General features: G+C 72.3%; 56 protein-coding genes and 1 pseudogene (2 of these 57 only partly in view). 43 read left to right on the top strand and 14 right to left on the bottom strand.

Annotated elements, in window-relative coordinates:
* A protein-coding gene (prcB, locus tag AB0I06_RS21020; protein WP_363120327.1) for a proteasome subunit beta crosses the window boundary here: on the top strand, positions 1-196 show its 3' end. 650 nt of this gene lie to the left of the window's left edge; 196 of the gene's 846 nt are visible here — the last part of the coding sequence; the start codon falls outside the window, past its left edge; its stop codon occupies positions 194-196.
* A gap of 67 nt (positions 197-263) precedes the next feature.
* Complete coding sequence (gene prcA / locus AB0I06_RS21015) at positions 264-1007, top strand: proteasome subunit alpha (RefSeq protein ID WP_363120326.1); 744 nt, start codon at positions 264-266, stop codon at positions 1005-1007.
* A 124-nt stretch (positions 1008-1131) separates the two neighbouring features.
* Here the strand turns inward: prcA and AB0I06_RS21010 are convergent, their stop codons facing one another.
* The gene (locus AB0I06_RS21010) at positions 1132-2142 is read right to left on the bottom strand and encodes a LacI family DNA-binding transcriptional regulator (protein WP_363120325.1); all 1011 of its coding nucleotides are present in this window, start codon (positions 2140-2142) and stop codon (positions 1132-1134) included.
* Between the two features lie 97 nt (positions 2143-2239).
* Here AB0I06_RS21010 and AB0I06_RS21005 point away from each other — a divergent pair, with 97 nt between their 5' ends.
* The 17 genes from AB0I06_RS21005 (at position 2240) to AB0I06_RS20925 (ending at position 19717) form a co-directional block, all read left to right on the top strand.
* Complete coding sequence (locus AB0I06_RS21005) at positions 2240-3499, top strand: MFS transporter (protein ID WP_363120324.1); 1260 nt, start codon at positions 2240-2242, stop codon at positions 3497-3499.
* A 9-nt stretch (positions 3500-3508) separates the two neighbouring features.
* On the top strand, positions 3509-4870 hold the full coding sequence (pafA, locus tag AB0I06_RS21000) for a Pup--protein ligase (RefSeq protein WP_031106199.1): 1362 nt from the start codon (positions 3509-3511) through the stop codon (positions 4868-4870).
* 189 nt (positions 4871-5059) lie between these two features.
* Positions 5060-6040, top strand: a complete 981-nt coding sequence (locus AB0I06_RS20995; RefSeq protein ID WP_363120323.1) for an FKBP-type peptidyl-prolyl cis-trans isomerase — start codon at positions 5060-5062, stop codon at positions 6038-6040.
* A gap of 56 nt (positions 6041-6096) precedes the next feature.
* Positions 6097-6468, top strand: coding sequence for an FKBP-type peptidyl-prolyl cis-trans isomerase (locus AB0I06_RS20990; RefSeq protein WP_010045336.1), 372 nt, complete (start codon positions 6097-6099; stop codon positions 6466-6468).
* A gap of 129 nt (positions 6469-6597) precedes the next feature.
* Positions 6598-7575 (top strand): WYL domain-containing protein, encoded by a 978-nt coding sequence (locus AB0I06_RS20985; protein WP_363120322.1) that lies wholly within the window; start codon positions 6598-6600, stop codon positions 7573-7575.
* A 17-nt stretch (positions 7576-7592) separates the two neighbouring features.
* Positions 7593-8654: a WYL domain-containing protein gene (locus AB0I06_RS20980; protein WP_363120321.1), complete on the top strand. Its 1062-nt coding sequence runs from the start codon at positions 7593-7595 to the stop codon at positions 8652-8654.
* A gap of 188 nt (positions 8655-8842) precedes the next feature.
* Entirely contained in the window at positions 8843-9103 is a 261-nt protein-coding gene (locus AB0I06_RS20975) for a hypothetical protein (RefSeq protein ID WP_363120456.1), read from the top strand.
* Positions 9104-9148: 45 nt separating this feature from the next.
* Complete coding sequence (locus AB0I06_RS20970) at positions 9149-9343, top strand: hypothetical protein (protein WP_363120320.1); 195 nt, start codon at positions 9149-9151, stop codon at positions 9341-9343.
* A gap of 258 nt (positions 9344-9601) precedes the next feature.
* Positions 9602-9883, top strand: a complete 282-nt coding sequence (tatA, locus tag AB0I06_RS20965; protein WP_363120319.1) for a Sec-independent protein translocase subunit TatA — start codon at positions 9602-9604, stop codon at positions 9881-9883.
* A gap of 47 nt (positions 9884-9930) precedes the next feature.
* On the top strand, positions 9931-10893 hold the full coding sequence (gene tatC, locus AB0I06_RS20960; protein WP_363120318.1) for a twin-arginine translocase subunit TatC: 963 nt from the start codon (positions 9931-9933) through the stop codon (positions 10891-10893).
* A gap of 31 nt (positions 10894-10924) precedes the next feature.
* A complete protein-coding gene (locus tag AB0I06_RS20955; RefSeq protein WP_363120317.1) occupies positions 10925-11815 on the top strand; it encodes a diacylglycerol kinase in 891 nt (296 codons plus the stop codon).
* Between the two features lie 40 nt (positions 11816-11855).
* Entirely contained in the window at positions 11856-14705 is a 2850-nt protein-coding gene (locus AB0I06_RS20950) for a DEAD/DEAH box helicase (RefSeq protein WP_363120316.1), read from the top strand.
* A gap of 373 nt (positions 14706-15078) precedes the next feature.
* Positions 15079-16719 carry an ATP-binding protein gene (locus AB0I06_RS20945; RefSeq protein WP_363120315.1) on the top strand — a complete coding sequence of 547 codons (1641 nt, stop codon included), beginning with the start codon at positions 15079-15081 and terminating at the stop codon, positions 16717-16719.
* Positions 16716-17123 carry a roadblock/LC7 domain-containing protein gene (locus AB0I06_RS20940; RefSeq protein ID WP_030848665.1) on the top strand — a complete coding sequence of 136 codons (408 nt, stop codon included), beginning with the start codon at positions 16716-16718 and terminating at the stop codon, positions 17121-17123. Before AB0I06_RS20945 ends, AB0I06_RS20940 begins: the two co-directional genes overlap by 4 nt.
* A complete protein-coding gene (locus tag AB0I06_RS20935) occupies positions 17120-17518 on the top strand; it encodes a DUF742 domain-containing protein (protein WP_363120314.1) in 399 nt (132 codons plus the stop codon). Before AB0I06_RS20940 ends, AB0I06_RS20935 begins: the two co-directional genes overlap by 4 nt.
* Complete coding sequence (locus AB0I06_RS20930) at positions 17499-18119, top strand: ATP/GTP-binding protein (protein WP_363120313.1); 621 nt, start codon at positions 17499-17501, stop codon at positions 18117-18119. The genes AB0I06_RS20935 and AB0I06_RS20930 overlap by 20 nt, the downstream gene beginning before the upstream one ends.
* Positions 18120-18178: 59 nt before the next feature.
* On the top strand, positions 18179-19717 hold the full coding sequence (locus AB0I06_RS20925; RefSeq protein WP_363120312.1) for a cytochrome P450: 1539 nt from the start codon (positions 18179-18181) through the stop codon (positions 19715-19717).
* A gap of 9 nt (positions 19718-19726) precedes the next feature.
* Here the strand turns inward: AB0I06_RS20925 and AB0I06_RS20920 are convergent, their stop codons facing one another.
* Positions 19727-20707: an RluA family pseudouridine synthase gene (locus tag AB0I06_RS20920; RefSeq protein ID WP_363120311.1), complete on the bottom strand. Its 981-nt coding sequence runs from the start codon at positions 20705-20707 to the stop codon at positions 19727-19729.
* Positions 20708-20787: 80 nt separating this feature from the next.
* On the opposite strand from AB0I06_RS20920, the gene AB0I06_RS20915 reads away from it, so the two are divergent.
* A complete protein-coding gene (locus AB0I06_RS20915) occupies positions 20788-21369 on the top strand; it encodes a GNAT family N-acetyltransferase (protein ID WP_363120310.1) in 582 nt (193 codons plus the stop codon).
* 56 nt (positions 21370-21425) lie between these two features.
* On the opposite strand, the gene AB0I06_RS20910 is transcribed toward AB0I06_RS20915, so the two are convergent.
* On the bottom strand, positions 21426-22268 hold the full coding sequence (locus AB0I06_RS20910) for a siderophore-interacting protein (RefSeq protein ID WP_363120309.1): 843 nt from the start codon (positions 22266-22268) through the stop codon (positions 21426-21428).
* Between the two features lie 80 nt (positions 22269-22348).
* Positions 22349-23278, bottom strand: a complete 930-nt coding sequence (locus tag AB0I06_RS20905; RefSeq protein ID WP_363120455.1) for a 5'-3' exonuclease — start codon at positions 23276-23278, stop codon at positions 22349-22351.
* A 204-nt stretch (positions 23279-23482) separates the two neighbouring features.
* Between AB0I06_RS20905 and AB0I06_RS20900 the strand changes: the two are divergent.
* The 3 genes and pseudogenes from AB0I06_RS20900 to AB0I06_RS20890 form a co-directional block, all read left to right on the top strand.
* Positions 23483-23791 (top strand): annotated as a pseudogene (locus AB0I06_RS20900) (glycine betaine ABC transporter substrate-binding protein); the annotation flags it as partial.
* Positions 23792-24120: 329 nt separating this feature from the next.
* Positions 24121-24690 carry an XRE family transcriptional regulator gene (locus AB0I06_RS20895; RefSeq protein WP_363120308.1) on the top strand — a complete coding sequence of 190 codons (570 nt, stop codon included), beginning with the start codon at positions 24121-24123 and terminating at the stop codon, positions 24688-24690.
* Positions 24687-25406 (top strand): helical backbone metal receptor, encoded by a 720-nt coding sequence (locus AB0I06_RS20890; RefSeq protein ID WP_363120307.1) that lies wholly within the window; start codon positions 24687-24689, stop codon positions 25404-25406. Before AB0I06_RS20895 ends, AB0I06_RS20890 begins: the two co-directional genes overlap by 4 nt.
* Here the strand turns inward: AB0I06_RS20890 and AB0I06_RS20885 are convergent.
* Positions 25318-26469: a TDT family transporter gene (locus tag AB0I06_RS20885; protein WP_363120306.1), complete on the bottom strand. Its 1152-nt coding sequence runs from the start codon at positions 26467-26469 to the stop codon at positions 25318-25320. The genes AB0I06_RS20890 and AB0I06_RS20885 overlap by 89 nt on opposite strands.
* Before the next feature lie 70 nt (positions 26470-26539).
* Between AB0I06_RS20885 and AB0I06_RS20880 the strand changes: the two genes are divergently transcribed.
* A complete protein-coding gene (locus tag AB0I06_RS20880) occupies positions 26540-27469 on the top strand; it encodes a LysR family transcriptional regulator (RefSeq protein WP_363120305.1) in 930 nt (309 codons plus the stop codon).
* Positions 27470-27524: 55 nt separating this feature from the next.
* Here the strand turns inward: AB0I06_RS20880 and AB0I06_RS20875 are convergent, their stop codons facing one another.
* The 3 genes from AB0I06_RS20875 to AB0I06_RS20865 form a co-directional block, all read right to left on the bottom strand.
* Positions 27525-28199, bottom strand: a complete 675-nt coding sequence (locus AB0I06_RS20875) for a gamma-glutamyl-gamma-aminobutyrate hydrolase family protein (protein WP_363120454.1) — start codon at positions 28197-28199, stop codon at positions 27525-27527.
* A 37-nt stretch (positions 28200-28236) separates the two neighbouring features.
* Positions 28237-29682, bottom strand: coding sequence for an ethanolamine permease (gene eat, locus AB0I06_RS20870; protein ID WP_363120304.1), 1446 nt, complete (start codon positions 29680-29682; stop codon positions 28237-28239).
* A gap of 152 nt (positions 29683-29834) precedes the next feature.
* Positions 29835-30572 (bottom strand): FCD domain-containing protein, encoded by a 738-nt coding sequence (locus AB0I06_RS20865; protein ID WP_363120303.1) that lies wholly within the window; start codon positions 30570-30572, stop codon positions 29835-29837.
* 98 nt (positions 30573-30670) lie between these two features.
* On the opposite strand from AB0I06_RS20865, the gene AB0I06_RS20860 reads away from it, so the two are divergent.
* From AB0I06_RS20860 to AB0I06_RS20845, 4 genes are read left to right on the top strand one after another with little or no spacing between them, the layout of a single operon-like run.
* On the top strand, positions 30671-32035 hold the full coding sequence (locus tag AB0I06_RS20860; protein WP_363120302.1) for a glutamine synthetase family protein: 1365 nt from the start codon (positions 30671-30673) through the stop codon (positions 32033-32035).
* A gap of 8 nt (positions 32036-32043) precedes the next feature.
* Positions 32044-33417: an aldehyde dehydrogenase family protein gene (locus AB0I06_RS20855; RefSeq protein WP_363120301.1), complete on the top strand. Its 1374-nt coding sequence runs from the start codon at positions 32044-32046 to the stop codon at positions 33415-33417.
* Complete coding sequence (locus tag AB0I06_RS20850; protein WP_363120300.1) at positions 33414-34199, top strand: 3-oxoacyl-ACP reductase; 786 nt, start codon at positions 33414-33416, stop codon at positions 34197-34199. The genes AB0I06_RS20855 and AB0I06_RS20850 overlap by 4 nt, the downstream gene beginning before the upstream one ends.
* Before the next feature lie 48 nt (positions 34200-34247).
* Complete coding sequence (locus tag AB0I06_RS20845; protein WP_363120453.1) at positions 34248-35144, top strand: DUF2510 domain-containing protein; 897 nt, start codon at positions 34248-34250, stop codon at positions 35142-35144.
* 12 nt (positions 35145-35156) lie between these two features.
* Here AB0I06_RS20845 and AB0I06_RS20840 read toward each other — a convergent pair whose 3' ends face one another.
* Positions 35157-36359 carry an amino acid deaminase/aldolase gene (locus AB0I06_RS20840; protein WP_363120299.1) on the bottom strand — a complete coding sequence of 401 codons (1203 nt, stop codon included), beginning with the start codon at positions 36357-36359 and terminating at the stop codon, positions 35157-35159.
* Between the two features lie 1260 nt (positions 36360-37619).
* Between AB0I06_RS20840 and AB0I06_RS20835 the strand changes: the two genes are divergently transcribed.
* From AB0I06_RS20835 to AB0I06_RS20825, 3 genes are read left to right on the top strand one after another with little or no spacing between them, the layout of a single operon-like run.
* Positions 37620-38513, top strand: a complete 894-nt coding sequence (locus AB0I06_RS20835) for a hypothetical protein (protein ID WP_363120298.1) — start codon at positions 37620-37622, stop codon at positions 38511-38513.
* The gene (gene mycP / locus AB0I06_RS20830) at positions 38510-39712 is read left to right on the top strand and encodes a type VII secretion-associated serine protease mycosin (RefSeq protein WP_363120297.1); all 1203 of its coding nucleotides are present in this window, start codon (positions 38510-38512) and stop codon (positions 39710-39712) included. Before AB0I06_RS20835 ends, mycP begins: the two co-directional genes overlap by 4 nt.
* 42 nt (positions 39713-39754) lie before the next feature.
* Positions 39755-40483: an SseB family protein gene (locus AB0I06_RS20825; RefSeq protein ID WP_363120296.1), complete on the top strand. Its 729-nt coding sequence runs from the start codon at positions 39755-39757 to the stop codon at positions 40481-40483.
* A 7-nt stretch (positions 40484-40490) separates the two neighbouring features.
* On the opposite strand, the gene AB0I06_RS20820 is transcribed toward AB0I06_RS20825, so the two are convergent.
* Positions 40491-40847 (bottom strand): DUF1844 domain-containing protein, encoded by a 357-nt coding sequence (locus tag AB0I06_RS20820; RefSeq protein WP_363120295.1) that lies wholly within the window; start codon positions 40845-40847, stop codon positions 40491-40493.
* 396 nt (positions 40848-41243) lie between these two features.
* On the opposite strand from AB0I06_RS20820, the gene infC reads away from it, so the two are divergent.
* The 10 genes from infC (at position 41244) to AB0I06_RS20770 (ending at position 52005) form a co-directional block, all read left to right on the top strand.
* Positions 41244-41882: a translation initiation factor IF-3 gene (gene infC, locus AB0I06_RS20815; RefSeq protein ID WP_363120452.1), complete on the top strand. Its 639-nt coding sequence runs from the start codon at positions 41244-41246 to the stop codon at positions 41880-41882.
* Between the two features lie 107 nt (positions 41883-41989).
* Positions 41990-42184, top strand: coding sequence for a 50S ribosomal protein L35 (rpmI, locus tag AB0I06_RS20810; protein WP_003977225.1), 195 nt, complete (start codon positions 41990-41992; stop codon positions 42182-42184).
* Positions 42185-42282: 98 nt separating this feature from the next.
* Positions 42283-42666, top strand: coding sequence for a 50S ribosomal protein L20 (gene rplT / locus AB0I06_RS20805; RefSeq protein WP_363120294.1), 384 nt, complete (start codon positions 42283-42285; stop codon positions 42664-42666).
* Positions 42667-42752: 86 nt separating this feature from the next.
* Complete coding sequence (locus AB0I06_RS20800; RefSeq protein ID WP_363120293.1) at positions 42753-43616, top strand: RNA methyltransferase; 864 nt, start codon at positions 42753-42755, stop codon at positions 43614-43616.
* 51 nt (positions 43617-43667) lie between these two features.
* Positions 43668-44819, top strand: a complete 1152-nt coding sequence (locus tag AB0I06_RS20795) for an ATP-binding protein (protein WP_363120292.1) — start codon at positions 43668-43670, stop codon at positions 44817-44819.
* Positions 44820-44947: 128 nt separating this feature from the next.
* The gene (pheS, locus tag AB0I06_RS20790) at positions 44948-46075 is read left to right on the top strand and encodes a phenylalanine--tRNA ligase subunit alpha (RefSeq protein ID WP_363120291.1); all 1128 of its coding nucleotides are present in this window, start codon (positions 44948-44950) and stop codon (positions 46073-46075) included.
* The gene (gene pheT, locus AB0I06_RS20785; protein ID WP_363120290.1) at positions 46075-48588 is read left to right on the top strand and encodes a phenylalanine--tRNA ligase subunit beta; all 2514 of its coding nucleotides are present in this window, start codon (positions 46075-46077) and stop codon (positions 48586-48588) included. Before pheS ends, pheT begins: the two co-directional genes overlap by 1 nt.
* 130 nt (positions 48589-48718) lie before the next feature.
* Positions 48719-49753, top strand: a complete 1035-nt coding sequence (locus tag AB0I06_RS20780; RefSeq protein ID WP_363120289.1) for a PP2C family protein-serine/threonine phosphatase — start codon at positions 48719-48721, stop codon at positions 49751-49753.
* A gap of 259 nt (positions 49754-50012) precedes the next feature.
* On the top strand, positions 50013-51353 hold the full coding sequence (locus AB0I06_RS20775; RefSeq protein WP_363120288.1) for a transcriptional regulator: 1341 nt from the start codon (positions 50013-50015) through the stop codon (positions 51351-51353).
* Between the two features lie 106 nt (positions 51354-51459).
* A complete protein-coding gene (locus AB0I06_RS20770) occupies positions 51460-52005 on the top strand; it encodes an NUDIX hydrolase (RefSeq protein ID WP_363120287.1) in 546 nt (181 codons plus the stop codon).
* On the opposite strand, the gene AB0I06_RS20765 is transcribed toward AB0I06_RS20770, so the two are convergent.
* A complete protein-coding gene (locus AB0I06_RS20765) occupies positions 52006-52263 on the bottom strand; it encodes a hypothetical protein (RefSeq protein WP_363120286.1) in 258 nt (85 codons plus the stop codon).
* A gap of 249 nt (positions 52264-52512) precedes the next feature.
* Complete coding sequence (locus AB0I06_RS20760; protein WP_185009286.1) at positions 52513-53388, bottom strand: 3-hydroxybutyryl-CoA dehydrogenase; 876 nt, start codon at positions 53386-53388, stop codon at positions 52513-52515.
* 173 nt (positions 53389-53561) lie between these two features.
* Here AB0I06_RS20760 and AB0I06_RS20755 point away from each other — a divergent pair, with 173 nt between their 5' ends.
* Positions 53562-54797 (top strand): family 10 glycosylhydrolase, encoded by a 1236-nt coding sequence (locus AB0I06_RS20755; protein ID WP_363120285.1) that lies wholly within the window; start codon positions 53562-53564, stop codon positions 54795-54797.
* Positions 54798-54799: 2 nt separating this feature from the next.
* Here AB0I06_RS20755 and AB0I06_RS20750 read toward each other — a convergent pair whose 3' ends face one another.
* The gene (locus AB0I06_RS20750; RefSeq protein ID WP_107458238.1) at positions 54800-55000 is read right to left on the bottom strand and encodes a DUF1918 domain-containing protein; all 201 of its coding nucleotides are present in this window, start codon (positions 54998-55000) and stop codon (positions 54800-54802) included.
* A 94-nt stretch (positions 55001-55094) separates the two neighbouring features.
* The gene (locus tag AB0I06_RS20745; protein ID WP_363120284.1) at positions 55095-56015 is read right to left on the bottom strand and encodes a DMT family transporter; all 921 of its coding nucleotides are present in this window, start codon (positions 56013-56015) and stop codon (positions 55095-55097) included.
* On the opposite strand from AB0I06_RS20745, the gene AB0I06_RS20740 reads away from it, so the two are divergent.
* On the top strand, positions 56014-56437 hold the beginning of the coding sequence (locus AB0I06_RS20740) for a PLP-dependent aminotransferase family protein (RefSeq protein WP_363120283.1). Its footprint extends 1013 nt past the window's final position; only the first 424 of its 1437 coding nucleotides appear in the window; the start codon lies at positions 56014-56016; its stop codon lies beyond the right edge, outside the window. The two genes, AB0I06_RS20745 and AB0I06_RS20740, sit on opposite strands and share 2 nt — an antisense overlap.

Genomic DNA, 56437 nt, shown 5'->3' with positions numbered 1-56437 from the left:
GGCGCTCTACGACGCGGCAGACGACGACTCGGCCACCGGTGGTCCCGATGTCGCCCGCCGGATCTATCCCATCGTCACCGTGATCACCGACGACGGCTTCCGCCGGCTCACCGACAGCGAGGCGTCCGAGATCGCGCGCTCGATCCTGGAGCGGCGGCTGGAGCAGCCCGACGGGCCGCGGGCCGCGCTGCTGTGAGCGGCGGTTTTCTTCGGAGGGTGGTCCAGTGAACCGACGGAATCTTCAAGAGAGGGACGGATAACCGGTGTCGACGCCGTTCTATGTCTCACCCCAGCAGGCCATGGCCGACCGGGCGGAGTACGCCCGCAAGGGCATCGCCCGTGGTCGCAGCCTCGTCGTGCTGCAGTTCGCCGACGGCATCGTGTTCGTCGGCGAGAACCCGTCCCGTGCGCTGCACAAGTTCAGCGAGATCTACGACCGGATCGGCTTCGCGGCCGCCGGCAAGTACAACGAGTACGAGAACCTGCGGATCGGCGGCGTGCGCTACGCCGACCTGCGGGGTTACACCTACGACCGTGACGATGTGACGGCCCGGGGCCTGGCGAACGTGTACGCGCAGACGCTGGGCACGATCTTCTCCAGCGCCGCCGAGAAGCCGTACGAGGTGGAGCTGGTCGTCGCCGAGGTCGGCGAGACGCCCGAGGGCGACCAGATCTACCGGCTGCCGCACGACGGCTCCATCGTGGACGAGCACGGCTCGGTCGCGGTGGGCGGCAACGCCGAGCAGATCAGCAGTTATCTGGACCAGCGCCACCGGGAGGGCATGACGCTCGCGGAGGCGCTGAAGCTGGCGGTCCAGGCGCTGTCCCGCGACACCAACGGCAGCGAGCGGGAGATCCCCGCGGAGCGGCTGGAGGTGGCGGTGCTGGACCGTACGCGCCCGCAGAAGCGCAAGTTCAAGCGGATCAGCGGGGGGCAGCTGTCCCGGCTGCTCGAGGCGGGTGCCTCCGGCGGTGCGGCGGAGGAGGCGTCGGAGGACGCCGAGTAGTTCTGCCATGGTGTGACGCGCTCCGGCCGGTGGTTCGTGGCCGGGGCGCGTTGCCGTGTGCGGGTCCGCTCAGCCCGCGCCGGACTGCGGTCTCACCCGGCACCGGCCCCAACGCCCGGCACGGCTAGCGAGGCGGTGCCGTAGAGCCCCGAATGACCAGCTGGACCGGGATGTCCCCGCTTTCGGGCTCGTGGCCCTCCAGCACGGCCAGGAGGGCCCGCATGCCCCGCTCGCCGAACAGCTCCGCGTCCAGGCGGACCGTCGTCAGCTCCGGGTCGATGGCCGTGGCCAACGCGAGATCGTCCAGACCCGTGACCGACAGGTCGTCGGGGATGCGCAGCCCCAAGCGGCGGGCCGCCTTGTAGGCCCCGGCGGCCAGTTTGTCGTCATCACAGATGACGGCGGTGGGGCGGACGCCCGACTCCGAGAGGGCTGCCTGCGTCGCGGCCTGGGCGCCCTCGATGGAGATGGGGGCCCGGGCCGTGCGCATCGACGTGCCCGGCACAGCCGACAGGCGGGCCGTCAGCTCCCGGGCACGTACCTCGAAGGTCCAGGAAGGGACGTCCGCCGCCAGGTGGAGGAAGTGGCGGTGGCCCAGGGACAGCAGGTGCTCCGCGGCCTGCCTCACGCCGTCGGCGATGTCGAGGTTCACCGTGGCCGCACCGAGGCTGCCCGCCGGGTCGCTGTCCAGCATCACCAGCGGCAGCGCCTCGCCGCGGATCGCGCTCAGGGCGTCCGCGGCCATGGAGGAGGCGATGACGCCGTCCAGCGCGGACTGCGCGGAGGCGAAGGGGTCGCGGGCCGGGCCGATGCCCTCGGGGGAGGGGTAGAGGACCACGCCGAAGCCGTGCTCGGCCGCGACGCGGGCCGCGCCCGTGTAGACACCCGCGAAGAACTCGGTGGTGAGCGCCGGGACGACGAGGAGGACCGTGCGCGTGCGGCCCAGGCGCAGGTTGCGGGCGGCGAGGTTCGGGCGGTAGCCCAGGTCCCGGGCGGCCTCGCGGACGCGCTCCGCGGTCGCCTCCGAGACGCGGCCGCGCCATTTGTCGCCGAGGACCAGGGAGACGGCCGCCTGGGAGACGCCGGCGGCCTGGGCGACGTCCCGGCTCGTGGGGCGGGTGCTGCCTCGTGCCACCGTCGGCCTGCTCTTTCGTCTGGACTCGTGAACAGCGGACATGGTACGTATGGAAGCCGACGTTATACGTAAAACCTAGCGCGGGGACGGCGGGAACATGGCCACGGGATACCTGGAGATCCTTCGGGCGCGACACGCCGCCCGGTTGCTCGTCGGCACGCTGGTGGGCCGTCTGCCCAACGCCACGGCCGCCATCGCGATCGTGTTGTTCGTCCGGGCGGAGGGCGGTACGTACAGCCTCGCGGGCGCCCTGGCGGCCGTCTACGGGGTCGCCAACGCCGTCGGGCAGCCCGTGCTGGGCAGGATCGTGGACCTGCGCGGACAGCCGCGTGTGCAGTTGCCGGCGGCCGTCCTCTCCGCCCTCGCCATGGCGGTCTTCGCCTTCTCCGGCATCGGATCGCTGCCGCTCGCCTACGCCGCCGTCGCCGGGGCCGGGCTCTTCACGCCGCCGCTGGAGGGCGGGCTGCGGGCCCTGTGGCCCTCCGTGCTGAAGCGGGAGGACCAGGTGCACACGGCGTACGCCATGGACGCCGTGGCCCAGGAGGTGATGTTCACCGTCGGGCCGCTGCTCGTGACCCTGTGCGTGTCCCTGTGGTCCGCACAGGCCGCGCTGCTCGTGCTGAACGTCGTCGGCGTGCTGGGCGCGCTGTCCGTGGTGGTCTCGCAGCCCTCCCGCGCCTGGCGGTCGGCGCCGCGCGAGGCGCACTGGCTCGGTGCGCTGCGCTCGCCGGGGCTGCTCGCGCTGCTGGCGGCGTTCCTGTTCATCGGCATGGCCCTCGGGTCCATCACCGTCGCCTCGGTGCCCTACGCGGACGACCACGGCGGGGACGCCGTGTACGGCTGGCTGATGGCCGCCCTGGGATTCGGCGCGCTGGTCGGCGGTGCCGTCTACGGGGCCCGGCAGTGGTCCGGTGAGCCCGCCCGGCGACTGCGGGTGCTGGTGGCCCTTCTGGTGGTGTGTTACCTGCCGCTGACGCTCACGCCGGACGCCGTGCCCATGGTGGCGCTCACCGCGCTCGCCGGCGTGTTCCTCGCGCCCGCCATCGCCTGCGCGTTCGTCCTGGTCGACCGGCACGCCCCGCGCGGCACGGTCACCGAGGCGTTCTCCTGGCTGGTGACGACGTTCACCGTCGGCCACTCGGTCGGAACGGGCGTCGCGGGCCCCGTCGTGGAGGTGGGCGGTGCCGTGTGGGGCTTCGCCGTACCGGGTGTCGCCGGTGGCGTGTCTCTGCTGGTTTTGACGGCCACAGGACGGGTAGTCGCAGCTCCCGGCCAGGGAGCGGTTGTCGCGGCCGGTTCGGAAAATGATCCAAACCGTGCTGTCGAACCCCGTTTCAGTTCAGGGGATCGGGCGTAATGTTCCCTCATGGACCGCCGCATTTTCGGGCTGGAGAACGAGTACGGCGTCACGTGCACGTTCAGGGGACAGCGCCGCCTGTCTCCTGACGAGGTGGCGCGGTACCTCTTCCGCCGTGTCGTGTCATGGGGCCGCAGCAGCAATGTCTTTCTGCGAAACGGCGCCCGCCTCTATCTCGACGTGGGATCGCATCCGGAATACGCGACACCGGAATGCGACAACGTGACCGAACTGGTCACCCACGACAAAGCAGGCGAGCGCATTCTCGAAGGACTCCTGGTGGACGCCGAACGACGCCTGCACGAGGAGGGAATCGCGGGCGACGTCTACCTCTTCAAGAACAACACCGACTCGGCGGGCAACTCCTACGGCTGCCACGAGAACTATCTGGTCGCCCGGCACGGGGAGTTCTCCCGGCTCGCGGACATTCTCATTCCGTTCCTGGTCACACGGCAGCTGCTGTGCGGTGCCGGCAAGGTGCTGCAGACGCCGCGCGGTGCCGTGTACTGCGTCAGCCAGCGGGCCGAGCACATCTGGGAGGGCGTCTCCTCGGCGACGACCCGCTCCCGGCCCATCATCAACACCCGCGACGAGCCGCACGCCGACGCGGAGCGCTACCGCCGCCTGCACGTCATCGTGGGCGACTCCAACATGTCCGAGACGACCATGCTGCTCAAGGTCGGCGCCACCGACCTGGTGCTGCGCATGATCGAGGCGGGCACCGTGATGCGGGACCTCACCCTGGAGAACCCGATCCGGGCGATCCGCGAGGTCAGCCACGACATCACCGGCCGCCGCAAGGTCCGCCTGGCCAGCGGCCGCGAGGCCTCCGCCCTGGAGGTGCAGCGCGAGTACTACGAGAAGGCCCTGGACTTCTGCGAGCGCCGGGGCATCCGCACCGGCACCGTCGAGCAGGTCCTGGAGCTGTGGGGCCGCACGCTGGACGCGATCGAGGCCGAGGACCTCGACCGCATCGGCACCGAGATCGACTGGGTCATGAAGTACAAGCTCATCGAGCGGTACCGCGCCAAGCACAACATGACCATGTCGCACCCGAGGGTCGCGCAGATAGACCTCGCCTACCACGACATCCACCGCCGTCGTGGTCTGTACTACCTGCTCGAGAAGAAGGGCCAGGCCGCCCGTATCTGCAACGACTTGAAGATCTTCGAGGGCAAGTCCGTTCCGCCGCAGACCACTCGGGCCCGGCTGCGCGGCGACTTCATCCGGCGGGCCCAGGAACAGCGCCGTGACTTCACGGTCGACTGGGTGCACCTCAAGCTCAACGACCAGGCGCAGCGGACCGTGCTGTGCAAGGACCCGTTCCGTTCGGTGGACGACCGGGTGGAGAAGCTGATCGCCGGAATGTAGCCGGTTCCGGCCGGTACGGGAAGCCGGTGCCCGGAGGTTTTCGGACCTTCTGGCACCGGCTTTTCCGTTACCTGTGCGCAGGTACGGGAGCGGCTCGGGGGCGCCATGTCGCGCGGTGAGGCGGGTGAGGAGCGTGCACGCCGTAGAGTGGCGCCCATTGCCCCCACACCACCGATCCCAGTTGGACTGATGAACTACAACACGAAACGACGCGTGGCCGCGCTGCTGGCCGTTCCCGCCCTGTTGTTCACCGCCGCGTGCGGATCGGACGACGGGAACAACGGCGACGCGGCGGGAGGCGTCGCCGAGGTCAAGGGGAAGGTCGGGGCGAAGCCCGAGATCTCCGTGCCCAAGGACGGCAAGCCGTCCGACAAGACCGTGGTCAAGACGGTCTCGGCGGGCAGCGGCACCCCGATCAAGGGATCGGACTTCGTCCGCCTGGACTGGACCGTCGAGAAGTGGGGCGGCGACCAGGAGCTCGGCGGTACCTGGGCCGCCGGATCGACGGGTGACAAGGCTCCCCGGCGGCAGTCCATCGAGCAGATCGGCAAGCCGAGCCAGCAGCTGCCCGAGAAGGTCCTCGACGCGGTGAAGGGCAAGAAGCCCGGCAGCCGGATCCTGGTGCAGGGCACCGCGGGCGACCTGATCGGCCAGAGCCTGAACACCTCCTCCGGGATCTCCGCGAAGGACGTGCTGATCTGGGTGGTCGACCCGGTCGGTGCCGCGAGCGTCGACGCCAAGGCCGAGGCCAAGGGCGAGCAGGCGCCTTCCGAGCCGGGCATGCCCGAGGTGAAGTCCCCGTCACAGAAGGCCGCGGTCATCACCGTCCCCAAGGGCGAGAAGGCTCCCAAGGACCTCAAGGAGCAGGTGCTGATCAAGGGTGACGGCAAGAAGGTGGAGGCCGGCCAGGGCCTGATCGCCCAGTACACCGGGGTCAAGTGGGAGGACGGCAAGAAGTTCGACTCCTCCTGGGACCACGGCGGCGCCACCGCCTTCCAGATCGGCAACGGCTCCGTGGTGGCAGGCTGGGACAAGGGCCTCGTCGGCAAGCACGTGGGCGACCGCGTACTGCTGGTGATCCCGCCCTCGCTCGGCTACGGCGCGAGCCCGAGCAGTGAGCTGGCCAAGAACACCCTGGTCTTCACGGTGGACATCCTCGGCACGGTCTGACCCGGCCGGTCTGTGAGACTGTCCTCGACGCAGGTCACGTAACAAGGAGAGATGAAGTGAGCATCGACAAGCCCGAGATCGACTTCCCGGGCGGCGAGCCCCCGGCGGACCTCGAGATCAAGGACATCTGGGAGGGCGACGGCCCGGTCGCGCAGGCCGGCCAGACGGTCACCGTGCACTACGTCGGCGTCTCCTTCAGCACCGGCGAGGAGTTCGACGCCAGCTGGAACCGTGGCACCCCGTTCCGCTTCCCGCTGGGCGGCGGCCGGGTCATCAAGGGCTGGGACCAGGGCGTGCAGGGCATGAAGGTCGGCGGCCGCCGCCAGCTGACCATCCCCGCCCACCTCGCCTACGGCAACCAGAGCCCGTCTCCTCTGATCAAGCCCGGCGAGACGCTGATCTTCGTGGTCGACCTGCTCGGGGTCTGAGCAGGATCCGAACAGACTCGATCATGTGGGGCCCATGCCTGTTCGGGCATGGGCCCTCGGCTTTTGCCGTGCCACCGTGTGGCGGTACGGTCATCGCTCGTAAGCACCATAGGGAGGCGAAGCGCGTCGATGGCCATTGCCAAGGCCGAGCGGCTGATGAATCTGGCGCTGTGTCTGCTCGGGACACGGCGGCCGCTCAGCAAGCGTGAGCTGCGCGACTCCATCGAGGCCTACGTCGAGGCCTTCGGGCCGGGGAACGGCGCGACCGGCTCCGATGATTCCTTCAACCGCATGTTCGAGCGCGACAAGGACGACCTGCGCGAACTCGGGCTGGTCATCGAGACCGTCGAGAGCCTCGACGGCGAGATCGGCTACATGGCCCGCCGCGACAGCAACCGTCTGCCGGCCATCACGCTGGACGCCGAGGAGGCCGCCGCCCTCGGGCTCGCCGCCAAGGTGTGGCAGCAGGCCCGGCTGGCCGGAGCGGCCAGCGGCGCCCTGCAGAAGCTGCGCGCGGCGGGGCTCCCCGAGGACGTCGACCCCTACGGGTCGCACGGTGCGCTGGAGCCGCGCATCCCCGTGCACGAGGCGGCCTTCGAGCCGCTGATGCTGGCCTGCCGGGACCGCCGGCCCGTCGCCTTCGACTATCGCAAGGCCACCGCCGCCCACCCCGAGCAGCGGCACGTGGAGCCGTGGGCGCTGGAGTGCTGGCGGGGCCACTGGTACCTGGCGGGCTGGGACCGCGACCGGGGCGCCGAGCGGGTCTTCCGGCTCTCCCGCATCACCGGCAAGGTCCGTTCGCGCGGCGGCCGGTACACCGCCGAGGTGCCGGACGTCGTCACCGTCCGGGAGACCGTGGCGAGCTGGGCCGGCGAGATCGCCGACCGCTCGGCGCGCATCCGGCTGCGCGCGGGCGCGGGGTACCCCCTTCGGGCGAAGGCCACCTCCGTCCGGGAACTCGGCGACGGCTGGGACGAGTTGGAGATTCCGTACGGCCACGGGCTGGACGCCTGGCTGGTGGAGTTCGGGCCGGACGTGGTCGTCCTGGAGCCCGCCGAGCTGCGGGCCGACGTGGTGGACCGGCTGCGGGCCGTGGCCAAGGGCTGAGGGGGAGCGGAAAGACAGTGGCAGGCAAACCGGTCAGGCCCGTGAACGCCATCGACCAGACCCGGCGGATGCTCTCGCTGGTCACGTATCTGAGAGAGCGGCCCGGAGCGCGGGTCGAGGACGTCGCGCGCGCCTTCGGCATCAGCGAGGACGAGCTGGTCTCCGACCTCGACGTCCTGCCCATGTGCGGCACCAGCTTCCGCGGCGGCGACCTGCTCGACATCGACACCGACGGCGAGCGCATCTGGTGGCACAACCCGGCCGCCCTCGCCGCGGAAGCGGCCGAGCCGCTGCGGCTCGCCGCCGACGAGGCCACCGCCCTGCTGGTCGCCGCCCGGGCGGTCGCCACGCTGCCCGGACTGCGCGAGAGCGACCGGCAGGCGCTGCTGCGGGCGACGGCCAAGGTGGAGACGGCGGCCGGTGAGGCGGCGGGCGCCAGCTCACGGCTGTCGGTGACCTTCGAGTCCGAGGGCGGCGTCTTCGCGGACGTCGACCGGGCGATCGCCGAGCGCCGCCGGCTGTGGATCCGCTACTACTCACCCGCGCGCGACGAGGTCACCGAGCGGGAGATCGACCCCATCCGCCTGGTCAGCGTCGGGCACACCTACGTCGAGGCCTGGTGCCACCGCTCCGAGGCGCGCCGCACCTTCCGGCTGGACCGGGTCGCCGAGATCAAGATCCTGGACGAGCCGTCGGCGCCGCCCGAGATCGAGCTGCGCGACCTCTCGGAGGCGCTGGTGCAGCCGGCGGCCGAGGATCCGGAGGTCGTGATCGAGGTCGGACCCGGCGGGCGCTGGGTCGCGGAGTACTACCCGCACGACAGTGCGGATGAGCTCGCGGACGGCGGGCTGCGTATCACCCTGCGGACCCCCGAACCGGCGTCGCTGCGGCGCCTGGCCCTGCGGCTCGGGCGGGACGGCAGGATCGTCTCGCCGCCGGAGCTCGCGGACAGCGCCCGGCGGGCGGCCGGTGAGGCGCTGGCGGCCTACGACGGGATCGAGGCGGTGCGGACGGCTCGTGCCGCCGAGGCGGGTGAGCCGCACGTGGTCGCGGGCGGGACGGCCGGCGGCCCGGAGTGAGGCCGCAGGCGCCCACCGGGTCCCGGGACCGGGTCCGGCCGGTCCCTGGCACCCGCCCTGCCGCCGGGCGTGACGCCGGTCGTGGCGCCGGCCGCGGTGTCGGGCGGAGTGCTCCGCAGGCGAACGACCCCAGGAAGAGGAGCGAGGGCTTGAGCGAGTCGGCGACGACGTCCGGTGGTGTCGGTGGCATGACGGTGGAGTCCGCGTTCGCCGGGATGAGACGTGTGGACCCGGTCGTGTTCAGGGCGGGCTGCCCGGACTGCCGGGGGTGCTTCGAGCTCGCCGCCGGCGCCCTGCGCCTGGCCATCGGCGCCACGAGCCGCACCACCTTCTACTCCTTCACCTGCCCCGAGTGCGGGGCGTCCGTCCGCAAGCCCGCGGGGGAGCGGATCGTGGAGTTGCTGACCGGCGGCGGTGTCCGCACCCTGCGGCTGCACTCCACCGTCTAGTGGGCCGGGACGTTCACCCGTTCAGGAAGGTCTAGGCTCGGCGTCATGTTCTGGCCGATGTTCGCGGTTGCCGTGGGATTCGTGGGTCTCGTCGTGCTCGGAGTGCTCGCCGTGCGGGTCTTCGTGGAGGCGGAGCGCCTGGGCAGGCAGGTCACCGACTCGGCGCGCCGTATCAACCGGGCCGCCGAGGACCTGGAGCGGGCCGCCGGGAGTGCCGCCCGTTCCGTCGACGCTCTGTGAGCTGTCCGGCGGGCGGCTGTCAGTTGCGTTTCGGGACACTTCGCCCTGTCACGCAGACGGTTCGTACAGGTACTCTGCTGGTCGCGGCCCGGTTAACGAGGCACTGGCCGCGGACGGGAGTACGCACAGGGGATGCAGAGGGATTGCCTCGCGTTTACCCCCGAGCGTTACGATCGCTGCCAACACGATCGTTCGGACAAGTGTCCGACCGGTCGGACAGCACCCCACACAGCCGCCTCGGTGAGAAGGTAAAGACTTATGTTCGGAAGGCTCGGAGCCCCCGAGATCATTCTCATCCTCGTCGTCATCATCCTGCTGTTCGGCGCGAAGAAGCTTCCGGACATGGCTCGGTCGCTCGGCAAGTCGGCCCGCATCCTCAAGAGCGAGGCCAAGGCGATGAAGGACGAGAACAAGTCCTCCACCACCCCGACGGACCCGCCCAACAACGACGAGCCCTCGCAGCGCACCATCCAGGCGGCTCCCGGCGACGTGACCAGCTCGCGCCCGGTCAGCGAGCCCACGGACACGACCAAGCGCTGACGCAGGGCCGGTGACCTCCGGCCCGCCGCACGAGATGGGAACGTGGGTTGCTGAAGTCTGCCCGCAAGCAGGAGAGGGATCCCGAGGGGCGCATGCCCCTCGCGGAGCACCTTCGCGAGCTCCGCAACCGGCTCGCCAAGGCGGTGCTGGCGATCGTCGTCGTCACGGTCGTGGCCGCCTTCTGGTACAACGACATCATCAACTTGATCACCAAGCCGATCCTCGACTCGGTCGGCTGTGACAAGACCTTCGCGGAACTGGCCAGGTCGCAGGCCGGCACGAAGCCCTGTGCGCAGATCACCATCAACGGTCTGCTCACCCCCTTCACGCTCGCGCTGAAGGTGTCCCTGATGGCCGGTGTCGTCCTGGCCTCGCCGATCTGGCTCTACCAGTTGTGGGCCTTCGTCGCGCCGGGCCTGCACCGGCACGAGAAGAAGTACGCGTACGGCTTCGTCGCCACCGGCGCCCCGCTGTTCATCGTGGGCGCCTACTTCGCGTACACGGTGCTTCCCACCACGGCCAAGGTGCTCCTCGACTTCACCCCGGGCGGCACGTCCAACCTCCTTCCGCTGGACGACCTGCTCGACCTGGTCATGCGGATGGTGCTCGTCTTCGGCCTCTCGTTCGAGCTGCCGCTGCTGCTGGTCATGCTCAACCTCACCGGGGTGCTCACCGGCAAGCGCATGCTCGGCTGGTGGCGCGGCATGATCATGGCCATCACGGTGTTCGCGGCTGTCGCCACGCCCAGCACCGACCCGCTGACCATGCTGATGCTCGCCGGGCCGATCTGGATCCTCTACTTCGCGGCCGTCGCCTTCTCCCTGCTCAACGACCGCCGTCGCGGCCGTCGCGACGCCCTCGGCCCCGCCGACGACGAGGCCTCCGAGCTCGACCTCACGCCCGAGGACATCGGCGAGATCGAGCCCGTGACGACCAGCCGGGCGGCCCTGCCCGAGCAGGCGGGCAGCGACCGCTCGGAGCGGGTCAACGGTTATGACGACGTGACCTGAGCAGCGGCGAGCAGATCGTAGGGTCGGTCGCGTGACCGGCGAGATCACTCTCTTCGTCAACCCCACCGCGGGCCGCGGCCGGGGCGCCCGCGCGGCGCAGCCGGCCGCTTCCGCGTTGCGGGCGGCCGGTTTCCCGGTCCGTACGGTCGTCGGGGAGGACACCGCCGACGCCCTCGCCCGCGCGCGTGCGGCCGTCGAGGGCGGTACCGGCGCGCTGATCGCCGTCGGCGGCGACGGCATGGCGAACCTGGCGCTGCGGGCCGTCGCGGGCACCCGCACCCCGCTCGGCCTGGTCGCCGCCGGCACCGGCAACGACTTCGCCCGCGCCCTCGGCCTGCCCGTGCGGGAGCCGGCCGCCGCCGGCCGCATGATCGCCGACGCCCTCAAGGGCGGCCGGATCCGCGACATCGACCTCGGGCGGGTAGGCGACCGCTGGTTCGGCACGGTCCTCGCCTCCGGCTTCGACTCCCGGGTCAACGACCGGGGCAACCGCATGCGGTGGCCTCACGGCCGCCTCAGGTACGACCTGGCGATGATCGCCGAACTCGCCGGGTTGCGGCCGGTCCCGTACCGGATACGGCTCGACGGCGGTGAGGTCCGCGAGGTCGAGGCGACCCTCGTGGCCGTCGGCAACGGCTCCTCCTACGGCGGCGGCATGCGGATCTGCCCGGACGCCGACCTGACCGACGGACTGCTCGACCTCACCGTCGTCGGGGACTGCGGCCGGGCGACGCTGCTGAAGGTGTTCCCGACGGTGTACCGCGGGAGGCACGTCGAGCATCCGAAGGTGACCGTGCTGCGGGCGGCCCGGGTGGAGCTCGCCGCCGAGGGCGTCACCGGCTACGCCGACGGCGAGCCCCTGGGCCCGCTGCCCCTGAGCGCGCGCTGCGTACGCGGGGGCGTGCGGGTCGTCGGCCCCTGAGCTGCGCGGATCCGGGGTTTGGAAGAAACGGATCCGGATAATGATCGTCCTGTTGTCAGTGCGGCCCGGTACGCTCGAAAGCACGATGACAGAGGACCTCTCACCGGCCGAGCGGTACGCGGCAGCCCGCAAGCGCGCTGTCGAGCAGGCCACCGCGCTCGCCCCCTTCCGCGAGATGTACGACTTCGGCCTCGACCCCTTCCAGATCGAGGCCTGCCAGGCGCTCGAAGCGGGGAAGGGCGTGCTGGTCGCCGCGCCCACCGGCTCCGGCAAGACGATCGTCGGCGAGTTCGCCGTCCACCTCGCCCTCCAGCAGGGCAGAAAGTGCTTCTACACGACACCCATCAAGGCGCTGTCGAACCAGAAGTACGCCGACCTGTGCCGCCGCTACGGCACGGACAGGGTGGGCCTGCTCACCGGCGACAACAGCGTCAACTCCGATGCGCCGGTGGTCGTGATGACCACCGAGGTGCTGCGGAACATGCTGTACGCCGGTTCCCAGACCCTCCTGGGCCTCGGTTACGTGGTCATGGACGAGGTGCACTACCTCTCCGACCGCTTCCGGGGCGCCGTGTGGGAAGAGGTGATCATCCACCTCCCCGAGTCGGTCACGCTGGTCTCGCTCTCGGCGACGGTGTCGAACGCCGAGGAGTTCGGCGACTGGCTCGACACGGTCCGCGGCGACACCGAGGTGATCGTCTCCGAGCACCGGCCCGTGCCGCTGTTCCAGCACGTGCTGGCCGGGCGGCGGATGTACGACCTGTTCGAGGAGGGCGAGGGCCACAAGAAGGCCGTCAACCCCGACCTGACGCGCATGGCGCGCATGGAGGCGAGCCGGCCGTCGTACCAGGACCGCCGGCGCGGCCGCTCCATGCGCGAGGCCGACCGCGAGCGGGAGCGCCGGCAGCGCTCCCGCATCTGGACGCCGAGCCGGCCCGAGGTGATCGAGCGGCTCGACCGCGAGGGGCTGTTGCCAGCCATCACCTTCATCTTCAGCCGCGCCGCCTGCGAGGCCGCCGTCCAGCAGTGCCTGTTCGCGGGGCTCAGGCTCAACGACGAGGAGGCCCGCGAGCGGGTCCGCGCCCTGGTCGAGGAGCGCACGGCGTCCATCCCGACGGAGGACCTGCACGTCCTCGGCTACTACGAGTGGCTGGAGGGCCTGGAGCGCGGCATCGCGGCCCACCACGCGGGCATGCTGCCGACCTTCAAGGAGGTCGTCGAGGAGCTGTTCGTACGCGGTCTGGTCAAGGCCGTGTTCGCCACCGAGACCCTCGCCCTGGGCATCAACATGCCCGCCCGCTCGGTGGTGCTGGAGAAGCTCGTCAAGTGGAACGGCGAGCAGCACGCGGACATCACCCCGGGCGAGTTCACCCAGCTGACGGGCCGGGCCGGGCGACGCGGCATCGACGTCGAGGGCCACGCCGTGGTCCTGTGGCAGCGCGGCATGAACCCCGAGCACCTCGCGGGCCTGGCCGGCACCCGGACGTACCCGCTGCGCTCCAGCTTCAAGCCGTCGTACAACATGGCGGTCAACCTGGTCGAGCAGTTCGGGCGGCACCGCTCGCGCGAGCTGCTGGAGACGTCGTTCGCGCAGTTCCAGGCGGACAAGTCGGTCGTCGGCATCTCCCGGCAGGTGCAGCGCAACGAGGAAGGTCTCGAGGGCTACAAGGCCTCCATGACCTGCCACCTCGGTGACTTCGAGGAGTACGCGCGGCTGCGCCGCGAACTGAAGGACCGGGAGAACGAGATCGCCCGGCAGGGGGCGGCGGAACGGCGCGCGGAGGCCGCCGTCGCGCTGGAGAAGCTCAAGCCCGGTGACGTCATCCACGTGCCCACCGGCAAGTACGCGGGTCTGGCGCTGGTGCTGGACCCGGGGCTGCCCGCGGGCCGTTCGAACGGCCATCGCGGCTTCGAGCACCACGACGGGCCCCGCCCGCTCGTGCTGACCGCGGAGCGGCAGGTGAAGCGGCTGGCCTCCATGGACTTCCCGGTGCCGGTCGAGCCCCTGGAGCGGATGCGGATCCCGAAGTCCTTCAACCCCCGTTCTCCGCAGTCCCGTCGGGACCTCGCCTCCGCGCTGCGCACCAAGGCCGGGCACATCCCGGCGGACCGGCACCGCAAGCGGCGCTCCCAGGCGGCCGACGACCGTGAGATCGCCCGGCTGCGCACGGCGCTGCGCGCCCACCCCTGCCACGGCTGCGACGAGCGTGAGGACCATGCCCGTTGGGCCGAGCGGTACCACCGGCTGCTGCGGGACACCTCGCAGCTGGAGCGGCGGATCGAGGGCCGTACGAACACCATCGCCCGCACGTTCGACCGCATCGTGGCGCTGCTGACCGAGCTGGACTACCTGCGCGGCGACGAGGTCACCGAGCACGGCAAGCGGCTCGCGCGGCTGTACGGCGAGCTGGACCTGCTCGCCAGCGAGTGTCTGCGCGAGGGCGTCTGGGAGGACCTCGGCCCGGCCGAACTGGCCGGGTGCGTCTCGGCGCTGGTGTTCGAGGCACGGGCCGCGGACGACGCGATGGCGCCGAAGATGCCGTCCGGGAAGGCCAAGGCCGCGCTGGGCGAGATGGTGCGGATCTGGGGGCGGCTGGACGCGCTGGAGGAGGAGTTCCGGATCACCCAGACCGAGGGGGTCGGGCAGCGCGAGCCCGATCTGGGCTTCGCCTGGGCCGCGTACATGTGGGCCTCCGGCAAGGGGCTCGACGAGGTGCTGCGCGAGGCGGAGATGCCGGCGGGGGACTTCGTGCGGTGGTGCAAGCAGGTCATCGACGTGCTGGGGCAGATCGCGGCGGCGGCTCCGCAGGGGTCGTCCGTGGTGAAGAACGCCCGCAAGGCCGTGGATCTGTTGTTGCGGGGAGTGGTCGCCTACTCGTCGGTGGGGTGATCGTCGACGCGCGGGGGCCGGCTCGTCGTGGTCGCTCGCGCAGTTCCCCGCGCGCTTTGAGAGCCTCGTACTGAAGCCCATTCACCCATCTCGGTGAGTGGGCTTTCGTATACCCGTTCGCCACTACGCACAGTATTCGAACGATGTCGCAGCGTGTAAACGACCGAGCGTACTATCCCTTCGCGTCCGTTTTCCGGCAGTTGCTGAATATGACACGGCGATGATCCGGTCGGACTAAGCTCGCCCGCAGCGCACCGGCTTGAGATGAATTCGTGCGCTTGTTCCCCAATGTGCTGGAAGATCCCGACAGTTCCATGACATACCCCCCTGCACGTCCTTCCGAACCTCAGTCGACTCCTGTCAGAAGGCCCACATGGTGAGTGTTCAATCCCCTCCCGGTCGCCGTGAACGTCCCTACGCGCGCGTGCTCCTGCTGCCCGCCATAGTCATGGCCGCGGCGACCGGAGCCGCCGTCGCCCTGGTGTCGGAGCCGGCCCGGGGCGCCGTCGGCTGGTGCGGCGGCATCGCCACCGCGATGGTGCTCGCCACGGCCGCCGAGGCGGTGCGCCGCGGCCGTGCGCTGCGCGACCAGCGTGCGGAGCACGCCCGGCACAGCGCGCAGCTCCAGCAGCGGATCGCCGACCACGAGACCGAACTGCTCCGGTTCTCCCGGGAGATCGTCCCCGCCGCCCTCGACCTGCTGCGTGCCGGAGAACCACCCAGGGAGGTGATTCGCAAGCTCGGTCTCTCCCACCCCGCGTTCCGCGACCTGCCCGCTCCGCAGGCCGAGACGCTGCTGACGGTGCTCAAGATCGTCGACTACGAAGTGACGATGCGTGACGCCGCCGCACGTTCCTTCGTCAGTGTCGCCCGCCGTGTGCAGGCGATCATCCATCAGCAGGCCGAGGAGCTGCGGGAGATGGAGGAGGACCACGGCCGCAACCCGGAGGTCTTCGACGACCTCCTGCGCATCGACCACGGCAACGCCCTGATCGGCCGCCTGGCCGACTCCGTCTCCGTGCTCGGCGGCGGACGCCCCGGCCGGCAGTGGCCCGAGCCGGTGTCGCTGTACAGCACCCTGCGCGGCGCCATGTCCCGCATCCTGGAGTACCGGCGCATCCAGCTCTCCTCCATCGCCAAGGTCAGCGTCAAGGGCATCTACGTCGAGCCCGTCATCCACGCCGCCGCCGAACTCCTCGACAACGCCACGCGCTACTCCCCGCCGCAGACCAAGGTGCACGTCACCGCCACCGAGGTGCAGACCGGCGTCTGCATCGAGATCGAGGACGGCGGTGTCAACCTCAACGAGGAGGCACGTGCCCGGATCGAGGGAATGCTGGAGGCGGCCAAGGCGGGCGTCGACCTCCAGGACATCGGTGAACACCCGCGTCTGGGGCTGGCCGTCGTGGGCCGCCTGTGCACGGCGTACAACATGCAGGTCTCGCTGCGCGCCTCCGCGTACGGCGGTGTCCGCGCCATCCTCATCGTGCCGAGCGAGATGATCACCCACGAGCCCGGTGTCGGACTCGCCCACGGCATCGGCGCCACCGGCATCCCCATGACGGTCGGCATCCCCGAGGGCCCGAAGCGCGCGCCCAAGAGGCGCCGCCCCACCAGCCCGAAGATCCCCGCCACGGTCTCCCTGGAGGACGACGACGTCCCCGAGGTCACCGAGTGGACGACGAACGGCCTGCCGCAGCGCCGCAGCAGGGTGAAGATGCCGCTCGCCGAGCGACTCGCCCAGCAGGCGGCCAACGAGAAGGCCGACCGCGAGGCCGCCGAACGGGGTGAGCACAACCCCTGGGCGACCCCCGAGCCCGAGCCCAAGTCGTGGCACGACATGTCGTCCCCGGACGCCCCCGGCAAGGGCCTCGAAGCCTTCTGGGAGGGACTCAAGCAGGGCATCGAACCCGGCACCCACCCGACCGACTTCATCCGGAACCCGACCAAGTACCTGCACCTGATCAATGACCCGGCCCCCACCGAGGCCGATGACGAGGGGGACCTCAAGTGATCCAGCAGCGAGGCAACTTCGACTGGATGCTCAAGCAGCTCGCCGACGGCGTACCGGGCATCGAGATGATCGTGGTGCTCTCGGCCGACGGTCTGCGCATCGCCCGCTACGGCGGCGAGCCGGACGCCGCCGACCGGGTCGCCGCGGCCTGCGCCGGCCTGCAGTCCCTCGCGGGCAGCATCTGCCAGGAACTCACCGTGGGCGACGGCGAGATGAAACTCGTCATGATCGAGATCGACCGCGGCTACTTCTACCTGATGGGCGCGGGCGCCAACGCCTTCCTGGCGGTCCTCTCCGACGTGCGGTGCGAACCCGGCCGGATGAGCGCGATGATGCGCGACCTCGTCGTCCGGATCGGCGGCCACCTCACCAGTCCGCCCCGGCGGAACGGGCAGATCGTATGACTCCTCCCCAACGCCAGAGGCGCGACCTCGTCCCGGACCTGTCCACGCCGAAGGAGAGCGAGGACAAACCGGGCAACCCGGAGCGGATGTACGTGGTGGCCGGCCCGGACGGTGAACGGGCCGAGCTCGACCTGGTGACGCTGATCGTGGCCCGAGCCACGGACCCGCCGCCTTCCGCCTCTCCCGAGCAGGCGGCGCTGCTCCGGCTCTGCGCCGCCCCCCTGTCCGTGGCCGAGCTGTCGGCCTACCTCCACCTGCCGTTCAGCGCGATGGGCGTGCTGCTCACCGAGTTGCTGACGGCGGAACTGGTGCAGGCGCGTGCCCCGATCGTCCGCAAGGCGCGCACCGACCGTTCCCTCCTCGAAGCGGTGATGAATGGACTTCAACGGCTCTGACACCATCCCGGGCCCCCGGGCCGAGGACCAGTTGCCCCACACGGCGCAGGCCGCGGCCAAGATCGTGATCGTGGGCGGTTTCGGCGTCGGCAAGACGACCATGGTCGGCTCGGTCAGCGAGATCACACCGCTGACCACCGAGGAGACCATGACGCAGGCCGGCATCGGTGTCGACGACAACTTCGGTTCCGCGACCAAGACGGCCACCACCGTCGCCATGGACTTCGGCCGGATCAGCATCACCGAGCAGCTGGTGCTGTACCTCTTCGGCACTCCCGGGCAACAGCGCTTCTGGTTCCTGTGGAACGGCCTGTTCGAGGGCGCGCTCGGCGCGGTGGTCCTGGTCGACACCCGGCGGCTGGAGGTCAGCTTCGACGTCATGGGGCGCCTGGAGGAGCGCGGTGTGCCGTTCGTGGTCGCCATCAACTCCTTCCCGGACGCGCCTCGTTACGACATCGAGGAACTGCGCACGGCCCTCGACCTCACACCGGACATCCCGATCATCGAGTGCGACGCGCGGCGCCGGGCCTCCAGCCGCGATGTGCTGATGACGCTCATGCGCTTCCTGCACTCGCTCGCCATGACGGGTTCGCTCACCTGACCCCGCCGTCCCCCACCTCCCCCCAGACACCTGATTCACCTCAGTTCGGAGCGATCACTGTGACGCCTGAATCCCACGCCCCGACCAGTACGGACGACCTCCGGCCCGGCCCGCCCCCCGGCTGCCCCGCGCACGGCCCCGGGCCCGGCGGACTGCACCGGCTGCACGAGGCGGAGGACCTGGGAGCGCTGTACGAGCAACTGCGGGAGCAGCACGGCCCCGTGGCGCCCGTGCTGCTCCACGACGACGTGCCGATGTGGATCGTCCTCGGCCACGCCGAGAACCTGCACATGGTGCGCTCGCCCTCGCAGTACTGCCGGGACAGCCGGATCTGGACCCCGCTGCGGGAGGGCCTGGTCAAGCCCGACCACCCGCTGATGCCGCACATCGCCTGGCAGCCCATCGCCTCGCACGCCGAGGGCGACGAGCACAAGCGGCTGCGCGGCGCGGTCATGGGCGCCATCTCCACGATCGACTTCCGCAGCCTGCGCCGCTACATCAACCGCAGTACGCAGATGATCGTCAACCGGTTCTGCGAGGCGGGCGAGGCGGACCTCGTCGGCCAGTTCACCGAGCACCTGCCGATGGCGGTGATGTGCGAGATCCTCGGCATGCCCGACGAGTACAACGACCGGCTCGTCGAGGCCGCCCGCGACGCCCTCAAGGGCACCGACACGGCGATCGCCAGTCACTCCTACGTCATGGACGCCCTGAGCCGGCTCACCGCCACCCGCCGCGCCCAGCCGGAGGAGGACCTCGCCAGTTATCTGATCACCCACCCGGCCCGGCTGAGCGACGACGAGGTCAGGGAGCACCTGCGCCTGGTGCTCTTCGCCGCCTACGAGGCCACCACCAACCTGCTGTCCAACGTGCTGCTCACGGTGCTGATCGACCCGCGCTTCCGGGCCCAGCTCAACGGCGGCCAGATGACGGTGCCGGAGGCGGTGGAACAGTCCCTGTGGAACGAGCCGCCGTTCAGCACGGTCTTCGCCTACTTCGCCAAGCAGGAGACCGAGCTGGGCGGGCAGCGCATCCGCCGGGGCGACGGGCTGCTCTTCGCGCCGCTCCCGGCCAACGTCGACCCGCGGGTGCGGCCCGACCTCAAGGCGAGCATGCAGGGCAACCGCTCCCACCTCGCCTTCGGCGGCGGTCCGCACGAGTGCCCCGGGCAGGACATCGGCCGTTCCATCGCCGACGTCGGCGTCGACGCGCTGCTGATGCGGCTGCCGGACGTCGAGCTCGACTGCGACGAGGAGGAGCTGCGCTGGACGGCGTCCATCGCCTCCCGGCACCTGGTGGAACTGCCGGTGCAGTTCTCGCCGAAGCCTCCGCAGGACGTGCAGGAGGTGCCGAACCACAAGCCGGTCGCCGCGCAGCGCTCGGACTGGCAGATCGGCACCGCGCAGCCGCAGGCCGCACCGGCCGCGTCGCAGCCCCAGCCGGTCGCCGCGCAGCCACAGCCGCCCGCCGCGCAGCCGCAGCCCGCTCCGGTGCAGCACCGGCCGATGCCGGACCCGCCGCGGCCGGCGGCGGCGGAGCCGCCCCACCGCAAGGGCGTCTGGCAGCGCTTCCTGAGCTGGTGGCGCGGCGGCTACTGACGGCGGAGGCTACGCGCCGTCGTACGTCCCGGCGGCCCACCGGTGGTGGGCCGCCCAGGCCGTGAGCACCCGGCCGCTGCGGAAGCGGTGCTCCTCGCCCGTGACCGGGTCGGTGAACTCCAGACACCGCGCCAGCAGTTGGAGCGGGCGCCGGAAGTCACCGGCCGCCGCGGGGGCGGTCACCTCCGGGTAGAGCGGGTCGCCGAGGATCGGCACGCCCAGGGCGGTCATGTGGACGCGCAACTGATGGGTCTGGCCGGTGGCGGGCAGGAGCCGGTACCGGGCGAGGGCGCCGGGCCCGCCGGGGCGCGCGCGGTGCTCGACGAGCTCGACGCGGCTCACGGCGTTCGGCTCGCCCGGCACTTCCCGGGCGGTGAGTACCCCGCGCTCCTTCACGATCCGGCTGCGCACGGTCCGGGGCAGGGCGAGCCCGGGGTCGTACGGGGCGACCGCCTCGTATTCCTTACGGACCCGGCGGTCGCGGAACAGCGTCTGGTACGCGCCGCGTTCCCCGGGGCGCACGGTGAACAGCACCAGTCCCGCGGTGAGCCGGTCCAGGCGGTGCGCGGCGGTGAGCTCCGGGAGGTCCAGCTCACGGCGGAGCCGGGCCAGCGCGGTCTCGGCGACATGGCCGCCGCGCGGGGTGGTGGCGAGGAAGTGCGGCTTGTCGGCCACGACGATGTGCTCGTCCCGGTGCACGACCTCCAGCGGGAAGGGCACCGGCACCTCCTCGGGCAGGTCCCGGTGGAACCACACGAACATGCCCGGCACGTAGGGGGCGTCCGCCGCCACGGGCCGCCCGTCCGCCCCGACGATCCGGCCCGCGTCGAACATGCTGTCCACGACCCCGGCGCCCGCCCCGGTCAGCCGCTCCACCAGATGCTCGCGCACCGTGCCCCACGGCCCCGCGAAGGGCAGCCGTATCCGTACCGGGTCCACGCCGTGGCGCTGCGGCAGGGGAGAGGGCGGGGCGGGGGTCTTGCGTCTCATCGCGGCCCAGCGTACGAGGCCGCCGTCCGGAAGCGGAAAACCACTGGGACCCGGCGACGCGTGCTTGCCAGGATGCGGGGATGCCGTTCCTCATCAGCCCGGTTCTGACCGCCGGGACACTCGCACACCGTCCGCAGCCCACTCTGCACGCCGACGGGGGACTCCTCCTGCGGCCCTGGCGGACCGACGACGCGCCCGCGGTGTACGAGGTCTTCCAGGACCCCGTGATGCACCAGTGGCACGCCCGGGCCGCGGACTCGGTGGCGGAGGTGGCCGACTGGATCCAGCAGTGGCGCGGGGCGTGGCAGGAGGAGCGGGAGGCGCACTGGGCCGTGGCGGACGCGGACTCCGACGCGTTGCTGGGGCGGGTGGCACTGCGTGAGCTACGGCTCGACGACGGGACGGCGGAGGTGGCGTACTGGACGGTCCCCGCCGCCCGGGGCCGTGCGGTCGCCGCCCGCGCCACGACCGCGCTCACCCACTGGGCCCTCGACGAGACGGGCTTCCACCGGCTGGAACTCCTGCACGCCGTGCGCAACGAGGCGTCCTGCCGCGTCGCCACCCGGACCGGCTTCGCCCTGGAGGGCACCAAGCGCAGTGCCGTTCTTCAGCCGGACGGATGGCACGACATGCATCTGCACGCGCGGATACGGGGGGAGTGAGCCCGCCGCCGCAGCTCCCGGTGCCGGGGCCGGCAGCGTGCCGCGTCGGTGCGCCGTCAGGCCGCGGACACGCTCTCCTGCTCCGCCTCGATCCGGGCGTTCCACTCGCGCTTGGAGGCCTGCCAGCCGTCCTCGTCGTGGCCGCGGCGCCAGTAGCCGGAGATCGAGAGATCCTCGCGCGGCACCTGGCGCTCGACGCGGAGCAGCCGGCGCAACTGCTTGACGAAATGTGCCTCGCCATGGACGAAGGCGTGCACCCGGCCCTCGGGGAAGTCCAGGGTGCGCACGGCCTCGACCAGGGCCTCACCGCGCGGCCGGGCCCCGCGGTGCAGCCAGACGACCTCCACGTCCGAGTCGATCTTCTGCTCCTCCTGGGGGCCGGAGACCTCCACGAAGGCGTACGCCCTGGCGCCGCGCGGCAGCGCCTCCAGGGCGCGGGCGATCGCGGGCAGCGCGCTCTCGTCCCCCACGAGCAGATGCCAGTCCGCCCCGGGGTCGGGCGTGTACGCCCCACCGGGTCCCATGAACCGCACCGTCTCACCCGGCCGCACGCGCATGGCCCACGGGCCCGCCAGGCCCTCGTCCCCGTGGAGGACGAAGTCCAGCGTCAGCTCGCGGTGTTCGGCGTCCCACTGGCGGACCGTGTACGTCCGGGTCACCGGCCACTGTTCGCGCGGCAGCTCGTCCCGGACGCGCTGGAGGTCGAAGGGTTCCGGGTAGGTCACGCCGGTGGGCGGGAACAGCAGCTTCACATAGTGGTCGGTGCACGTGTCCGCCGCGAAGTCGGCGAGGCCCTCGCCGCCGAGCACCACACGCTGCATGTGCGGGGTCAGCCGCTCGGTGCGGACGACCTGCGCGCAGTGGAGCCGGCGCGGCTGGCGTCCCGGTCGCTCTGCCATGAGGACCTCCCTGTCTCGCATAGTTAGGGTTACCTAAGTTAGCACCTCGGCCCCATGTGGCGCCTCATGTGGCGAAGAGGTCACCGCGCCAGCGTCGTCAGCAGGCGCTCCAGCGATCCGCCCAGTCCCCACCGGGCGGCCAGTGCCTCCAGCTCCTCGGGGTCACGCGGCGTCCGGGGCAGCTCCGTGGGGACGTCCGGCAGGGGGACGTCGTCCGCGACCCGGACCACCTTCGGAGCGACCGCGAGATACGGACGCGCCTCGTCCAGCCGCCTGCGCTGCGCCGGCGTCAGCTTCGACCGCCGGTCCTCGACCGCCGCCAGGATCCCGGCCAGGTCCCCGAACTCGGCCAGCAGCTTGGCGGCCGTCTTCTCACCGACGCCCGGCACGCCCGGCAGGCCGTCGCTGGGGTCGCCGCGCAGCAAGGCCAGATCCGCGTACCCCTTCCCGTCGACCCCATACTTCTCACGCAGCACCGCCTCATCGGTGTGCTGGAGTGTGCCCACGCCCTTCAGCGGGTACAGCACGCGCACCCCGCGCGCGTCGTCCACCAGCTGGTAGAGGTCGCGGTCACCCGTGACGATGTCGACGGGGCCCTTCGCCCGTGCCGTGTACGTGCCGATCACGTCGTCCGCCTCGTACCCGGCGACACCCACCCGCGCGATGCCCACCGCGTCCAGCACCGCCTCGATGACCGGCACCTGCGGCGACAGGGTGTCGGGCACCTCCTCCTCGTCGGGCCCCACCGCGTGCTCCTCGGCGACGCGGTGCGCCTTGTACGAGGGGATGAGCTCCACCCGCCACTGCGGCCGCCAGTCGGCGTCCATGCAGGCCACCAGGAGGTCCGGCCGGTGGTCCTTGACCAGGCGGTCGATGAAGTCGAGCAGTCCGCGCACGGCGTTCACCGGCGTGCCGTCCGGGGCCCTGACCGAGTCCGGGACGCCGAAGTAGGCGCGGAAGTACAGGGAAGCGGTGTCGAGGAGCATCAGTCGTCCGGTCACGCCACGCATCATGCCGTACGCCACCGACAGACACTCGCCTCGCATGTGACACGCCCCACGTGTGCGTTTGGGATGCGCGATCTCGGGGAGGCGCCGCCCCGGAGCGAGGCTGGTTGCGCATTTCGGTTGCGCCCTGTCCTCGCTTGTTCTGTTGCCAACGAAATAGAGGGACACGTGTCAGCGAGGCTTGAGGCAGAGAGCCTGTGCCTACGCCAGGAAGGAGCCATCGCCGTCACCCTGTGGTCCCCGCACTGGGCGTACAGCGACTACCCGCTGACCAAGCTGAAGGACCCGAAGAAGGCCTTCGGCGAGGGCAACACGATCCGCACCATTTCCAGCGAGAAGTTCCCCGGGGAGTACCCGCAGCTCACGAAGTGGATCAAGAACTTCAGGATGAGCGAGGCCGAGCTCGGCAGCCTGGAGAGCGAGATCAAGGACCGCGGACAAGGTCATGAGGAGGAATCCGTGGCCGAGTGGCTCCAGCAGCACCCGGACATGGTGAACCGCATGACACCGCAGTAGGGTTCCGGGGTGGGACGCGCGACACGCCGGTCCCACCCCGCCCCCGATTCACGAGCGGGATCCGGACAACCACAGAGCGCTACACCACCCCCAGAACCTCCTCTCCCGCCCTGTTCTTCCGGCAGGCGGAAGGCCTGCCCGGCCCCCGTCCCCGGCGGATTGACTGGCGCGAAGTGTGAGGTCGCGCACCGTCCCGTATGACGTCGATGTGACGGCGCGGGAAACGGTTTGCCGAACATGCGTAGGGTGCAGACAACTCCACAACGGCAGTGCGCCGGGACACCGCCGCACGGGGAGCGGATCGACGGGCGAAGGAGGGAGCCGGAGCGATGGGCGACCACAAAGAGCAGCCTCTTCGGGTGGGCGCGGCCGTGCGCCGGCGGCGCCGCGCGCTGGAGCTCACGCTCGCCGTCGTCGCCGCGCGCAGCGGCCTGTCCGTCCCGTTCCTGAGCCAGATCGAGAACGACCGGGCCCGGCCCAGCACCAGCTCCCTGGAGAAGGTCGCCGACGCCCTGCGCACCACCGCCGTGGAACTGCTCGCCGCGGCCGACCCGGCGTGCAGCGTGGACGTGGTGCGCGCCGAGGGCGGCGAGCCGCTGCCCCAGCCCCGGACGCGCTCCCTGGTCCGCGGCCACCACCAGATGCACGCCTCCGAGTTCATCGGCGACCATGACGCAGGGCGCGAATTCCAGTACCGCAACGACCAGTTGATGTACGTCGCCGACGGCGCGGTGGAGATCGAGGCGGAGGGCCGCGCCTACCGCCTCGGCCGGGGCGACACGCTGTACCTGACCGGTGGCGTACGGCACCGCTGGCGGGCGGCCGAGTCGGACACCCGCGTCATCGTCGTCGCCGTGGCGGAGCACATCGAGGCGGTCCGGGACCGGCCGCGCCGGTGAGGGTCGTCTCGCTCGTCCCCTCGCTGACCGAGGCCGTGGCCTGTTCGGCGCCCGGTGCCCTGGTGGGCGCCACCGACTGGTGCACGCACCCCCCGGACCTGGACGTCGTACGGATCGGCGGCACCAAGAACCCGAAGACCGACCGGATCCTCGCCCTCGCGCCCGACCTCGTGATCGCCAACGAGGAGGAGAACCGCGCCCCCGACCTCGCGGCCCTGCGCGCGGCGGGCACCGAGGTCCTGGTCACCCGCGTCCGCGACGTTCCGCAGGCCTTCCGGGAGCTGGCCCGGGTGCTGGAGGCCTGCGGGGTGCCGGCCCGGCCGCGCTGGCTGGACGAGGCGGAGACCGTGTGGTCGTCCCTGCCGGAGCCCGGCACGCGGCGGACGGCCGTCGTGCCGGTGTGGCGCCGCCCGTGGATGGTCCTGGGCCGTGACACCTTCGCGGGCGACGTGCTCGCCCGGCTCGGCATCGACCACGTGCACGCGAGGCACCCCGACCGCTACCCGCGCGTCCCGCCGGAGGACATGACGGCCTGCGCCCCGGATCTGGTGGTGCTGCCGGACGAGCCGTACCGCTTCACCGCCGACGACGGTCCCGAGGCCTTCCCCGGCCTGCCCTGCGCGCTCGTCAGCGGACGGCACCTGACGTGGTACGGACCGTCACTGGCCGAGGCGCCGCGGGTGCTGGGCGGGGCGCTGCGAGAAGCTCGCCCCTGAGCAGCCCGCGCACGGTGCCCACGACGGCCGTGGCCCACGCCGCGACCAGCACCGCGTAGAGCAGGACCGCCGGACCCGCGTAGGCGACGAGCCCGGTGTGCCGGGCCAGTGCCCCGGCGCCCGTGACACAGGTGCCGACCGGGAAGGTGAACGACCACCAGGTCATCGAGAACCGCATTCCGTGCCGCCGGGCGCGCACGACGTGCGCGGTGGCCAGGCAGAACCACAGCAGCGCGAAGCCCGTCACGGGCACGCCGTAGAGCACGGCGAGGGCGCCGAAGGCCTCGCCGAACGGCTCCGGCACGACACCGGGCGCGGCGTCCGCGAAGGCGCCGACGGCGGTGGTGGACTGCCCGAGCGGGCCCAGCACCAGAAACAGCGTCGGCGTGAGGGCGAGGGGCAGCGGTCCGCCGGTGAGCAGCCGGGCGAAGACCAGCGGCAGCATGAGCAGGGTCGCGAGCAGGCTCAGCCCGAACAGGGCGAAGCACCCGAGCAGCAGGGTCTCCCGGGCCTGCCCGGGCGGCAGATGCGGCACCAGCGGCGGCCCGACGGCGGCCGACACCATGGGCGCGACGAGCGGCAGCAGCCAGACGGGGGTGGCGTGCCCCGGCTCGACCCGGTGGCGTACGGCCATCAGGTACGGCACCGCGACGGCGGCGGCGAGCCCGAGGGCCGTCCCCGCGGTGAACAGCACCGCGTCGAGGGTGACGGCGGCCCGCAGGCCGATCCAGTCCCGGCCGACGGCGAGAGCGCCGCCGCCCACGGCCAGCAGGGCCATGGCGAGACAGCCGTAGAACGGCGCCGTCGCCGCGTCCAGCAGGTGGGCCCGGGCCTGGTCCCGGTGCCGGGCCCAGTGCGCGGCCCGTCCCGCGAGCAGCGCCAGGAGCAGGACGAGCGACAGGGCCCACACCCCCGCGAGCACACCGCGCAGCCCCGGGACGTGCGCGGGCAGGGCCGCCCCGGCGGTGGCGACGACGGCGGTGCCCATCACCGTGGCGTACCAGTTGGGTCCGAGCCGGCGGACGGAGAGCGGGTAGGGGACGGATGGGGCTGCGGTGACCATGCCTTCACGGTGGGTCCGGGAGCGGCGCACCACCAGGGAGGACGCCTCTATGGCGACATAAGCTGGGTTTATGAGCAACGCGGATGAGCAGGCCGGGCCGGCGGCCACCGGGTCCCTGGCGCACCGGGTGCCGGACCTCGGGGCCATGGAGCTGCTGCTGGCGGTGGCGCGGGTCGGCAGTCTCGGTGGGGCGGCGCGGGAACTCGGCATCACCCAGCCCGCGGCCAGCAGCCGGATCCGCTCGATGGAGCGGCAGCTCGGGGTGGCGCTGGTGGACCGGTCGCCCCGCGGGTCCCGGCTGACGGACGCCGGGGCGCTGGTGACGGACTGGGCGCGGCGGATCGTGGAGGCGGCGGAGGCGTTCGACGTGGGGGCGCAGGCGCTGCGCGTCCGCCGTGACTCCCGGCTGCGGGTCGCGGCCAGCATGACGATCGCGGAGTATCTGCTGCCGGGCTGGCTGCTGGCGCTGCGCGCGCAGCGGCCCGACACGGCGGTGTCGCTGCACGCGGGGAACTCGACCGTGGTGGCGGAGCGGCTGCTGTCCGACGAGGCGGATCTCGGGTTCGTGGAGGGGGTGTCGGTGCCCGCCGGACTCGACTCGGCGGTCATCGCCCACGACCGGCTGATAGTGGTGGCGGCGCCCACGCACGCCTGGGCTCGCCGGCGGCGTCCGCTGGCCGCCGGTGAACTGGCGACGACCCCGCTGATCCTCCGTGAGAAGGGCTCGGGCACGCGGCAGGTCCTGGACGCGGCCCTCGGCGGTCTGGCCCGGCCGCTGATCGAGCTGTCCTCGACGACGGCGGTGAAGGCGGCGGTGGTCGGCGGGGCGGGTCCGACGGTGCTGAGCGAGCTCGCGGTGGGGGAGGAACTGGCCATGCGGCGGCTGGTGTCGGTGCCGGTGGAGGGGATCGCCCTGGCGCGGGACCTGAGGGCGGTGTGGCCGACGGGGCATCGCCCCACCGGGCCCGCGCGGGACCTGCTGTCGCTGACGCGGGGATAGCCGCTCGCCCCGGCAGCCGGGCGTGAGCCAGGGGCCCGGGGGAGCCCCTGGTCGTTCAGCCCTTCGCCGCCGCCTCCACCAGTGCCCCCATCACCCGTGCGTCCTCGCCCATCTCCGGGTGCCACTGCACGCCCAGGACCCAGTCGGCCGAGGACAGTTCCAGCGCCTCCACCGTCCCGTCCGCCGCGTACGCCGAGGGGACGAGGCCCTTGCCCAGACGGTCCACCGCCTGGTGGTGGTACGTCGGCACGAACGTCTCCTCCGGCACGACACCGGCGTACAGACTGCCCGGCACCGGCTTCACGGTGTGCCCGCCGAAGACGCCGACGGCCTCGGCGTGCCCGTCGATGTGCTGCACGAGCGTCCCCCCGAGCGCGACGTTCAGCAGCTGCATGCCCCGGCAGATCCCCAGCAGCGGCACCCCGGCCGCCAGCGCCGCATCGATCAGTGCCAGTTCCCACGCGTCCCGCTCCGGCGCCGGCGGTCCCGTCCGCGGCTCGCGCTGGGCTCCGTAGCGCGCCGGTTCCACGTCCGGCCCGCCCGCGACGACCAGCCCGTCCAAGCGGGCCACGGCCTCCGCCGCGTGCCGCGGGTCGTCCGGCGGCAGCATCGCGGCGAGACCGCCCGCCCGCTGGACCAGCCGGGGGTAGCCGACCGGGAGCAGGGCGGCCTCCAGCTCCCAGACGCCCCAGCGCGCACCCGGCTCCAGATAGGTGCTGACACCGATCAACGGCCTGCCCACGACGACTCCCTCACCACTCGACGGATCAGTCCCGTGCCAACTCTGCCTCGGCCGCCGCCAGCGCCGCGAACTCCTCCTCCGGCGCCTTCGCCACCAGATGCTTGCGGCTGTACAGCCCGAAGTACCCGACGGCCACCGCGTACACCGCCAGCGCGATCAACGCCGCCGTCACGTCCACCAGGAACGTCGCGACCAGCGCCGCGCACGCCAGCACCAGGGCCACCGAGGACGTCAGCACCCCGCCCGGTGTGCGGTACGGGCGCTCCAGCTCCGGCTCCCGGCGGCGCAGCACGATGTGCGACAGGGACATCAGCGCGTAGGAGATGGTCGCGCCGAAGACGGCGATGTTCAGCATCCGCGCGCCGTTGCCGGAGACCGCAGCCAGCAGGAAGCCGATCGTGCCGGGCACCAGCAGACCCAGGTACGGCGCCTTGCGGCGGCTGGTGAGGGACAGGAAGCGGGGCAGATAGCCGGCGCGGGACAGCGCGAACAGCTGGCGCGAGCCCGCGTAGATCAGGGAGAAGAAGGACGCCACGAGACCGGCCAGGCCCGCGTAGTTCACGATGCGGCTGAGGGTCGTCGCCTCGCCGTCCGGCTGGAGCGCCTCGACCAGCGGGTTGCCCGCCTCCTGGACGGCGGCGGAGCCGCGGGCACCGGCGGCGGCGAAGAAGGTGACCACCGCGAGCACCACCAGGATGCCCATCGACCAGCGGATCGCCTTCGGCAGGGTGCGGGCCGGGTCCCTGGTCTCCTCGGCGGCCAGCGGCACGCCCTCGACGCCGAGGAAGAACCACATGCCGAAGGGGAACGCCGCCCAGATCCCGAGCAGCCCGAACGGCAGCCAGGAGCTCGACCCGGCGGCGGAGGCGTCGACCGGGATGTCGTCCAGGGACGCCAGGGAGAAGTCGGGCAGTGCCGCCAGCGCGAACACGATCAGGGCCACCACGGCGATGCCGGTCACGACGAAGCTGAACCGCAGCGCCTCGCCGACGCCCCACAGGTGGATGCCGAGGAAGACGGCGAAGCAGACCAGGTACACCGGCCAGCCGGACTCCAGGCCGAACAGGCCGAGCGACTCGACGTAGTCACCGATGAAGATGACGATGGCGGCGGGCGCGAGAACGTACTCGATCAGGATCGCCGTGCCGGTCAGGAAGCCGCCCCACGGGCCGAGCGCCCGCCGGGCGAAGCCGTAGCCGCCGCCCGCCGTGGGCAGGATCGAGGACAGCTCGGCGAGCGCGAAGACCATGCAGGTGTACATCGCGCCCATGAGCACCATGGCGATCGCCAGGCCCCCGAAGCCGCCCTCGGCGAGGCCGAAGTTCCAGCCGGAGTAGTCGCCGGAGACGACGTAGGCGACGCCGAGGCCGGTCAGCAGCACCCAGCCGGCGCTGCCGCGGCGCAGTGTTCTGCGTTCCAGATACTCGTCGCCCTCCGGGGCGGCGGGTGTGGCGGTGGGTTCCTGGGGCATGGGCAGACTCCCGACGGGGCGGCGGCGGTCACGGGATCGAGCGGGCTCCGACTCAATGGAATGGAGCCATACCTTTGCGGGCCGACCCGGGGATGGCAAGACCCGTGCGTTAATCGCCCGTAAATCCTCACCGTGCGCCGACCCGGCCCGGCTCAGCCGAGGAAACCCCGCAGCAGCGCCGCCGTGCCCCCGCAGTGCTCGCGCATGATCTCCCGCGCCTGGTCGGCATCGCCCTCGATCACCGCCTCCACCAGGGCCGTGTGCTGCCGCTGGGAGTGCTCCAGATTGCGGACCAGCAGCGGGATGCAGTCGAGCAGGTCGTTGACCCTCGCGCGGACGGCCGCGTACTGCGCGGTGAGCGTGGCGGAGCCGGACAGCTCGGCGAGCGTGAGGTGCAGCAGCGTGTCCAGGCGGCGGTACTCGGCGAGCGGCGCGTCGTGTGTACGGGCCAGCGCCTGCCGGAGCCGCTCCGCCTGCTTCTCCTCCAGCCCGTGTGCCGCGCACAGCCCGGCCGCGCCCACCTCCAGCACCTCCCGGAACCGCAGCACGTCCTCTATGTCGACCTCGGCGACCCGCCGCCGCAGCTCGTCTTCACCGACCGCGTCCGTGCGCGGCAGCACGAAGGTGCCGCCGTACCGGCCGCGCCGCGACTCGACCAGACCCTGGTCCTGGAGCACCTTCAGCACCTCGCGCAGGGTCACCCGGCTGATCCCCAGCCGCTCCGCCAGCTCCCGCTCGGCCGGCAGCCGCTCGCCCCCCGGCACCAGACCCAGCCGTACGACCTGGAGGATCTGCTCCAGGGCCTCCTCGAAGCCGTTGCCCGCGCGCACCGGCCGCAGCACCGGCGTCAGCCCGTCCCGCACCCCGGCGCCGCCGTCTTCCTCCGGCATGTGGCCGTACCCCCTTCCCAAGCAAAGGTTCTCCGCAATACCTTATGGCTCCCAGCGGATCCAAGGCAGCGGATCCAAGGAGCCTAGGAGGCCTTCCCGTGGCAGACCGCACAGCTCCGCTGAGCGTCGAGGAACTGCACACCCTCGTCGCCGGCGGTGAGATCGACACTGTCGTCCTGGCCTTCCCCGACATGCAAGGGCGGCTCCAGGGCAAGCGGTTCGCCGCACGCTTCTTCCTCGACGAGGTCCTCCACCACGGCACCGAGGGCTGCAACTACCTGCTCGCCGTCGACACCGAGATGAACACCGTCGACGGCTACGCCATGTCCTCCTGGGACCGCGGCTACGGCGACTTCGCCATGCACCCCGACCTCACCACCCTGCGCCGGGTCCCCTGGAACGCGGGCACGGCCATGCTCCACGCCGACCTCGCCTGGAGCGACGGCTCCCCGGTCGTCGCCGCCCCCCGCCAGATCCTGCGCCGCCAGCTGGAGCGCCTGGCCGAACTCGGCTACACCGCGCAGGTCGGCACCGAGCTGGAGTTCATCGTCTTCAAGGACACCTACGAGCAGGCCTGGGACGCCGGCTACAAGGGCCTCACCCCGGCCAACCAGTACAACATCGACTACTCCGTGCTCGGCACCGGCCGTATCGAGCCCCTGCTGCGCCGCATCCGCAACGAGATGGCGGGCGCCGGTCTCACGGTCGAGTCCGCCAAGGGCGAGTGCAACCCCGGCCAGCACGAGATCGCCTTCCGCTACGACGAGGCCCTGGTCACCTGCGACCAGCACTCGGTCTACAAGACCGGCGCCAAGGAGATCGCCGCCCAGGAGGGCATGTCGATCACCTTCATGGCCAAGTACAACGAGCGCGAGGGCAATTCCTGCCACATCCACCTCTCGCTCGCCGACGCCGACGGGACCAACGCCATGGCCGGGGACGGCGAAGGCGGCATGTCGGACGTCATGCGCCACTTCCTCGCCGGCCAGCTCGCCGCCCTGCGCGAGTTCTCCCTGCTCTACGCGCCCAACATCAACTCCTACAAGCGGTTCCAGCCCGGCTCCTTCGCCCCGACCGCCGTCGCCTGGGGCCACGACAACCGCACCTGCGCGCTGCGCGTCGTCGGCCACGGCCGCTCGATGCGCTTCGAGAACCGTCTGCCCGGCGGTGACGTCAACCCCTACCTGGCCGTCGCCGGGCTGGTCGCGGCCGGACTGCACGGCATCGAGCAGAAGCTCGAACTGCCCGAGCCCTGCCCCGGCAACGCCTACGCCGCCGACCTCGACCACGTCCCCACCACCCTGCGCGAGGCCGCCGAGCTCTGGGAGAACAGCTCCATCGCCCGGGCCGCCTTCGGCGACGAGGTCGTCGCGCACTACCGCAACATGGCCCGCGTCGAACTGGACGCGTACGACGCCGCGGTGACCGACTGGGAGCTGCGCCGCTCCTTCGAACGCATGTGAGGTCCTTCTTGTCTTCCGAGCACCTTCTGGAAGTACTGAACCCCGCCACCGAGGAGGTCGTCGCCGCCGTCGCCGGTGCGAGCCCGGCCGACGTCGACACGGCCGTCACCTGGGCCGCCAGGGCCCAGCGGACCTGGGCCGCCCTGCCCCCCGCGGACCGCGCCCGGCTGCTGCGCCGCTTCGCCGCCACCGTCGACGAGCACCTGGAGGAACTGGCCCGCCTGGAGGTCCGTGAGGCCGGTCACCTCATCGGCAACGCCCGCTGGGAGGCCGGCAACGTCCGCGACCTGCTGGACTACGCGGCCGGGGGAGTGGAACGGCTCACCGGCCGGCAGATCCCGGTCCCCGGCGGCCTGAACGTCACGATCCTCGAACCGCTCGGCGTCGTCGGTGTGATCGCCCCCTGGAACTTCCCCCTGCCCATCGCCGCCTGGGGCACCGCCCCGGCACTCGCGGCCGGCAACGCGGTCATCCTCAAGCCCGCCGAGACCACCCCGCTCACCGCGCTGCGCCTGGCCGAACTCGCCCTGGAGGCGGGGCTTCCCGAACACCTCTTCCAGGTGCTGCCGGGCCGCGGCGACATCACCGGCGACGCCCTGGTCCGGCACCCCGGGGTCGCCAAGATCGTCTTCACCGGCTCCACCCGCACCGGCACGCGCGTCGCCGCACTCGGCGCCGAGCAGGTCAAGCCCGTCACCCTCGAACTCGGCGGCAAGAGCCCCAACATCGTCTTCGCCGACGCCGACCTCAAGACGGCCGTCGACCCCTTCTCCTTCCTCGACAACTCCGGCCAGGACTGCTGCGCCCGCACCCGGATCCTGGTGCAGGAACCGGTCTACGACGAGGTCCGCGAACTGCTCGCCGAGGCGCTGTCCGCCGTGGTGGTGGGCGACCCGGCCGACGACAAGACCCAGATGGGCCCGCTGATCTCCCGGCAGCAGCTCGACCGCGTCCGGGCCTTCGTGCCCGACGACGCCCCGGCCCTGCGCGGCAGTGCCCCCGAGGGCCCCGGCTTCTGGTTCCCGCCGACCGTCCTCACCGGTGAGAGCCCCGCCTCGGCCGCCGCCTGCGAGGAGATCTTCGGCCCCGTCGCCGTCCTGCTGCCCTTCACCGACGAGCAGGACGCGATCCGCCTCGCCAACGCCACCCCCTACGGCCTCTCCGGCTCCATCTGGACCCGGGACGTCGGCCGTGCCCTGCGCGTCTCCCAGGCTGTCCGCGCCGGCAACCTGTCCGTCAACTCCCACTCCAGCGTCCGCTACTGGACCCCGTTCGGCGGCTACAAGCAGTCCGGCGTCGGCCGCGAACTCGGCCCCGACGCCCTGACCGCCTTCACCGAAACCAAGAACGTCTTCATCAGCACGGAGGGCCCCGCACAGTGACTGCCCAGGAGAACATCTGCCGCCGCCTGGTCGGCCGTACCGCCGTCGTCACCGGAGCGGGCAGCGGTATCGGCCTCGCCGCCGCCCGCCGCCTCGCCTCCGAGGGCGCCCACGTCGTCTGCGGCGACGTCGACGAGGCCCGCGGCAAGGCCGCCGCCGAGGAGACCGGCGGCACCTTCGTGAAGGTCGACGTCACCGACCCCGAGCAGGTCGAGGCCCTCTTCAAGACCGCCCACGACACCTACGGCAGTGTCGACATCGCCTTCAACAACGCCGGCATCTCCCCGCCCGACGACGACTCCATCCTGGAGACCGGCCTGGAGGCCTGGAAGCGGGTCCAGGAGGTCAACCTCACCTCCGTCTACCTGTGCTGCAAGGCCGCCATCCCCTACATGCGGCGCCAGGGCAAGGGCTCGATCATCAACACGGCCTCGTTCGTGGCCAGGATGGGCGCGGCGACCTCCCAGATCTCCTACACGGCCTCCAAGGGCGGCGTCCTCGCCATGTCCCGTGAACTGGGCGTGCAGTTCGCCCGCGAGGGCATCCGCGTCAACGCCCTGTGCCCCGGCCCGGTCAACACCCCTCTGCTCCAGGAACTGTTTGCCAAGGACCCGGAGCGGGCCGCGCGCCGCCTGGTGCACATCCCGCTGGGCCGGTTCGCCGAGGCCGAGGAGATCGCCGCCGCCGTGGCCTTCCTCGCCAGCGACGACTCCTCGTTCGTCAACGCCACCGACTTCCTGGTCGACGGCGGGATCGCGGGGGCGTACGTCACACCCCTGTAGACGAGCGTCCGGACGGTCCGGGACGCGCCCTACAGTGCCGGGATGAGCATGACGCCGCCGCCCGGCTGGTATCCCGACCCGCACGCCCCGCACCTGCGACGCTGGTGGGACGGCACGGCCTGGACCGAGCACCGCCGTGTGCCCGAGGCCCCCGCCGCCCCGCCGCCGGGCGGCGGCACGGGCCGGACGAAGGCGGTCGCCCTGACCGCCGCCGGCGCCGTCCTGCTCGGGGCGATCGTCACCGCGGCCGTCGCCCTCGACGGGGGCGACGGCCGCGGCACACGGACCAGGACGGCGCCCTCGTCCCCGTCCCCCGCCCCCACCACGGCGGAGCCGGCCCCCGGGGCGTCCGCCTCCGAGCCGTCCGCCGACGCCCCCGCGATCGTCGAGGACCAGCTCAACGGCATCACGTTCCCCCTGCTCGACGGCTGGGTCCGCCCCCGGTACGTCACCCAGGACGACGTCGTCATGACGACCGACGGCACCTACGACTGCCCCGGCGGCGTGGGCCTGTGCCGCCACGGCACGGTCTTCTCCCGCACGGTGACCGCGAACGACGAGAAGTCCCCCGAGGCCCTCGCCCAGGCGGACATCTCCGAGGCCGCCGACGAGGCCTACGACCGCGACCGGCTCGGCCGCGAGCTCTACGGCGGCCTGGAGTCGCACCAGGTCGTGAAGTCCGGGCCGGTCGCGGTGGCGGGCCGCGCCGGGTACCTCGTGCGCTGGCGCGTCAGGACCGCCAAGGGCCCCGGCGGCTACGTCCAGTCGCTCGTCTTCCCCTCCAGCGTCGGCACCGAGTCGCCGGTCCTCGTCCGGTACGTCTTCGACGCGGGCGAGGAGGGGCCGCCGCTCGCCGGCATGGACCGCCTCACCAAGGGCATCCGCCCGTTCGGCGACGCGTACACCGGCGGCGGCGTCGGCAGCAGCATCGGCCCGACGGACTGACGCCCCCAGGCCCTACAGGAACGTGTGGCCCTCGCCGCGGTAGGTCGGCACGGTCGCCGTCACCGCGTCGCCCTCGATCAGGTGCAGCCGGTCGAACCGCTCGCACAGCTCACCGGCCTTCGCGTGCCGGAACCACACCTTGTCGCCGATCAGCAGGTCGTCGGCGGGCGAGCCGAGCAGCGGCGTCTGCACCTCACCGGCCCCCTCCTGAGGGTCGTAGCGCAGCCCCTCGGGCAGATACGGCACGGGCGACCGGTCGGGTCCGGCCGCGCCCGAGGCGGGATACCCACCGCCCAGGACCGTCACCACTCCGACCCCCGGCCGCCGCACCACCGGCTGGGCGAAGAGGGCCGACGGACGGCCGCTGAACGACGTGTAGTTGTCGAACAGGCGCGGCACGTACAGCCCCGACCCGGCGGCGATCTCCGTGACCGCGTCCTCGGCCGCCGTGTGCTGCACCGAGCCGGTGCCGCCGCCGTTGACGAACTCCAGGTCCGGCACGACGGCCCGTACCGCGCGCACCACCTCCGCGCGCCGCTCGGCGAGTTCACGCCGGGCGGCGGCCTGCATCAGCCGGATGGCCCGCGAGCGCAGCGGACGCCCGGCCACCGCGTCCCCGACACCGGCGACATGGCCCTCATACGCCATGATCCCCACGATGTCGAAGCCGGGCCGCCGGGCCACGGCCCGGGCCACGTCGGCGACCTGGGCGGGGGAGTGCAGCGGCGAACGCCGGGCCCCCACCCGCACCCGCCCGCCGAGCAACCTCAGCGAGGTGTCCAACTCCAGGCACACCCGCACCACTTCACGCCCGCCGCCCCGGGAGGCGTCGATCAGATCCAGCTGGGCGACATCGTCGACCATGACGGTCACGGCGGCGGCGAGCTTGGGATCCCCCGCGAGTTCGGCGTACGCCGCACGGTCGGCGGACGGATAGGCGAGCAGCACGTCCTCGAACCCCGACCGGGCCAGCCACAGCGACTCGGCGAGGGTGAACGACATGATCCCGGCGAAGCCGTCCCGGGCCAGGACGCGTTCCAGCAGGGCCCGGCAGCGCACGGACTTGCTGGCGACCCGGACGGGTTTGCCCCCGGCGCGGCGCACCAGGTCGGCGGCGTTGGCGTCGAAGGCCTCCAGGTCCACGATCGCGAGAGGGGCGTCGAGATGGGCGGTGGCCCGGTCGTAACGGGCCCGGTCGGCGGCGCGCGCAGTCATGGACGCAGCCTGCCAGACTGGATTACCGCAGGGTAGGGGGACGTTCCGGGCAGATGCCCCGGCCTCGTGGACTGGTTCCCGTTCGCCCAGGAACAAGCCGTAGAGTGACGCGCACGTACGGCGGACGACGCCGGCCGGGAATCCGCGCCGGGATGACGCTCCGTCCGTACGGGTATGTGTGCCCGGGACGATTCCGTACCGGGCCTCGTGCGGGCGACACCGGCCCGCGCGAGACGAGCGGCCCGGGCACGAGGAAACGGGGGGTGCATGAGCACGGAAGCGCAGCGCGCCTCCTTCCCCCCACGCCCCGCCACCCCACCACGCCCGTCACACCCCCCGGCCGCGCCGGAGGCCCCGTCACCGGCACCGGCACCGCAGGAGCGGACCACCCCGGACACGCGCTCCGGTCCCGCGCCGCGACCGGGAGCCACCCCGCCGAGGACGGACGGCCCGTCCCCCTCCGAGGCATCGCCCGGCCGCCCCCGCTTCCCGACCCTCGGCACCGCCGCAGCGGCCCGGGGCACCGATTCCGCCGCACCGCCCCCGCCGCGCCCCTCCAGCCGCTTCCCCGACACGCCGCCCAGCGTCGGCCGGGAACGACGCACCGACTCCGGGGCACCGGACACCCCTCCGCGGCCCCGCCACCTCCCCGCTCCGGACGCTTCAGGACGGGCGGAGGGAACCTCGCCCGAGACGCCCGGCAGGCCGTTCCGCCTGCGCGCGCCCGGCCGGGCGGACGCCCCGGCCGGATCGCCCCCGGACACGTCCGGCCGGCCGTTCCGCCTCCCCGCGCCCCGCCGCACCGGCGCCCCCGGCGAGCAGGCGTCCGAGACGACCGCCCCGCGACGCCCTGCCGCCGCGGAACCGACAGTGGCCCACCCGACCGAGAACTCCGACCGCCCTGCCACACAGAGGGCGACGGCGACCCGCCCAGGTACCCCGCCGCGCCCCGCGCACGAGCCGTCGGCCCCGACCGGCAGGGCCGTTGGGCGTGGTCCGGGTCTGTCGGAGGGTGATTCCTTCGCCGGTCCCGCCGCGCAGAGGGCGACGGCGGCCCGCCCAGGCACCCCGCCACGTCCCGCACACGAGCCGTCGGCCCCGACCGGCAGGGCCGTTGGGCGTGGTCCGGGTCTGTCGGAGGGTGATTCCTTCGCCGGTCCCGCCGCGCAGAGGGCGACGGCGGCCCGCCCCGGCACCCCGCCACGCCCCGCGCACGAGCCGTCGGCCCCGACCGGCAGGGCCGTAGGGCACGGTCAGCCGATGGCCTCCACCGCACCGGTCCGCAACCCCGCCCCCGTCACCCCCGACCCCGCCCTCTCCTGGAGCGCCACGCGGCCCTTCGTGTCGTTCGGCGAGCCCGAGGGCTACGACGGCGATGCCCGGCCCCGGCCGCTCCGCGGACGTGGGGTGTCACAGGCCGCGGCGGCGGCCGCCTGCCTCGTGCTCGGGCTGGGCCTCATCTCGGGCGCCGTCACCGGCAGCTGGCTCGTGGGCGGCTCCGGGGACGACGGCGCGCCCAGCACCTTCGCCGCCGCCGGGAGCCTCTGGCACAGCGTCCCGGTCGACCAGCTGTTCCCGCCCACCGTGCAGGGCCAGGGCGCCGGACCCGGCGGCGCCGACCGCACCTGGACCCGCGTCGCCGTCGCCCCGGACAGCGGCTGCAAGGACGCCTTCGACCCGCTGCTGCGCAAGGCCCTCGCCCCGGTCGGCTGCGAACGCCTCCTGCGCGCCACCTACACCGACGCCACCGAGAGCTACGTGACCACCGTCGGTCTGCTCTTCACCACGGCCGACGCCCCGGGCATGACCGCCCTCGCGAACCGTTTCCGCAACGAGCGCCTCGACCGCCGCAGCGACCTGATGCCGCTGCCGTACGCCGCCGAGGGCACGCCCGCCGCCGGCTTCGGCGCCCGGCAGCGCGCCGCCTGGACCGTCTCCGTGCTCACCGAGGCCCCCGTCGTCGTCTACGCCGTCTCCGGATGGGCCGACGGCCGCGGCGTCGACGACCCGCAGCCGGCCGGGGACGCCATGGAGGCCGGTGCCACCACCGCCGCCGCCCAGGCCGGCCTCGGCAACGAGGCGAAGGGCCTGGCGGACCGTGTGGAACGCGACTTCCGCAGAAACGTCCGCTCGGCCTCGGAGCAGCCGTCGTGAAGCACACCCGGCCCGGGAAACCCGCGCACAGGCCGTCCCGGAGGGCCGCCGCCCTCGGCGCCCTGCTCACCGCGAGCCTGGTCCTCCTGCCCACCGCCACCGCGCACGCCGACGGCATCCGCGCCCAGCAGTGGGCCCTGGAGGCCATGCACACCGAACAGGCCTGGCAGACCACGAAGGGCCGGGGCGTCACCGTCGCCGTGCTGGACACCGGCGTCGAGGCCGACCACCCCGACCTGGCCGGCAACGTCCTGCCCGGCAAGGACCTGATCCGCTTCGGCGCCGAGCCGGGCGACCGCGCCTGGGCCCGCCACGGCACCGCCATGGCCGGGATCATCGCCGGCCACGGACACGGCCCGGGCAACGCCGACGGCATCCTCGGCATCGCCCCCGAGGCGAAGATCCTCCCGGTCCGCGTGATCCTGGAGGACGGCGACCCCTCCCGGGCCAAGGCCCGCAGCACCCGTGGCAACGCCCTCGCCGAGGGCATCCGCTGGGCCGCCGACCACGGCGCCGACGTCATCAACCTCTCCCTGGGCGACGACTCCGCGTCCGCGCACCCGGAACCCGCCGAGGACCAGGCCGTCCAGTACGCCCTGAAGAAGGGGGTGGTCGTCGTCGCCTCCGCGGGCAACGGCGGCGAGAAGGGCGACCACATCTCCTACCCGGCCGCCTACCCGGGCGTCATAGCGGCCACGGCCGTCGACCGCGCAGGCACCCGGGCCTCCTTCTCCACCCGCCGCTGGTACGCCACGGTCAGCGCCCCCGGCGTCGACGTCGTCATCGCCGACCCCGACCACAAGTACTACGAGGGCTGGGGCACCAGCGCCGCCGCCGCCTTCGTCTCCGGCGCCGCCGCCCTGGTCAAGGCCGCCCACCCCGGTCTGGCGCCGGCCCAGATCAAGTCCCTCCTTGAGGACACCGCCCGCAACGCCCCTGCGGGAGGCCGTGACGACTCCCGCGGCTTCGGCTTCATCGACCCGGCCGCCGCCATCGAGGCCGCGGGCCGACTGAAGCCGGAGGGCCTGCATTCGGCGTCCTACGGCGCGCGGTACTTCGGCAGCGGCCCGGACGACGCCGCCTCCGGCGACGGCACCGCCGACTGGGCCGCCCCCCTCGCGGGCGGCGCCGGCGGCGTCCTGCTGGTCACGGCGGTCGTGCTGTGGCGCGGCCGTCGTACGAGCCGCGAGGACTACTGAGCCGCTGCGGGCGGCACGGCGGCCGGCCGATAGGGTCGACGGGTGGCGAACAAGAACATCCCGGACCCCGGCTTCTCCGACGACGACGGCTCCGCCGACCCCCGCCTGAGCGCGGCGCTCGCCGCCTGGTCCGCCGACCGCGGCGCGCTGGGTCCGGTCCTCGACGCCCTCAAGGGCGCCCGGCTGCTCGTGCCCGTCGTGGCCGTGCTCGGCGAGGTCGAGGAGGACGAGCGGGGACTGCGCCGCGAGAAGACCAGCGACATGGCCGTACCGACCCTGAAGGCCGGGAACCGCACCGCCCTGCCCGCCTTCACGTCCACGGAGTCCCTCGCCCGCTGGGACCCGGCCGCCCGCCCCGTCGCCGTACCTCTGCACCAGGCCCTCCAGGCCGCCGCGCACGAGAAGGCGGACACGATCGTGCTCGACCTGGCCGGGCCGGTGCCCTTCGAACTGACGGGTCCCGCCCTGCTGGCCCTCGCCGAGGGCCGCGCCACCACGGACCCGCTCGCCGACCCGGCCGTCGTCGAGGCCGTTCGTGCCGCCGTGGCCGCCGAGCCCGCCGTCCTGCGCGCCCACCTCGGCCCCGGCCGGGCCGACGGCACCCTCGCCCTGGTCGTCGACCCCTCCGCGGCCCCCGCCGAGGCCGCCCGGTCCGTGGCCCGGCGGATCGCCGCCGACGAAACGCTGAGGGCCCGCCTGGTGCGCGGCCTCGACCTGGCACTGCTGCCGGCCGAGGCGACGCCACCGGGCGAGCCCCTGTTCGTACGCTGAGGCCGGGCTAGCCGTAGACCGGGCCCGTGTACTTCTCGCCCGGTCCCTTGCCCGGCTCGTCCGGGACGAGGGAGGCCTCGCGGAACGCCAGCTGGAGCGACTTCAGGCCGTCGCGCAGGGGAGCCGCGTGGAAGGAGCTGATCTCGGTCGCGGTCGCGTCCAGCAGACCGGCCAGGGCGTGCACCAGCTTGCGGGCCTCGTCCAGGTCCTTGTGCTTCTCGCCCTCCTCGGTCAGACCGAGCTTCACCGCGGCGGCGCTCATCAGGTTGACGGCGACCGTCACGATCACCTCGACCGCCGGGACCTCGGCGATGTCGCGGGTCATGGCGTCGAAGTCGGGGGACTCAGGAGGGGTCTCACTCATGCCCCACACGATAGGCGCAGGCAGCGGGTGATCCCCACGTGCCCCCGGCACGCCCCCGTTCGCCCTTCCTGGCTCATGCTGGTAATCTCGTGTAACGACCGGTCGGACACGTGTGCCTCACAGCCCGCGAGCCCGACCCACAAGTGGAGGCTTTCGAACTCCCACCCGATCGCCCTCAGGGCGGCGGGTCACCGGTCAGGCGGTCCCGTCCCCCGTGGCGGCGTTCCGTCCGAAAGCGTGCCCCGCGGCTTCCCGCGGCGGTGCTCCGGTAGTTCGAGGAGCCTCGCCTGGGATCGTCCGGGGCATTTTTGTTGCCTCGGCGCGGTTAGGTCTATCGAACACAGACGTTACGCGGCCGTCCGCCAGACTGCCGCGTGGTGCTACCGAGGAGGATCCATCAGCGCCGAGCCCCGCATCAACGACCGGATTCGCGTTCCAGAGGTGCGACTTGTCGGTCCCAGTGGCGAGCAGGTGGGCATCGTCCCGCTGGCCAAGGCACTGGAGCTTGCGCAGGAGTACGACCTGGACCTGGTCGAGGTGGCGGCGACCGCCCGTCCGCCTGTGTGCAAGCTCATGGACTACGGGAAGTTCAAGTACGAGTCGGCCATGAAGGCCCGTGAGGCGCGCAAGAACCAGGCGCACACGGTCATCAAGGAGATGAAGCTCCGGCCGAAGATCGACCCGCACGACTATGACACCAAGAAGGGTCACGTCGTTCGGTTCCTCAAGCAGGGCGACAAGGTCAAGATCACGATCATGTTCCGTGGTCGCGAGCAGTCCCGGCCCGAGCTGGGCTACCGGCTGCTGCAGCGTCTCGCGGAAGACGTGGCCGACCTCGGGTTCGTGGAGTCGAACCCGAAGCAGGACGGCCGCAACATGATCATGGTTCTCGGTCCGCACAAGAAGAAGACCGAGGCGATGGCCGAGGCCCGCCAGGCGCAGGAAGCCCGCAAGGCGGAAGCGAAGGCCAACCCCGGCAAGTCGCAGAACGCCGCGGAGACCGAGGCGCCGGCTGAGGAGCCCGCCGAGGCGTGACTCCCGGGACACCAGTCCCAGGAAGCAACCGAAACAAGACGACGCTCCACCGTGCCCGGTTTCACGACCGGGCACCGGAGCGCCACCGACGAGGAGAGAACGGCGCTATGCCGAAGAACAAGTCGCACAGCGGTGCCAGCAAGCGCTTCAAGATCACCGGCTCCGGCAAGGTGCTCCGTGAGCGTGCCGGCAAGCGCCACCTGCTCGAGCACAAGTCGTCCCGCGTGACGCGTCGCCTCACCGGCAACGCCGAGATGGCCCCGGGCGACGCCGCGAAGATCAAGAAGCTTCTCGGCAAGTGACGTCCGGGCGCGTGAGCGCCGGACGTACGCCAGACCGGGACCCAATCGATTTCGGGTCGTGTGAGCACCCCCACGACCCCGCTACAAGGAGTTAACAAGTGGCACGCGTCAAGCGGGCAGTCAACGCCCACAAGAAGCGCCGGGCGATCCTCGAGGCGGCCTCCGGCTACCGCGGTCAGCGTTCGCGCCTGTACCGCAAGGCCAAGGAGCAGGTCACCCACTCGCTGGTCTACAACTACAACGACCGCAAGAAGCGCAAGGGCGACTTCCGGCAGCTGTGGATCCAGCGCATCAACGCCGCCGCCCGCGCCAACGGCATGACCTACAACCGCTTCATCCAGGGTCTGAAGGCCGCCAACGTCGAGGTCGACCGCAAGATCCTGGCCGAGCTGGCCGTCAACGACGCCGGCGCGTTCGCCGCGCTCGTCGAGGTCGCCCAGAAGGCGCTGCCGAGCGACGTGAACGCGCCGAAGGCTGCGTGACACCGGCTCGAGCCGATGTGACTGAAGGACCCGCAGGCCGGACGGTCTGCGGGTCCTGCTGTGCAGCTACCGAGAAAGCGAACCGGATGCCTCCCGCCACCCCCGAGCTCATCTCCCCCCGCTCCCCCCGCGTCCTGGCCGCGCGTCGCCTGGCCAAGCGGAACTTCCGGGGCAAGGATCGGTTGTTCCTCGCGGAAGGGCCGCAGGCCGTCCGGGAGGCGGCCGGGCACCGGACCGGAGGCGCGGCCACGCTCGTGGAGCTGTTCACCACGCTGGAGGCCGCCGAGCGCCACTCCGACATCGTCGGGGCGGCCCGGGACGCCGGAGCCCGGGTGCACCTCGCCGCCGAGCAGGTCATCGCCGACATCTCCACCACCGTCACCCCGCAGGGACTCGTCGGTGTCTGCCGGTTCCTCGACACACCCTTCGAGGACGTTCTCGCGGCCCGCCCCCGGCTGGTCGCGCTGCTCGCCAACGTCCGCGACCCCGGCAACGCCGGGACCGTGCTGCGCTGCGCCGACGCCGCCGGAGCCGAGGCCGTCGTCCTGACCGACGCCTCCGTCGACGTGTACAACCCCAAGGCCGTCCGCGCCTCCGTCGGCTCCCTCTTCCACCTGCCGGTCGCCGTCGGCGTCCCCGTGGAACGCGCCGTCGAGGCGCTGCGGGGCACCGGTGTCCGGGTCCTGGCCGCCGACGGGGCGGGCGACCGCGACCTCGACGACGAGCTCGACAAGGGCACCATGGGCGGGCCGACCGCCTGGGTCTTCGGCAACGAGGCGTGGGGCCTGCCGGAGGAGACCCGAGCCCTCACGGACGCCGTCGTGCGCGTCCCGATCCACGGGAAGGCCGAGAGCCTGAACCTCGCCACCGCCGCCGCCGTATGTCTCTATGCGTCGGCGCGTGCACAGCGCGCCTCCGGAGGGTGCCGCTCCGTCACCGGGAACCAGTAGGGTGACCAGCTCGGGGACCCCTCTGTGGAGCCTTGGAGGTGGGGTAGGGGGATGAGCGTCGGCACGAGCAGCGCACCGGGAGCCCAGGACGCCGGGGGCCCGCCCACCGCGTCCCGGCCACCCGGTGATCCCTCCGGCCTCGGCATCGACCCCGACCAGCTGCCCGACGGGCTCGTCGTGGCCGACGAGCGCGGGCGCGTCATCTGCTTCAACGCCGCCGCCGAGCGCATCACCGCCGTCCGCGCCGGGGACGCCCTCGGACAGCCGCTGGACAAGGCCCTGCCGTTAGAGGACCTGGAGGGCCGGCGCTGGTGGCAGCTGACCGACCCGTACGGCGGCCTGGCCATCCGCGTCGGACAGCCCGAGCGCAACCTCCTCCTGCCCGGCGGCCGTGAGGTGCTGGTGTGCGCGCGCTACGTCCGCACCCGGCCCACCGGACCGCTCCGGCGCCTGGTCGTCACCCTGCGCGACACCGAGGCCCGCCGCCGCACCGAGCGCAGCCACGCCGAGCTGATCGCCACCGTCGCCCACGAACTGCGCTCCCCGCTCACCTCCGTCAAGGGCTTCACCGCCACGCTGCTGGCCAAGTGGGAACGCTTCACCGACGACCAGAAGCGCCTGATGCTGGAGACCGTCGACGCCGACGCCGACCGCGTCACCCGGCTCATCGCCGAACTGCTCGACATCTCCCGGATCGACTCCGGCCGCCTCGAGGTGCGCCGCCAGCCCGTCGACATCGGCGCCGCCGTCGGACGGCACATCCAGGCCTACGTCGCCGCCGGGCAGCCCGCCGACCGGTTCCTGCTGCGCGTCCAGCAGCCGCTGCCCGCCCTGTGGGCCGACCCTGACAAGATCGACCAGGTGCTCAGCAACCTGCTGGAAAATGCCGTGCGGCACGGCGAGGGAACTGTCACGATCGACGTCACGGCCACGGCGTCCCTCCGCGAGGGCGAGTACGCCGAGAACGCAGCCACGTCGGTCACCGTGAGCGACGAGGGGCCCGGCATCCCGGAGGAGTCCATGAACCGCGTCTTCACCCGCTTCTGGCGGGGCAGCAAGCGCGGTGGCACCGGCCTCGGGCTCTACATCGTCAAGGGCATCGTCGAGGCCCACGGCGGCACCATCACGGTCGGCCGCGCCCCCGGCGCCGGCGCCGAGTTCCGATTTACGTTGCCCGTGAGCGCTCCGGCCTATCTCGCCTGAGCCCCGCGGGCGCATTCGTATTCCTCCACCCCGTTAGACTCGGCCATTGGCACCTTTGTGTCCCACCAGACGGCCGTCCGAGTCGGTGACGGGGACCTTCAGCCAGCCAATCGGAAGCACGGGAAGAGATGTCGGCACCGAATAAGTCGTACGACCCTGTCGAGGTCGAGACGTTGAAACCGGAAGAGATCGAGCGCATGCGGGACGAGGCGCTCGCCGCCTTCGCCGCCGCGGACTCCCTCGAAGCGCTCCACGAGGCCAAGGTCGCCCAGACCGGCCCCACCTCGCCGCTGGCCCTCGCCAACCGCGAGATCGGCGCCCTGCCCCCGCACGCCAAGGCCGAGGCCGGCAAGCGCGTGGGCCAGGCCCGAGGTGCCGTGAACAAGGCCCTCGCCGCCCGTCAGGTGGAGCTCGAGGCCGAGCGGGACGCGCGGGTGCTCGTCGAGGAGGCGGTGGACGTCACGCTGCCCTACGACCGCGTGCCGTCCGGCGCCCGGCACCCGCTCACCACGATGATGGAGCGGGTCGCGGACGTCTTCGTGGCCATGGGCTACGAGGTCGCCGAAGGACCGGAGGCCGAGGCGGAGTGGTTCAACTTCGACGCCCTGAACTTCCTGCCCGACCACCCGGCCCGGCAGATGCAGGACACCTTCTTCGTCCAGGGCCCGAAGGGCACCGACGAGTCCGGTTCCGGCGTCGTGCTGCGCACCCACACCTCGCCGGTGCAGGCCCGCGCGCTGCTCGACCGTGAGCTGCCGGTCTACATCGTCTGCCCCGGCCGCGTGTTCCGCACCGACGAGCTGGACGCCACGCACACGCCCGTCTTCCACCAGATCGAGCTGCTCGCGATCGACGAGGGCCTGACCATGGCGGACCTCAAGGGCACCCTGGACCACATGGTCCAGGCCCTGTTCGGCGCGGACATGAAGACCCGGCTGCGGCCGAACTTCTTCCCGTTCACCGAGCCCAGCGCCGAGATGGACATGCTCTGCTACGTCTGCAAGGGCGAGTCCATCGGCAACCCCGACCGCCCCTGCCGCACCTGCTCGTCCGAGGGCTGGATCGAGCTCGGCGGCTGCGGCATGGTCAACCCGCGGGTGCTCACCGCCTGCGGTGTCGACCCCGAGAAGTACAGCGGGTTCGCCTTCGGGTTCGGCATCGAGCGGATGCTGATGTTCCGCCACAACGTCGAAGACATGCGAGACATGGTCGAGGGTGACGTCCGGTTCACCCGGCCGTTCGGGATGGAGATCTGATGCGGGTCCCGCTTTCTTGGCTGCGGGAGTACGTCGACCTGCCGGAGACGGAGACCGGTCGCGACGTGCAGGCCAAGCTCATTTCGGCCGGCCTCGAGGTCGAGACCGTCGAGCAGCTCGGCGCCGACCTCAAGGGTCCGCTGGTCGTCGGCCAGGTGGCGACGATCGAGGAGCTGACGGAGTTCAAGAAGCCGATCCGCTTCTGCACCGTCGATGTCGGCCAGGCCAACGGCACCGGCGAGCCCCAGGAGATCATCTGCGGCGCCCGCAACTTCGCCGTGGGCGACAAGGTCGTCGTGGCCCTGCCCGGAGCCGTCCTGCCCGGTGACTTCCAGATCGCCGAGCGCAAGACCTACGGCCGGATGTCGCGCGGCATGATCTGCTCCAGCGACGAGCTGAACATGGGTGACGACGGCACCAAGGGCATCATCGTCCTGCCGCCGGAGACCGAGATCGGCAAGGACGCCGTCGAGCTGCTCGAGCTGGTCGACGAGGTCCTCGACATCGCCGTCACGCCCGACCGCGGCTACTGCCTGTCGCTGCGCGGTGTGGCCCGTGAGGCCGCCACCGCCTACGGCCTGCCGCTGCGCGACCCGGCCCTGATCGACGTGCCCGGCCCGAACGCGCACGGCTACCCGGTGCGGATCTCCGACCCCATCGGCTGCGACCGCTTCACCGCCCGCACGGTGACCGGCCTCAGCTCCGAGGCCCGCTCGCCGATCTGGCTCCAGCGCCGGCTTCAGAAGGTCGGCATGCGCCCGATCTCGCTCGCCGTCGACGTCACCAACTACGTGATGATGGAGCTCGGCCAGCCGCTGCACGCCTACGACCGCTCCCTGGTCCAGGGCACCATCGGCGTGCGCCGCGCCGAGCCCGGCGAGAAGCTCACCACCCTCGACGGCGTCGAGCGCACGCTGGACGCCGAGGACCTGGTGATCACCGACGACCGCGGCCCGATCGGGCTCGCCGGCGTCATGGGCGGCGCCAACACCGAGATCGCCGACCACGACGACGTGGAGAACGCCACCTCCGACGTCGTCATCGAGGCCGCGCACTTCGACGCGGTGTCGATCGCGCGCACGGCCCGCCGGCACAAGCTGTCCTCCGAGGCGTCCCGGCGCTTCGAGCGCGGCGTCGACCCGCTGGCCGCGGCGGCCGCCGCGCAGCGCACCGTCGACCTGCTGGTCCTGCTCGCGGGCGGCACCGCCGAGGCCGGCGTCACCGAGGTCCTCGCCCCGTCCGCGCCGCGCACCATCACCATCCCGGCGGACCACCCGGACAAGGTCGCGGGCGTCGTCTACGGCCGCGAGACCGTCGTGCGCCGCCTCCAGGAGGTCGGCTGCGACGTGTACGGGCAGGACGAGCTCATCGTCACCGTCCCGTCCTGGCGGCCCGACCTCACCGACCCGAACGACCTGGCCGAAGAGGTCATCCGGCTGGAGGGCTACGAGAACCTGCCCTCCACGCTGCCCAAGCCGCCGGCCGGCCGCGGTCTGACCGAGCGGCAGCGGCTGCACCGCCGCGTCGGCCGGGCCCTGGCCGGTGCCGGGTACGTCGAGGCGCTGAACTACCCCTTCATCGGCGAGCAGGTCTTCGACCAGCTCGGCCTGGAGGCTCACGACCCGGTGCGCCGCGTCGTGAAGCTCAGCAACCCGCTGAGCGACGAGGAGCCCGCGCTGCGCACCACGCTGCTGCCGGGTCTGCTCGCCGCCCTGCGGCGCAACGACGGCCGCGGCTCGCACGACCTCGCGCTGTTCGAGACCGGCCTGGTCTTCCGGCCGCGCGAGGAGCAGCGGGTCGCCGCGGTGCTCCCGGTCGACCGCCGCCCGACCGACGAGGAACTCGCCGAGCTGAACGCGGCGCTGCCCGAGCAGCCCCGGCACGCGGCCGTGGTCCTCGCCGGCGCGCGCGAGCAGGCCGGCTGGTGGGGCAAGGGCCGTCCGGCCGACTGGGCCGACGCGGTCGAGGCCGCTCGGACCGTCGCGCGGGAGGCCGGTGCCGAACTCGTCATCCGCAAGGGGCAGTACGGGCCGTGGCACCCGGGTCGGTGCGCAGAGCTGGTGCTGACCGTCGACGGCGCCGAGCGGGTCGTGGGACACGCGGGCGAGCTGCACCCGCGGGTCGTGAAGGCCCTCGGGCTGCCCGCGCGCAGCTGTGCGATGGAGATCGACCTGAACGCGGTGGAGGCCGCCGGCGATGCCACGGCCGAGGCCCCGCGGATCTCCACGTTCCCGGTCGCCACGCAGGACGTCGCCCTGGTCGTCGACGCGTTCGTGCCGGCCGCCGAGGTCGAGGCGGCGCTGCGGGACGGGGCCGGGGAACTGCTGGAGTCGATCCGGCTGTTCGATGTGTACGAGAACGCCGAGCAGCTGGGCGAGGGACGGAAGTCGCTCGCCTACGCGCTGCGGTTCCGGGCCTCGGACCGGACGCTGACCGTGGACGAGGCCTCCGCGGCCCGGGACGCGGCGGTGGCCCTCGCGGGCGAGCGGGTGGGCGCCGAGCTGCGGAGCTGAGCGCCTCACTCGTTCGAGTGCTAAACGGCGGTGATCCCTACCCTCCGCGGATGCGCTGTCGACAGAATCGGACCGGCCTTCTCGGGCCGGTCCGATTCTGTGTGTCAGGGCCTATTGGGGGGCCATCGGCATGATCCGCATCAGGGGTCGGGTGCGCAGCCTCGGTCTGCCCACGGTGTGGGGCGCGGCGGCCGTCACGTACAAGCTGGCCTGCCCACTCGCCCAGGAGACCGGTCTTCAGGCCCGGATCGTCACCAGCGCCGTGTTCATGGCGGTCGGGACCGGGCTGATCCTGCATGTGCGTCGGTCGCTGCTGCGCGAACTGCGGCAGCTGCGCCGCGTCGCGGGCGCCGCGCAGAGCGCGCTGCTGCGGCCGTTGCCCGCCCGCGTCGACGGCCTGGAGGTGGCGGCCGTCCAGGTGCCGGCGGAGCGCGGCACCGCGGTCGGGGGCGACCTGTACGAGGTCGTCGCCACCGAGCACGGCGTGCGGGCCGTGATGGGTGACGTGCGCGGGCACGGCATCGGCGCGTTCGGGACGGTCGCCGCGGTGCTGGGCTGTTTCCGCGAGGCCGCGCACGACGAGGAGGACCTCGGCGGGGTGCTGCGCCGGCTGGAGCGGGCCCTGGACCGGCATCTTCGCCGGCAGCATCCGGCGAGCGCCGCCGAGGAGTTCGTGACGCTGCTGCTCGTGGAGATCCGGCCCGACGGGGAGATCCTCGCCCTGAACTGCGGACACCCCTGGCCGTTCCGGATCGGCGGCGGCCAGGTGGAACAACTCGTCCCCGGCGACCCGTACCCGCCCGTGGGGGTTGCTCCGCTGCCGCCGGTGCTGCCGGCGGTGGGGCTCGGCCGTCTCGGGCCCGATGAGGCGCTGTTCCTCTTCACGGACGGCGCGCAGGACGCCCGGGACTCCGGTGGCCGCTTCTTCCCCCTGGCGACCGCACTGACGCATGTCGTGAGGGCCGGCCCGCTCTCCGCGCAGAGCGTCGTCGGCAGGATCTCGGCCGCCCTCCGGCAGCACACCCGGGGCACCGTCCAGGCGGACGACATCGCCCTGCTGGTGCTCGGGGGCGGCCGGGGCATGTCCCTCAGCGGCGCGGGGAACCGGGCGAACGACCACCACGCGCCCGCGGCGGACGACCCGCCTCTGACACAGCGGCGATGACCCGCGTGGCTGAGCCGGCGGAGCCGTCCGCCCCGCCACGGAGTGTCGGGCAGGCAGCCGGGCGGACGGCGGGTGCGGGCCGCCGCACTGTACGAGGGGGAGCCGGCGGCCCGGCCGGCCTCTTTCGAGGCAGTTCAGTCAACCGGCCGGCGACTGTGAGCGACAGCGCGCACACGGGGCGGATTCGAGCACTCCGTTCACACCCCGTGTGAAGCCGGACCCACTAACCTGGCCGCACCGAGCCACCCGGGGGGCCCACATGCAGCCCAACACTCTGCTCGACGCGATCCTGGACGAGGCGGGGATCTCGCACGCGGGGCTGGCCGCACACGTCAATCAGGCGGGACGGGCGCGCGGCCTGTCCCTGAGGTACGAACACACCGCCGTCGCCCGGTGGCTGAAGGGGCAGCGCCCCCGGGGCCAGGTCCCCGACCTGATCTGCGAGGTGCTCGCGGGCCGGTTGCAGCGGCACGTCACCCTCGACGACATCGGCCTCGGCGTGCCCGGCGAGCCGGCCGCCGCGCACACCGGCTCGCTGTCCGGGTTCGTCGAACGGGCCACCGCCCTGTGGCGTTCCGACCAGCAGCAGCGCCCGCACATCCTGGACGCGCCCGCCCTCACCGGCACGCCCGCGGTGATGCCTGTGTGGGAGTGGGAGAACCCGCCCGAGGACGTGGACGTCTCGCGCGGCGGCAGACACCGGGTCACCACGGGCGACCTGGAGATGCTGCGGGCCGCCCGCGCGCACTACGAGCAGATGTACCGCAAGGCCGGGGGCATCGCGACGCGGGCCCGGATCGTCGGCTTCCTCAACGCCGAGGCCGCCCCGCTGCTGCGCGGCAGCTACACGGACGAGACCGGCCGGCAACTGCACCGCGCCACCGGCGGGTTGGTGGCGGTGGCCGGCATCTGCGCGTACGACTCCGACGCGCACGGGCTCGCCCAGCGCTACTTCCACCAGGCGCTGCGGCTCGCGAAGGCCAGCGGGGACCGGGGTCTCGGGGCGTACGTGATCGCCCTGCTGGTCAACCAGTCGCTGTTCATGCGGGAGTACCGGCAGTCCGTGGCCTTCGCGGAAGCGGCGCTGCGGGCCGCCGGCAAGCACATCACCCCGGCGCTCGCCTCCGACCTGTACGCGATGCAGGCCAAGGCGTACGCGCATCTGGGCGACGGCGGCAGCGCGCTGTCCTGCATCCGGCGGGCCGAGCAGGCGGCCGAGCGGATCCGGCGGGGCTACGAGCCCGACGAGACCGGTTATGTCCAGCCGGGGCTCGTCAACGTCCAGGTGGCCGAGGCGCTGCTGAGCCTCGGGGAGATCGCGGCCGCCGGGGAGCACGCCGCCGCCGCCGTGGACAACCCGGCGCACGACCGCGGCCGGGTGCACCGGCTGGCCATGCTCAGCGTCATCGAACTGCGCCAGGGCAACGCCGACAAGGCGGTGGCCATCGCCGTGCAGATGGCCGAGCAGGCCCGGGGGATGGAGTCCCAGCGGCTGCGCGACCGGTTGCGCGCGGTGCGGGAACACCTGGTGCGCAGCGGCTGCGCGGGGACGGCCGAGGCGGCCGAACTCATCGACGGGGCGCTGCGCGTACCGTTGTAGGCCCGGGCGGTGAGGCCCGTGTCGCTCCGAGGCGCTTCCCGTGCGCCTGCTGTCCGTACGTCCCTGCTGCGATATTGCCACTTACTCGACGGAAGGTGGCAGAACCGTGCAGTGGACGAAACACAACGAACAAGGTGTGTACTCAAACCGCTGGTTCAGCGTCAATCTCGCGGATGTCGAACTGCCGGACGGCCGGCACCTGGACCACTTCCTCATACGGCTCAGGCCCGTCGCGGTGGCCACGGTCGTCAACGAGGCCAACGAGGTGCTGCTGCTGTGGCGGCACCGGTTCATCACCGACAGCTGGGGGTGGGAACTCGCGGCCGGGGTGGTCGAGGACGGCGAGGACATCGTCCGCGCGGCCGCCAGGGAACTGGAGGAGGAGACCGGCTGGCGGCCGGGGCCCCTGCACCACCTCATGAGCGTGGAGCCGTCCAACGGGCTCACCGACGCCCGGCACCACGTGTACTGGGCCGACGAGGGCGAGTACGTCGGGCACCCCGTGGACGACTTCGAGTCGGACCGCCGGGAATGGGTGCCCCTCAAACTCGTCCCCGACATGGTCGCCCGCGGCGAGGTCCCGGCCGCCAACATGGCGGCCGCGTTACTTCTGCTGCACCATCTCAGGCTCGGTCAGGACACGTTGCCCTGACTAGCGCCCCAGCGCCTGCCATATCGCCACGACGAGGGCACCCACGGCGGTGAGGGCGGCGACCGCGGGCAGCGGCCAGCGCGCGTGTTCGAGCGTGTGGATCCGGGTGTTGAGCTCGTCGAGTTCCTTGGCGGTCTCCTCGGTGCGGTGACTGAGCAGGGCCAGTCCGCCCTCGACACGGGCGTAGGCCACATCGAGGCGGCGTCGTAACTCTGCGAGTTCTCCATGGACGACCGGATGCTCGGGATCGACGGTCACGAGTCCGCTCCTTTCCGTAGTCGTTTCACATCCCTTGCATGCGCATGAGGAGTCAACTCGCCTGGTGGGCGCCTGGGGAGAGTGTGCGACGGGCATATGCGAGCCCGGCGCGCACACGGTGTGTGAATGCCGCGGGCCCGGCACCAACCCAGGTGCCGGGCCCGTCGCTTGGCCGAAATCTGACCGTCCGTAATCAGCCTCGGGGGGTACCCGGACCGACATGAGGAGGTGGCTGTGACAACCGGACGGTCAGGCGTACGTGTAGAAGCCCGAGCCCGTCTTGCGGCCCAGCCGGCCCGCGTCGACCATGCGCTGCAGGAGCGGGGGAGCGGCGTACAGCGGCTCCTTGTACTCCTCGTACATCGACTGCGCGACCGAGGCGACCGTGTCCAGGCCGATGAGGTCGGAGAGCTTGAGGGGGCCCATCGGGTGGGCGCAGCCCATCTCCATGCCGTTGTCGATGTCCTCGCGGCTGGCGATGCCCGTCTCGAACATCCGGATCGCGGAGAGCAGGTACGGGATCAGCAGCGCGTTGACCACGAAGCCGGAACGGTCCTGGGCACGGATCGCGTGCTTGCCGAGCAGCTTCTCGGTGAACAGCTGGGCGCGGCTGATCGTGCCCTCGGAGGTGGTGAGGGCCGGGATCAGCTCGACGAGCTTCTGCACCGGGGCCGGGTTGAAGAAGTGGATGCCGATGACCTGGTCGGGCCGCGAGGTCGCCACCGCCAGCTTCACCAGCGGGATCGAGGAGGTGTTGGAGGCCAGGATGGCGTCCGGCCGGGTCACGACCTGGTCCAGGACCTGGAAGATCTCGGTCTTGACCTGCTCGTTCTCGACGACGGCCTCGATCACCAGGTCACGGTCGGCGAACTCGCCGAGGTCCGTGGTGAAGCTCAGGCGGGCCAGCGTGGCCTCCTGCTCCTCCTCGGTGATCTTGCCGCGCTCGGCTGCCTTGGCCAGGGAGGTGAACAGCCGGGTGCGGCCGATCTCCAGGGCTTCGCCGGTGGTCTCGGCGACCATGACGTCCAGACCGGCCCGGGCGCACACCTCGGCGATCCCCGCGCCCATCTGACCGCAGCCCACGACTCCGACGCGTGCAATGTCTCCCGCTGGGATGTCCGTCACATCGTCCCTTTCGCTGCTGATCCACGACCGGCAGGCCGGCCGGGTCCCGGCGCCTGCTCCGTTCGTGCACGTTACCGCCAAGTATCGATGATCGATCACGGGGGGCGGGTCGCCTTCGGGCATGCTGGGCCCGGAGCGATCCGCGACGGTGCGGATCCGCGGCATTTTGGGGCATGCGGATGGGACGAGTCTCACGCAGGGCGTTCGCCGTGGCGGCGCTGTCGGCACTCACGATGATGCCCCCGGCGTCGGCCGCGTCCGGCCGCCGGGGCGGGGCGCCGGCCGGCGAGATGCGCGGGGTGTGGCTCGCGACCGTGGCCAACCGGGACTGGCCCTCGAAGTCCGGACTGACCGCCTCGCAGCAGCGCTCGGAGCTGCTCACCCACCTCGACACGGCGGTCCGCAACCGGCTCAACACCGTGTTCTTCCAGGTCCGGCCCACCGCGGACGCCCTGTGGCCCTCGCCGTACGAGCCGTGGTCGCAGTACCTCACCGGCACCCAGGGCAAGGACCCCGGCTGGGACCCGCTGGGTACGGCCGTCGAGGAGGCCCATGCGCGGGGCCTGCACCTGCACGCCTGGTTCAACCCGTACCGGATCGCCGTCCACGCCGACCCGGCCCGGCTCGCCGCCTCGCACCCCGCCCGTCAGAACCCCGAGTGGGTGGTGACGTACGGCGGGAAGCTCTTCTACAACCCGGGGCTGCCCGAGGTTCGCGCCTTCGTCGAGGACGCCATGCTCGACGCGGTGGCGAAGTACCCCGTGGACGGTGTCCATTTCGACGACTACTTCTACCCGTACCCCGTGGCCGGGCAGAGCTTCGACGACGACGACGCCTACGACGAGCACGGCGGTGACTTCCCCGACCGGGCCGCCTGGCGGCGGGACAACATCGACCGGCTGGTGCGGGAGACGGCGGACCGCGTCAAGGAGGTGCGGCCGGGCGCCCGTTTCGGCATCAGCCCCTTCGGCGTGTGGCGCAACGCCGGGACCGACCCGCTCGGCTCGGACACGAGGGCGGGCGTGGAGACGTACGACGATCTGTACGCGGACACCCGCACGTGGGTGCGCGAGGGCTGGATCGACTACATCGTCCCGCAGCTGTACTGGAACATCGGCTTCGCCGCCGCCGACTACGCGAAGCTGGTGCCCTGGTGGGCGGAGGTCGCACGCGGCAGCTCGACGCAGCTCTACGTCGGGGAGGCGCTCTACAAGGCCGGCGACCCGGCGCAGCCCGCCGCCTGGCAGGAGACCGGCGAGCTGTCACGGCACCTGAGCCTCGCCGCGGAGCACCCGGAGGTGCGCGGACACGTCTACTTCGCCGCCAAGGACGTGGCGGCCGACCGGATCGGTGCGATGGCGCGGGTGGTCGCCGACCACTACGGGCAGCCGGCGCCGCCGCCGCGCTGAGGTCACGGCCCGGTGGTGGTCTCCCGGTGCCGGATCTCCGTGTCGGGCCCCGGGGAGCACACGCCCTCGTGCCCGTCCTCGAACCGGACGCGGTACGGCGGGCCGCCCTCCTGGCCGAGCACCTCGACGATCTCGCCGACCTTGTCGTGCTGACCGACCACCCTGCCGTGCTGGACAAGCTGGTCGCCCACGGTTGCGCGCATCTGGGGCCTCCTCACGAGGTGCGGGGCAGCGGTCCGTGGCCTCACGGGTCCACGGCCGGCGGCGCCTGCCGGCGGTGGCCGTGCGCCGTCCCGCTCAGCCGCGTGACCGCTGTGTGACGGCGATGCAGACCAGCACCGCCGCGGCCGTCAGCGGGGCGGCGACCGTGAGGTGCTCGCCCAGCAGCAGCACCGACCACACCAGTGTGAGCAGCGGCTGGGCGAGCTGCAACTGGCTGGCCTTGGGGATGCCGATGGCCGCCATGCCGCGGTACCAGACGACCAGTCCGGCGAACTGTGAGCCCGCCGCGACCCACAGCAGTCCGGTGACGCTGTGCGCGGTCAGCCGCACCGGCTCGTGCGCCAGGGCGAGCGCGGCCACGGGCACGGTGAGCGGCAGGCACAGCAGCAGCGCCCAGCCGATCACCTGCCAGCCCGGCATGAGCCGGGCCAGCCGGCCGCCCTCGGTGTAGCCGGCCGCGCAGACCAGCAGCGCGGCGAAGAGGTACAGGTCGGCGGTGGTCAGGGCGCCGCCGCTCTGCTGCGCCGTGAAGGCCAGCACCGCCGCCGCGCCCGCGAGAGCGGCGATCCAGAAGGTGCGCGAGGGCCGGGCGCCGACGCGCAGCGCGGACAGGAGCGCGGTGGTCAGGGGGAGCAGGCCCACCACGACCGCGGCGTGCGCGGTGGTGGAGGTCCGCAGCGCCAGCGTCGTCAGCAGGGGAAAGCCGAGGACGACACCGGCTGCGACGACCGCGAGGCCCGGCCAGTGCCTTCGGGCGGGCGGCGGCACGCGCAGGGCCAGCAGACAGCCGCCCGCGATGAGCGCGGCCAGGACGCTCCGCACGGCCACCAGGGACCAGGGTCCGAAGCCCTCCAGCCCCCAGGCGGTGGCCGGGAACGTGAGGGAGAAGGCGACGACGCCCAGCGCGGCCTGGAGGGTGCCGAAGCCGGGGCGCTCCGGCTCCGAGGGGGCGACTGCTATCGGCGGTGCGGCAGTAGCGCTACTCTGTGCTCTCATGCAAGAGCGTAGCAGCGTAGGTGACCTGGCGGAACGGCTGAGGCGGGAGCTGGACCGCTACTCACCCGGTGGAAAGCTGCCGTCGAGCCGGGCACTCGTCGAGCGGTTCCGGGTCAGTCCGGTGACGGTGTCGCGGGCCCTGGCGCAGCTCGCCGCCGAGGGCCTGGTGGTCACCCGGCCCGGCGCTGGCGCCTTCCGCGCGCAGGCCCGGACGGCACCGGCCCCCGCCGGGGACACCTCCTGGCAGGAGGTCGCGCTCAGCGCCGACGGAGCCGCCGACCTGGTCCCGCGCTCGGTGGACGCCTCCGGGGTCCTGGTGTCGCTGGCCGCGCCGCCGCCCGGCGTGATCGAGTTCAACGGCGGCTACCTGCACCCCTCGTTGCAGCCGGAGCGGGCCATGGCAGCCGCCCTCTCGCGGGCCG

Origin of the sequence: Streptomyces sp. NPDC050674, from assembly GCF_040654575.1 — a bacterium.
In the GTDB taxonomy this organism is placed as follows: domain Bacteria; phylum Actinomycetota; class Actinomycetes; order Streptomycetales; family Streptomycetaceae; genus Streptomyces.
Note: the sequence above shows the minus strand (reverse complement) of the source record. Positions and strands in the feature narration are given on the sequence as shown.

Coding starts and splice junctions, on each gene's coding strand:
- AB0I06_RS20950 (WP_363120316.1), top strand. CDS start 11,856: ATGATCGTCCTGTTGTCAGTGCGGCCCGGTACGCTCGAAAGCACGATG.
- AB0I06_RS20775 (WP_363120288.1), top strand. CDS start 50,013: ATGCAGCCCAACACTCTGCTCGACGCGATCCTGGACGAGGCGGGGATC.
- AB0I06_RS20835 (WP_363120298.1), top strand. CDS start 37,620: ATGGCCTCCACCGCACCGGTCCGCAACCCCGCCCCCGTCACCCCCGAC.
- AB0I06_RS20935 (WP_363120314.1), top strand. CDS start 17,120: ATGACTCCTCCCCAACGCCAGAGGCGCGACCTCGTCCCGGACCTGTCC.
- AB0I06_RS20865 (WP_363120303.1), bottom strand. CDS start 30,572: ATGCCGGAGGAAGACGGCGGCGCCGGGGTGCGGGACGGGCTGACGCCG.
- AB0I06_RS20750 (WP_107458238.1), bottom strand. CDS start 55,000: ATGCGCGCAACCGTGGGCGACCAGCTTGTCCAGCACGGCAGGGTGGTC.
- AB0I06_RS21005 (WP_363120324.1), top strand. CDS start 2,240: ATGGCCACGGGATACCTGGAGATCCTTCGGGCGCGACACGCCGCCCGG.
- AB0I06_RS20975 (WP_363120456.1), top strand. CDS start 8,843: ATGACGGTGGAGTCCGCGTTCGCCGGGATGAGACGTGTGGACCCGGTC.
- AB0I06_RS20745 (WP_363120284.1), bottom strand. CDS start 56,015: ATGAGAGCACAGAGTAGCGCTACTGCCGCACCGCCGATAGCAGTCGCC.
- AB0I06_RS20755 (WP_363120285.1), top strand. CDS start 53,562: ATGCGGATGGGACGAGTCTCACGCAGGGCGTTCGCCGTGGCGGCGCTG.
- rpmI (WP_003977225.1), top strand. CDS start 41,990: ATGCCGAAGAACAAGTCGCACAGCGGTGCCAGCAAGCGCTTCAAGATC.
- pheT (WP_363120290.1), top strand. CDS start 46,075: ATGCGGGTCCCGCTTTCTTGGCTGCGGGAGTACGTCGACCTGCCGGAG.
- pafA (WP_031106199.1), top strand. CDS start 3,509: ATGGACCGCCGCATTTTCGGGCTGGAGAACGAGTACGGCGTCACGTGC.
- AB0I06_RS20930 (WP_363120313.1), top strand. CDS start 17,499: ATGGACTTCAACGGCTCTGACACCATCCCGGGCCCCCGGGCCGAGGAC.
- AB0I06_RS20910 (WP_363120309.1), bottom strand. CDS start 22,268: ATGGCAGAGCGACCGGGACGCCAGCCGCGCCGGCTCCACTGCGCGCAG.
- AB0I06_RS20915 (WP_363120310.1), top strand. CDS start 20,788: ATGCCGTTCCTCATCAGCCCGGTTCTGACCGCCGGGACACTCGCACAC.
- AB0I06_RS20995 (WP_363120323.1), top strand. CDS start 5,060: ATGAACTACAACACGAAACGACGCGTGGCCGCGCTGCTGGCCGTTCCC.
- AB0I06_RS20945 (WP_363120315.1), top strand. CDS start 15,079: ATGGTGAGTGTTCAATCCCCTCCCGGTCGCCGTGAACGTCCCTACGCG.
- AB0I06_RS20885 (WP_363120306.1), bottom strand. CDS start 26,469: ATGGTCACCGCAGCCCCATCCGTCCCCTACCCGCTCTCCGTCCGCCGG.
- AB0I06_RS20840 (WP_363120299.1), bottom strand. CDS start 36,359: ATGACTGCGCGCGCCGCCGACCGGGCCCGTTACGACCGGGCCACCGCC.
- AB0I06_RS20795 (WP_363120292.1), top strand. CDS start 43,668: ATGAGCGTCGGCACGAGCAGCGCACCGGGAGCCCAGGACGCCGGGGGC.
- AB0I06_RS20970 (WP_363120320.1), top strand. CDS start 9,149: ATGTTCTGGCCGATGTTCGCGGTTGCCGTGGGATTCGTGGGTCTCGTC.
- AB0I06_RS20905 (WP_363120455.1), bottom strand. CDS start 23,278: ATGCGTGGCGTGACCGGACGACTGATGCTCCTCGACACCGCTTCCCTG.
- AB0I06_RS20895 (WP_363120308.1), top strand. CDS start 24,121: ATGGGCGACCACAAAGAGCAGCCTCTTCGGGTGGGCGCGGCCGTGCGC.
- AB0I06_RS20880 (WP_363120305.1), top strand. CDS start 26,540: ATGAGCAACGCGGATGAGCAGGCCGGGCCGGCGGCCACCGGGTCCCTG.
- eat (WP_363120304.1), bottom strand. CDS start 29,682: ATGCCCCAGGAACCCACCGCCACACCCGCCGCCCCGGAGGGCGACGAG.
- tatA (WP_363120319.1), top strand. CDS start 9,602: ATGTTCGGAAGGCTCGGAGCCCCCGAGATCATTCTCATCCTCGTCGTC.
- AB0I06_RS20780 (WP_363120289.1), top strand. CDS start 48,719: ATGATCCGCATCAGGGGTCGGGTGCGCAGCCTCGGTCTGCCCACGGTG.
- AB0I06_RS20800 (WP_363120293.1), top strand. CDS start 42,753: ATGCCTCCCGCCACCCCCGAGCTCATCTCCCCCCGCTCCCCCCGCGTC.
- AB0I06_RS20985 (WP_363120322.1), top strand. CDS start 6,598: ATGGCCATTGCCAAGGCCGAGCGGCTGATGAATCTGGCGCTGTGTCTG.
- pheS (WP_363120291.1), top strand. CDS start 44,948: ATGTCGGCACCGAATAAGTCGTACGACCCTGTCGAGGTCGAGACGTTG.
- AB0I06_RS20845 (WP_363120453.1), top strand. CDS start 34,248: ATGACGCCGCCGCCCGGCTGGTATCCCGACCCGCACGCCCCGCACCTG.
- AB0I06_RS20920 (WP_363120311.1), bottom strand. CDS start 20,707: ATGAGACGCAAGACCCCCGCCCCGCCCTCTCCCCTGCCGCAGCGCCAC.
- AB0I06_RS20820 (WP_363120295.1), bottom strand. CDS start 40,847: ATGAGTGAGACCCCTCCTGAGTCCCCCGACTTCGACGCCATGACCCGC.